Source organism: Seonamhaeicola sp. (assembly GCF_028281565.1).
Lineage (GTDB): Bacteria > Bacteroidota > Bacteroidia > Flavobacteriales > Flavobacteriaceae > Seonamhaeicola.
Genome location: NZ_JANQJQ010000021.1, coordinates 230,685 through 288,355, shown reverse-complemented (window position 1 = coordinate 288,355; position 57,671 = coordinate 230,685). Strand labels below are relative to the sequence as shown.

At 37.4% G+C, this 57,671-nt stretch carries 59 protein-coding genes and 1 tRNA gene (2 of these 60 cut by a window edge); 38 read left to right on the top strand and 22 right to left on the bottom strand.

The features are described 5' to 3' along the window. On the bottom strand, positions 1-200 hold the 5' portion of the coding sequence (locus Q0983_RS11000) for an aspartyl protease family protein (RefSeq protein ID WP_299552778.1). The gene continues 1,141 nt to the left of window position 1, outside the view; 200 of the gene's 1,341 nt are visible here — the first part of the coding sequence; its start codon is at positions 198-200; its stop codon lies off the left edge, out of view. Positions 201-324: 124 nt separating this feature from the next. On the opposite strand from Q0983_RS11000, the gene Q0983_RS10995 reads away from it, so the two are divergent. From Q0983_RS10995 to Q0983_RS10945, 11 genes are all read left to right on the top strand, one after another. Next, the gene (locus Q0983_RS10995) at positions 325-1,515 is read left to right on the top strand and encodes a pyridoxal phosphate-dependent aminotransferase (protein WP_299552775.1); all 1,191 of its coding nucleotides are present in this window, start codon (positions 325-327) and stop codon (positions 1,513-1,515) included. Beyond that, entirely contained in the window at positions 1,515-2,528 is a 1,014-nt protein-coding gene (gene murB, locus Q0983_RS10990) for a UDP-N-acetylmuramate dehydrogenase (protein ID WP_299552772.1), read from the top strand. The genes Q0983_RS10995 and murB overlap by 1 nt, the downstream gene beginning before the upstream one ends. A gap of 57 nt (positions 2,529-2,585) precedes the next feature. Next, complete coding sequence (locus Q0983_RS10985; protein ID WP_299552769.1) at positions 2,586-3,116, top strand: RNA polymerase sigma factor; 531 nt, start codon at positions 2,586-2,588, stop codon at positions 3,114-3,116. An 11-nt stretch (positions 3,117-3,127) separates the two neighbouring features. Next, a complete protein-coding gene (locus Q0983_RS10980; RefSeq protein WP_299552767.1) occupies positions 3,128-3,916 on the top strand; it encodes an anti-sigma factor in 789 nt (262 codons plus the stop codon). A gap of 117 nt (positions 3,917-4,033) precedes the next feature. Next, positions 4,034-4,237 carry a membrane or secreted protein gene (locus Q0983_RS10975; RefSeq protein WP_299552764.1) on the top strand — a complete coding sequence of 68 codons (204 nt, stop codon included), beginning with the start codon at positions 4,034-4,036 and terminating at the stop codon, positions 4,235-4,237. 6 nt (positions 4,238-4,243) lie between these two features. Beyond that, entirely contained in the window at positions 4,244-5,356 is a 1,113-nt protein-coding gene (locus Q0983_RS10970; RefSeq protein WP_299552761.1) for a glycosyltransferase, read from the top strand. Continuing rightward, positions 5,347-5,895, top strand: a complete 549-nt coding sequence (locus Q0983_RS10965; protein WP_299552758.1) for a sigma-70 family RNA polymerase sigma factor — start codon at positions 5,347-5,349, stop codon at positions 5,893-5,895. Before Q0983_RS10970 ends, Q0983_RS10965 begins: the two co-directional genes overlap by 10 nt. After that, positions 5,892-7,121, top strand: a complete 1,230-nt coding sequence (locus tag Q0983_RS10960; protein ID WP_299552756.1) for an Nramp family divalent metal transporter — start codon at positions 5,892-5,894, stop codon at positions 7,119-7,121. The genes Q0983_RS10965 and Q0983_RS10960 overlap by 4 nt, the downstream gene beginning before the upstream one ends. A 170-nt stretch (positions 7,122-7,291) precedes the next feature. Continuing rightward, positions 7,292-8,170, top strand: a complete 879-nt coding sequence (gene lipA, locus Q0983_RS10955; RefSeq protein ID WP_299552753.1) for a lipoyl synthase — start codon at positions 7,292-7,294, stop codon at positions 8,168-8,170. A gap of 2 nt (positions 8,171-8,172) precedes the next feature. Next, positions 8,173-9,189, top strand: coding sequence for a type I glyceraldehyde-3-phosphate dehydrogenase (gene gap, locus Q0983_RS10950; protein ID WP_299552750.1), 1,017 nt, complete (start codon positions 8,173-8,175; stop codon positions 9,187-9,189). A gap of 64 nt (positions 9,190-9,253) precedes the next feature. After that, positions 9,254-11,449, top strand: coding sequence for an ATP-binding protein (locus tag Q0983_RS10945; RefSeq protein ID WP_299552747.1), 2,196 nt, complete (start codon positions 9,254-9,256; stop codon positions 11,447-11,449). Here the strand turns inward: Q0983_RS10945 and lpxK are convergent. Further along, on the bottom strand, positions 11,446-12,450 hold the full coding sequence (gene lpxK, locus Q0983_RS10940) for a tetraacyldisaccharide 4'-kinase (protein WP_299552744.1): 1,005 nt from the start codon (positions 12,448-12,450) through the stop codon (positions 11,446-11,448). The genes Q0983_RS10945 and lpxK overlap by 4 nt on opposite strands. 140 nt (positions 12,451-12,590) lie before the next feature. On the opposite strand from lpxK, the gene Q0983_RS10935 reads away from it, so the two are divergent. The 5 genes from Q0983_RS10935 (at position 12,591) to Q0983_RS10915 (ending at position 16,924) form a co-directional block, all read left to right on the top strand. After that, positions 12,591-13,685: a Nif3-like dinuclear metal center hexameric protein gene (locus Q0983_RS10935; protein ID WP_299552741.1), complete on the top strand. Its 1,095-nt coding sequence runs from the start codon at positions 12,591-12,593 to the stop codon at positions 13,683-13,685. Between the two features lie 3 nt (positions 13,686-13,688). Continuing rightward, positions 13,689-14,468 (top strand): C4-type zinc ribbon domain-containing protein, encoded by a 780-nt coding sequence (locus Q0983_RS10930; RefSeq protein WP_299552739.1) that lies wholly within the window; start codon positions 13,689-13,691, stop codon positions 14,466-14,468. A 356-nt stretch (positions 14,469-14,824) separates the two neighbouring features. Further along, positions 14,825-15,484 carry a peptide-methionine (S)-S-oxide reductase MsrA gene (gene msrA, locus Q0983_RS10925; protein ID WP_299552736.1) on the top strand — a complete coding sequence of 220 codons (660 nt, stop codon included), beginning with the start codon at positions 14,825-14,827 and terminating at the stop codon, positions 15,482-15,484. Positions 15,485-15,625: 141 nt separating this feature from the next. Next, on the top strand, positions 15,626-16,171 hold the full coding sequence (locus Q0983_RS10920; RefSeq protein WP_299552733.1) for a hypothetical protein: 546 nt from the start codon (positions 15,626-15,628) through the stop codon (positions 16,169-16,171). A 156-nt stretch (positions 16,172-16,327) separates the two neighbouring features. Continuing rightward, a complete protein-coding gene (locus Q0983_RS10915) occupies positions 16,328-16,924 on the top strand; it encodes a hypothetical protein (protein ID WP_299552730.1) in 597 nt (198 codons plus the stop codon). Positions 16,925-17,007: 83 nt separating this feature from the next. On the opposite strand, the gene Q0983_RS10910 is transcribed toward Q0983_RS10915, so the two are convergent. Next, complete coding sequence (locus tag Q0983_RS10910) at positions 17,008-17,808, bottom strand: class I SAM-dependent methyltransferase (RefSeq protein ID WP_299552727.1); 801 nt, start codon at positions 17,806-17,808, stop codon at positions 17,008-17,010. 149 nt (positions 17,809-17,957) lie between these two features. Here Q0983_RS10910 and Q0983_RS10905 point away from each other — a divergent pair, with 149 nt between their 5' ends. Beyond that, entirely contained in the window at positions 17,958-18,608 is a 651-nt protein-coding gene (locus Q0983_RS10905; RefSeq protein ID WP_299552725.1) for a hypothetical protein, read from the top strand. A 267-nt stretch (positions 18,609-18,875) separates the two neighbouring features. Here Q0983_RS10905 and Q0983_RS10900 read toward each other — a convergent pair whose 3' ends face one another. Beyond that, positions 18,876-19,295, bottom strand: coding sequence for a (4Fe-4S)-binding protein (locus tag Q0983_RS10900; RefSeq protein ID WP_299552722.1), 420 nt, complete (start codon positions 19,293-19,295; stop codon positions 18,876-18,878). A gap of 164 nt (positions 19,296-19,459) precedes the next feature. Here Q0983_RS10900 and kynU point away from each other — a divergent pair, with 164 nt between their 5' ends. The 10 genes from kynU (at position 19,460) to Q0983_RS10850 (ending at position 28,603) form a co-directional block, all read left to right on the top strand. Next, positions 19,460-20,728, top strand: coding sequence for a kynureninase (gene kynU, locus Q0983_RS10895; RefSeq protein WP_299552719.1), 1,269 nt, complete (start codon positions 19,460-19,462; stop codon positions 20,726-20,728). Between the two features lie 78 nt (positions 20,729-20,806). Then, the gene (locus tag Q0983_RS10890; RefSeq protein WP_299552716.1) at positions 20,807-22,222 is read left to right on the top strand and encodes an NAD(P)/FAD-dependent oxidoreductase; all 1,416 of its coding nucleotides are present in this window, start codon (positions 20,807-20,809) and stop codon (positions 22,220-22,222) included. A 5-nt stretch (positions 22,223-22,227) separates the two neighbouring features. After that, positions 22,228-22,629 (top strand): RidA family protein, encoded by a 402-nt coding sequence (locus Q0983_RS10885; RefSeq protein WP_299552713.1) that lies wholly within the window; start codon positions 22,228-22,230, stop codon positions 22,627-22,629. 42 nt (positions 22,630-22,671) lie between these two features. Continuing rightward, positions 22,672-22,992, top strand: coding sequence for a GIY-YIG nuclease family protein (locus tag Q0983_RS10880; protein ID WP_299552710.1), 321 nt, complete (start codon positions 22,672-22,674; stop codon positions 22,990-22,992). A 26-nt stretch (positions 22,993-23,018) separates the two neighbouring features. Then, positions 23,019-24,461 carry an aldehyde dehydrogenase gene (locus tag Q0983_RS10875; protein WP_299552707.1) on the top strand — a complete coding sequence of 481 codons (1,443 nt, stop codon included), beginning with the start codon at positions 23,019-23,021 and terminating at the stop codon, positions 24,459-24,461. A 97-nt stretch (positions 24,462-24,558) separates the two neighbouring features. Continuing rightward, positions 24,559-25,341: an SDR family oxidoreductase gene (locus tag Q0983_RS10870; protein ID WP_299552704.1), complete on the top strand. Its 783-nt coding sequence runs from the start codon at positions 24,559-24,561 to the stop codon at positions 25,339-25,341. A gap of 164 nt (positions 25,342-25,505) precedes the next feature. Continuing rightward, complete coding sequence (locus tag Q0983_RS10865; protein ID WP_299552701.1) at positions 25,506-26,042, top strand: 3-hydroxyanthranilate 3,4-dioxygenase; 537 nt, start codon at positions 25,506-25,508, stop codon at positions 26,040-26,042. Positions 26,043-26,081: 39 nt separating this feature from the next. Continuing rightward, positions 26,082-27,167: an amidohydrolase family protein gene (locus tag Q0983_RS10860; protein WP_299552698.1), complete on the top strand. Its 1,086-nt coding sequence runs from the start codon at positions 26,082-26,084 to the stop codon at positions 27,165-27,167. Next, complete coding sequence (locus tag Q0983_RS10855) at positions 27,167-27,814, top strand: O-methyltransferase (RefSeq protein ID WP_299552695.1); 648 nt, start codon at positions 27,167-27,169, stop codon at positions 27,812-27,814. The genes Q0983_RS10860 and Q0983_RS10855 overlap by 1 nt, the downstream gene beginning before the upstream one ends. 15 nt (positions 27,815-27,829) lie before the next feature. Next, positions 27,830-28,603, top strand: a complete 774-nt coding sequence (locus Q0983_RS10850) for a prolyl oligopeptidase family serine peptidase (RefSeq protein ID WP_299552692.1) — start codon at positions 27,830-27,832, stop codon at positions 28,601-28,603. 103 nt (positions 28,604-28,706) lie between these two features. Here the strand turns inward: Q0983_RS10850 and Q0983_RS10845 are convergent, their stop codons facing one another. The 6 genes from Q0983_RS10845 to Q0983_RS10820 all read right to left on the bottom strand — a co-directional run bounded on the left by Q0983_RS10845 (position 28,707) and on the right by Q0983_RS10820 (position 36,519). Then, entirely contained in the window at positions 28,707-30,992 is a 2,286-nt protein-coding gene (locus tag Q0983_RS10845) for an ATP-binding protein (protein WP_299552689.1), read from the bottom strand. A 159-nt stretch (positions 30,993-31,151) separates the two neighbouring features. Continuing rightward, positions 31,152-31,454: a twin-arginine translocase TatA/TatE family subunit gene (locus tag Q0983_RS10840; RefSeq protein WP_299552686.1), complete on the bottom strand. Its 303-nt coding sequence runs from the start codon at positions 31,452-31,454 to the stop codon at positions 31,152-31,154. A 275-nt stretch (positions 31,455-31,729) separates the two neighbouring features. Next, on the bottom strand, positions 31,730-34,036 hold the full coding sequence (locus Q0983_RS10835) for a M1 family metallopeptidase (RefSeq protein ID WP_299552683.1): 2,307 nt from the start codon (positions 34,034-34,036) through the stop codon (positions 31,730-31,732). A gap of 112 nt (positions 34,037-34,148) precedes the next feature. Next, complete coding sequence (locus tag Q0983_RS10830) at positions 34,149-34,652, bottom strand: DUF6702 family protein (protein ID WP_299552680.1); 504 nt, start codon at positions 34,650-34,652, stop codon at positions 34,149-34,151. Between the two features lie 303 nt (positions 34,653-34,955). Further along, positions 34,956-35,729, bottom strand: coding sequence for a hypothetical protein (locus Q0983_RS10825; RefSeq protein ID WP_299552677.1), 774 nt, complete (start codon positions 35,727-35,729; stop codon positions 34,956-34,958). Next, positions 35,716-36,519, bottom strand: a complete 804-nt coding sequence (locus Q0983_RS10820) for a carboxypeptidase-like regulatory domain-containing protein (protein ID WP_299552674.1) — start codon at positions 36,517-36,519, stop codon at positions 35,716-35,718. The genes Q0983_RS10825 and Q0983_RS10820 overlap by 14 nt, the downstream gene beginning before the upstream one ends. A gap of 164 nt (positions 36,520-36,683) precedes the next feature. Between Q0983_RS10820 and pepE the strand changes: the two genes are divergently transcribed. Then, positions 36,684-37,391, top strand: coding sequence for a dipeptidase PepE (gene pepE, locus Q0983_RS10815; protein WP_299552671.1), 708 nt, complete (start codon positions 36,684-36,686; stop codon positions 37,389-37,391). Positions 37,392-37,520: 129 nt separating this feature from the next. Here pepE and Q0983_RS10810 read toward each other — a convergent pair. Together Q0983_RS10810 and Q0983_RS10805 are read right to left on the bottom strand one after the other, a co-directional pair. Then, positions 37,521-37,593, bottom strand: a tRNA-Gly gene (locus Q0983_RS10810). Positions 37,594-37,643: 50 nt separating this feature from the next. Next, positions 37,644-38,069 (bottom strand): GNAT family N-acetyltransferase, encoded by a 426-nt coding sequence (locus Q0983_RS10805; protein ID WP_299552668.1) that lies wholly within the window; start codon positions 38,067-38,069, stop codon positions 37,644-37,646. 140 nt (positions 38,070-38,209) lie between these two features. Here Q0983_RS10805 and Q0983_RS10800 point away from each other — a divergent pair, with 140 nt between their 5' ends. Beyond that, positions 38,210-38,977, top strand: a complete 768-nt coding sequence (locus Q0983_RS10800) for a M48 family metalloprotease (protein WP_299552665.1) — start codon at positions 38,210-38,212, stop codon at positions 38,975-38,977. Between the two features lie 66 nt (positions 38,978-39,043). On the opposite strand, the gene Q0983_RS10795 is transcribed toward Q0983_RS10800, so the two are convergent. Further along, a complete protein-coding gene (locus Q0983_RS10795; protein WP_299552662.1) occupies positions 39,044-39,448 on the bottom strand; it encodes an ankyrin repeat domain-containing protein in 405 nt (134 codons plus the stop codon). Between the two features lie 251 nt (positions 39,449-39,699). On the opposite strand from Q0983_RS10795, the gene gpmI reads away from it, so the two are divergent. Then, positions 39,700-41,217 (top strand): 2,3-bisphosphoglycerate-independent phosphoglycerate mutase, encoded by a 1,518-nt coding sequence (gene gpmI / locus Q0983_RS10790; RefSeq protein WP_299552659.1) that lies wholly within the window; start codon positions 39,700-39,702, stop codon positions 41,215-41,217. A 127-nt stretch (positions 41,218-41,344) separates the two neighbouring features. Continuing rightward, entirely contained in the window at positions 41,345-41,749 is a 405-nt protein-coding gene (locus tag Q0983_RS10785) for a BT0820 family HAD-type phosphatase (protein ID WP_299552656.1), read from the top strand. On the opposite strand, the gene Q0983_RS10780 is transcribed toward Q0983_RS10785, so the two are convergent. Further along, positions 41,742-43,007 carry an acetyl-CoA hydrolase/transferase C-terminal domain-containing protein gene (locus Q0983_RS10780; protein ID WP_299552654.1) on the bottom strand — a complete coding sequence of 422 codons (1,266 nt, stop codon included), beginning with the start codon at positions 43,005-43,007 and terminating at the stop codon, positions 41,742-41,744. The genes Q0983_RS10785 and Q0983_RS10780 overlap by 8 nt on opposite strands. Positions 43,008-43,132: 125 nt before the next feature. Here Q0983_RS10780 and map point away from each other — a divergent pair, with 125 nt between their 5' ends. From map to Q0983_RS10765, 3 genes are read left to right on the top strand one after another with little or no spacing between them, the layout of a single operon-like run. Beyond that, positions 43,133-43,951, top strand: a complete 819-nt coding sequence (gene map / locus Q0983_RS10775; protein ID WP_299553189.1) for a type I methionyl aminopeptidase — start codon at positions 43,133-43,135, stop codon at positions 43,949-43,951. Between the two features lies 1 nt (position 43,952). Next, on the top strand, positions 43,953-44,270 hold the full coding sequence (locus tag Q0983_RS10770) for a cupin domain-containing protein (protein WP_299552651.1): 318 nt from the start codon (positions 43,953-43,955) through the stop codon (positions 44,268-44,270). Between the two features lie 6 nt (positions 44,271-44,276). Then, positions 44,277-45,062 carry a class I SAM-dependent methyltransferase gene (locus Q0983_RS10765; protein ID WP_299552648.1) on the top strand — a complete coding sequence of 262 codons (786 nt, stop codon included), beginning with the start codon at positions 44,277-44,279 and terminating at the stop codon, positions 45,060-45,062. Between the two features lie 81 nt (positions 45,063-45,143). On the opposite strand, the gene Q0983_RS10760 is transcribed toward Q0983_RS10765, so the two are convergent. Further along, positions 45,144-46,124, bottom strand: coding sequence for an FAD:protein FMN transferase (locus Q0983_RS10760; protein WP_299552646.1), 981 nt, complete (start codon positions 46,122-46,124; stop codon positions 45,144-45,146). Between the two features lies 1 nt (position 46,125). Next, positions 46,126-46,503, bottom strand: a complete 378-nt coding sequence (locus Q0983_RS10755; protein ID WP_299552643.1) for a Na(+)-translocating NADH-quinone reductase subunit F — start codon at positions 46,501-46,503, stop codon at positions 46,126-46,128. 95 nt (positions 46,504-46,598) lie between these two features. On the opposite strand from Q0983_RS10755, the gene Q0983_RS10750 reads away from it, so the two are divergent. From Q0983_RS10750 to Q0983_RS10740, 3 genes are all read left to right on the top strand, one after another. After that, on the top strand, positions 46,599-47,603 hold the full coding sequence (locus tag Q0983_RS10750; protein WP_299552640.1) for an exo-alpha-sialidase: 1,005 nt from the start codon (positions 46,599-46,601) through the stop codon (positions 47,601-47,603). Between the two features lie 10 nt (positions 47,604-47,613). Next, complete coding sequence (locus Q0983_RS10745; protein WP_299552637.1) at positions 47,614-49,053, top strand: DASS family sodium-coupled anion symporter; 1,440 nt, start codon at positions 47,614-47,616, stop codon at positions 49,051-49,053. Between the two features lie 135 nt (positions 49,054-49,188). Continuing rightward, positions 49,189-52,455 (top strand): S41 family peptidase, encoded by a 3,267-nt coding sequence (locus Q0983_RS10740; RefSeq protein WP_299552634.1) that lies wholly within the window; start codon positions 49,189-49,191, stop codon positions 52,453-52,455. Between the two features lie 63 nt (positions 52,456-52,518). Here the strand turns inward: Q0983_RS10740 and Q0983_RS10735 are convergent, their stop codons facing one another. Further along, positions 52,519-53,391 carry a DUF4846 domain-containing protein gene (locus Q0983_RS10735; RefSeq protein WP_299552631.1) on the bottom strand — a complete coding sequence of 291 codons (873 nt, stop codon included), beginning with the start codon at positions 53,389-53,391 and terminating at the stop codon, positions 52,519-52,521. Between the two features lie 112 nt (positions 53,392-53,503). Here Q0983_RS10735 and Q0983_RS10730 point away from each other — a divergent pair, with 112 nt between their 5' ends. After that, entirely contained in the window at positions 53,504-53,959 is a 456-nt protein-coding gene (locus Q0983_RS10730) for a Na(+)-translocating NADH-quinone reductase subunit F (RefSeq protein ID WP_299552628.1), read from the top strand. Positions 53,960-54,041: 82 nt separating this feature from the next. Here Q0983_RS10730 and nqrF read toward each other — a convergent pair whose 3' ends face one another. The 5 genes from nqrF to Q0983_RS10705 form a co-directional block, all read right to left on the bottom strand. Beyond that, positions 54,042-55,352 carry an NADH:ubiquinone reductase (Na(+)-transporting) subunit F gene (gene nqrF, locus Q0983_RS10725; RefSeq protein WP_299553186.1) on the bottom strand — a complete coding sequence of 437 codons (1,311 nt, stop codon included), beginning with the start codon at positions 55,350-55,352 and terminating at the stop codon, positions 54,042-54,044. Positions 55,353-55,356: 4 nt separating this feature from the next. Next, positions 55,357-56,070, bottom strand: coding sequence for an NADH:ubiquinone reductase (Na(+)-transporting) subunit E (nqrE, locus tag Q0983_RS10720; protein WP_299552626.1), 714 nt, complete (start codon positions 56,068-56,070; stop codon positions 55,357-55,359). Between the two features lie 72 nt (positions 56,071-56,142). Then, a complete protein-coding gene (locus Q0983_RS10715) occupies positions 56,143-56,790 on the bottom strand; it encodes an NADH:ubiquinone reductase (Na(+)-transporting) subunit D (RefSeq protein ID WP_299552624.1) in 648 nt (215 codons plus the stop codon). Between the two features lie 3 nt (positions 56,791-56,793). Beyond that, positions 56,794-57,546, bottom strand: coding sequence for a Na(+)-translocating NADH-quinone reductase subunit C (locus Q0983_RS10710; RefSeq protein ID WP_299552621.1), 753 nt, complete (start codon positions 57,544-57,546; stop codon positions 56,794-56,796). 78 nt (positions 57,547-57,624) lie between these two features. Then, on the bottom strand, positions 57,625-57,671 hold the final stretch of the coding sequence (locus tag Q0983_RS10705) for an NADH:ubiquinone reductase (Na(+)-transporting) subunit B (RefSeq protein ID WP_299552618.1). 1,159 nt of this gene lie beyond the right edge of the window; 47 of the gene's 1,206 nt are visible here — the last part of the coding sequence; its start codon lies off the right edge, out of view — the gene reads right to left on this strand; the stop codon is at positions 57,625-57,627.

Here is a 57,671-nt window from a genome sequence, read left to right as displayed (position 1 = left end):
ATAGGTTTACTAACACCGGTATCTAAAATAAACGATAACTCTACCCCGTTGACTTCCACAGGGACCACCATTAAATTGTTGATGAGTTTGAAGCCAATTTTGTCTGATTGTTTTTTGTTTTGAATGATAAATCTGTTCTGAGCTGATGAAAAATTAAGCGAACAAAAAAAGAATAAAAAAAGAATAAAAAACTTTTGCATTAAAAGGTACGTATCATTTATATAATCAATTTACAAATCTTTTGATTAGTCCAACTATTTAAGCATCTTTTTTAAAAAAACTTTAAGATAATTTTCTCAACTTTGCACATTAAATTAAAATTAGATGCCAACAATATCTAAAAAGGGGCAATTAATGCCGGAGTCTCCTATACGAAAATTAGTACCGTTTGCAGAACAGGCTATAAAAAACGGTAAGCATATTTTTCATCTTAATATTGGTCAACCCGATATTAAAACGCCGGAGGTAGCTTTACGGGCAGTAAAAGAAAATACTATAGAGGTTTTGTCATATTCACGTTCTGAAGGTTCGGAAACTTATAGACAAAAGCTTGCCGCCTATTATGAGTATCATAACATAAATATATCTCATAAAGACATTGTTGTAACCACCGGTGCCAGCGAAGCTATTGCTTTTATTTTTGGAAGCATTATGGATGTAGATGATGAAGTCATTATCTGTGAACCGTTCTACGCCAATTACATTGCTTTTGCCACGGCAGCAAGTGTGAAAGTGGTGCCGATTATTTCAAAGATCGATGACAATTTTGCTTTACCGGCCATTGAGGAGTTTGAAAAACTGATCACGCCCAAAACAAAGGCCATTATGATCTGTAATCCGGGAAACCCAACCGGATGTTTATATTCCGAAGAAGAAGTAAAACAATTGGCCGATATTGTAAAGCGTCACGACCTGTTCTTAATTTCCGATGAAGTATATCGTGAATTCACCTATGATGGGCATTCGCATTATTCCATATTGGAATTGGAAGGCCTTGACGAATATACCATTATGATAGACTCTGTTTCCAAGCGTTATAGTATGTGTGGTGCCAGAGTGGGTTGTTTGGTATCCAGAAACGAAACCATTGTTCAAACCGTTTTAAAATTCGCCCAGGCACGACTAAGTCCGCCAACCTATGCACAAATTGCCAGTGAAGCTGCTTTGGATACGCCTCAAAGTTATTTTGATGCGGTAAAGAATAAATATATCAACCGGAGAAATACACTCATTACCGAGTTAAATAAAATTGACGGTGTTAAAGTTGCTACGCCTAATGGGGCTTTTTATTGCATAGCCGAGCTACCTGTAAAAGATGCCGATCACTTTGCCCAATGGCTTTTAGAGTCTTTTGACGTTGCTAATGAAACGGTTATGGTGGCACCGGCCAGCGGATTTTATTCTTCCAAAGGCATCGGTAAAAACCAAATAAGAATTGCTTACGTACTTAACAGAAGAAGTTTGGTTAAAGCCGTTAATATTATAAAAGAAGCCTTAAAAGTTTACAAAGACTAGTGCATATTGAGCAAGACATATCTTTAAAGCCTTACAATACTTTTGGTATTGATGTCCATGCCAAACACTTTGTTTCTGTTTCAGATATTGAAGCATTAAAAGCCGTTTTAAAGCTTGAAGCCTACCCGAATAAGTTAATTCTTGGCGGTGGCAGCAATATGTTGCTCACCAAAGATTTTGACGGCCTTGTCATTCATATAAACCTAAGAGGCATAGATATTATTTCTAAAGACCATCAATCGGCCATAGTTAAAGCTAAAGCCGGTGAAAACTGGCATGAATTTGTACTTTGGTGTTTGGAAAACGGTTTTGGCGGTGTTGAAAACCTATCGCTTATCCCGGGAAATGTTGGTACGGCCCCTATTCAAAACATCGGTGCCTATGGTGTGGAGTTAAAAGACACGTTTGTGTCTTGTGAAGCCATGTCTGTAGAAACCCAAACCCTAAAGACTTTTACAAAAGAAGCTTGCAATTTCGGATACAGAAACTCTATTTTCAAACAGGAGGAAAAAGGCAAATACATTATAACCAGTGTTATATTTAAACTGAGTTCACAAAAGCACCAACTTAGTACCAATTACGGAGCCATTACTTCCGAATTGGAAAAAATGGGGGTTGGTAGCCCCACTATTCAGGATATTTCGAAAGCAGTCATAGCTATTAGGGAAAGTAAATTACCTAACCCAAATGAGATTGGTAACAGCGGTAGTTTCTTTAAAAACCCGGTAATTTCAAAAGCGTTGTTTAATGAGTTGCTTCAAAATTTTGAGGATATACCAAGTTACCCGGCTTCAGACACCCAAGTAAAGGTTCCTGCAGGCTGGCTCATTGAAAAGGCCGGATTTAAAGGCAAACGTTTTGGAGATTATGGGGTACATAAAAATCAGGCTTTGGTATTGGTTAACTATGGAAATGCCAAAGGTTCCGATATTTTAAAACTTTCGAAATTAATCCAGAAAACCGTTAAAAGATTGTTCAACATTTCAATGGAAGCCGAAGTAAATATCTTGTAATCTCAAAGAAATTTCTACCTTTGGTATCATTAACCCATCGCTTAAACCTAATTTATCTTGATATCATCTATTGAAAAAGAAATAGTGCATTTGTTTGAGACAGGTGATAAAAAAGCTATCTCTTTATTATATGAGAACTACTCGGATGCATTGTATGGTGTTATCAAAAAGATAATAACAGACGACGAGACCGCTCAGGATGTGCTTCAGGAAAGTTTTGTGAAAATTTGGAGATATTCTAAAAAATACGATTCCAGCAAAGCCAAATTATTTACCTGGTTATACAGAATTGCTTATAATACGGCCATTGATAAAGTTAGGTCTTTAAAAAACAAAACCGGTAAAGAAGTCCAAATTGAGACTTCTGTCGTATATAAATTTACAGCTGATAGTATTAATCAGGATGTTTTAGATCTGAAAAAGCATCTGAAAACCATTGATGAAAAGTATCAGATTGTCATAAATGCGCTCTTTTTTGAGGGCATGACCCAACAAGAAGCTAGTGATGAATTAGATATTCCGCTGGGCACTATAAAATCGAGGTTAAAAATTGGATTGCGCGAATTGAAAAAGATTTACAATCCTTAATACATAAAGTCATGAATGAAAAAATAACTACTTTTTTAAATTCTGGCCTTTTAGAAAACTATCTAATTGGGGAAACTACTTCTGCCGAAACGGAAATGGTTGAAACTTATATTTCAAAATATCCGGAAGTGCAGAATGCGTACAATACGTTACAGCACAACCTGGAAATTGTTGCCAAAAGTAACGCCGTGGAAGCTCCTAAGCATATTCTAAATAATGTTTTAGAAGCGCTGGATGATGCTCCGGTTGTAAAAATGACTACCGGTATCACTAAAAAACCCTGGTATAAATATACTGTGGCAGCCAGTGTTGCTGCTCTTATTTTTGCCTGTACATCGTATCTTTTCTACAGCCAGAATCAAAAACTTGCCGCAGAGAATCAAATTGTTGTTGATGAGATTTTTGATTTACGAAATGATATTGAGCAAAACAACAAGATGTTAGATAATGTGATGCGCCAGTTGTTAAAGCTTAACAATCCGGAAACTGCAAAATACATTATTAATGGTAATGAAAGAGCGAAAGACCTTAAAACGGTGGCCTATATTAATCCTAAAGAAAAAACCTCTATGATCGATGTGGTTTCTTTACCTGAATTACCGGAAGAACAATGCTATCAGATTTGGGCGGAATTACAAGGTAAAATGGTGAGTTTAGGCATTTTAAGTGAATCCGACAGGCAGTTGATCAATATCCCTTATGCGGAAAACGCCCTGGCATTAAACATAACTATTGAACCTAAAGGTGGTAACGATATAGCCTCTTTGGAAAATAAAGTAGCTGAAGTAAGCTTGCAATAGGCTATAAAACGTCTTCATATTGAAAAGCCTCGTTTTAATAATTAAAACGAGGCTTTTTGTTGCTTATATTTAAACCGAATAATTGATAAAAGTATTACCTTTGTACAAAATTCAAATATGAAACTTTTTTTAATTACAGTCGCTATTTTAGGTGTTGCCATTGCGGGCATAGCCATTAAAATTTGGGCAAAAAAAGATGGCAAATTTGCAGGTACCTGTGCCAGTCAGAACCCAATGCTTAATAAAGAAGGGGAAACCTGTGGTTTTTGCGGAAGAACCCCGGACCAATATGCCGATTGTAACGAACCTCAACACTCCTAACCCTGCATGAGCCTACTTGATTTTATTTACTATACATTTATTGTTATAGTTAGTATTCAAGTAATCATTTATCTTGCGCTCTTCGGACGGTTTTCTTTTTCGAAACCCAAAAAGCGATCTGTTAAAAAACTTGCGGTTTCGGTTATTATTTGTGCTAAAAACGAAGCCGAAAATTTAAAAAACTTTTTACCCTCAATTGTCTCACAGGAATACCCTGACTTTGAGATCGTTTTAATCAACGATGCTTCACATGACAACACCCTGGAGGTCATGGAAGCTTTCAAAAGGAAACACAACAACATTAAGATCGTTGATGTAAAGAATGTGGAGGCCTTTTGGGGCAATAAAAAATACGCTTTAACACTTGGCATTAAAGCCTCTGAAAACGATTATTTTTTATTTACGGATGCCGATTGTAAGCCGCTTTCCAAATACTGGATCCGGGAAATGAGCTCCTATTTTAGTAACCAAAAAAGTATTGTTTTGGGGTATGGTGCTTACACAAAAATTAAAAATTCATTCTTAAACAAACTGGTCAGGTTTGAAACCTTAGTGACGGCTATTCAATATTTTTCATTTGCAAAATCAGGTTTGGCTTATATGGGTGTTGGCAGAAATTTAGCTTATACCAAAAAAGCGTTTTTTAGTGCTAACGGATTTATAAACCATATCCGGGTACGCTCCGGTGATGATGACCTCTTTGTAAACCAAATTGCCACAACAAAGAATACAGCTGTTTGCTATACTAAAAGAAGTATGACCACTTCTAACCCTAAAACCGCATTCAAAGATTGGTTTAAACAGAAAAGACGGCATGTTTCAACCGCAAAACACTACAAACTAAAACACAAAATCTTATTAACCCTAATTTACTGCACGCAATTTCTTTTTTGGACTTTGGCTATTGCATTATTCGCCACACTTTTTAATTGGCAAATGGTGCTGGCGTTGTTCCTGTTGAGGCTCATCACCCAATATGCCGTCTACTGGCCCTCGGCTAAAAAATTAAACGAAACAGATGTGTTGTGGCTCCTCCCCTTTCTGGAAGTTTTTTTAATTATAGCGCAATTAACTATATTTATAAACAATCTGATTTCAAAACCTAACCATTGGAAATAAACGAAGCTATTAAGCGCGCCAAAGAAAACGACCAAAAAGCGTTTAATTACTTGCTGGATACTTTTTGGGATGACGTTTATGGTTTTCAGTTAAAACGTGTTGAAAATGAAAATGATGCAGAGGACATTGCCATTCAAACCTTTTCCAAAGCTTTTGACAGAATTGAGACTTTTGACGAATCTTATAAATTCAAAACCTGGCTGATTACCATTTCCAAAAACATTCATATTGATCTCATACGAAGAGAAAAGAAATCTATTTCTCAAATCATGTCGAATGATGAAAAATCGGTGCTTCAAATTTTAGATGAATCGCCTTCCGTTGAAGATAAATTAATTACGGAGCAACATTTAGCAAAATTATTACGGGATATAAAAAAATTAAAACCGCATTACCAAAAGGTTATAAACCTGCGGTTTTTCCAGGAGTTGAGCTATAAAGAAATTTCAAAAGAGCTAAATGAGCCTATAAACAATGTCAAGGTGAAATTATTAAGGGCTAAAAAACTATTGGCTGACATTATTCAGAAATCCAAATGATCGCAAAAATTAAAAACTTAGGCCCCGGACTACTGTTTGCAGGAGCGGCCATTGGCGTATCACATTTGGTACAATCTACCCGGGCGGGTGCCGATTTTGGCTTAGGTCTGCTGTGGGCCCTGTTATTAGCCAATTTATTTAAATATCCGTTTTTTCAGTACGGGCCAAGGTATGCCGCCGCCACAGGAGAAAGCTTATTAGACGGCTATAAAAAATTAGGTAAAGGTGTACTGGTTGCCTACTATATTTTGACTTTTGCCACCATGTTTACCATTCAAACCGCAGTTACTATTGTAACGGCCGGCCTGGCTTCTTCTTTATTTGGGAATTTGGGTTTTGATGCTGAACTGGCGGTCAAAACGTGGACGGTCATTGTACTTATTGTTTGCCTGGGGCTGCTCATTATTGGTAAATACAAACTGTTGGATCATTTAATAAAGATCATTATTGTAATCTTATCCATAAGTACCGTTTCGGCTGTTATTATGGCATTGTACGGTCATAGTTCCGGTATATCGTTAACTCAGGTATTACCAAAGGAAACCACCCAGATTGCTTTTCTAATTGCTTTTATGGGATGGATGCCGGCACCTTTGGATATATCGGTATGGCATTCGTTGTGGGCAGTTGAAAAACAAAAAGACGATAAAGCATACGAGTCTAAGTCCGCTTTGTTCGATTTTAATGTCGGTTACATCGGTACCGTGATTTTAGGTATTTGCTTTGTGCTGTTAGGTTGCCTGGTGATGTTTGGAACGGGAGAGACCTTTAGTAATGCAGCCGGAAGTTTTTCAGGGCAACTCATTGATATGTATACCTCCAGCTTAGGGGAATGGGCTTATGTTATAATTGGTATCGCAGCGTTTACAACCATGTTCAGTACCACACTTACCTGTTTGGATGCTTCACCAAGAGCCATGGACAGAACGCTGGAACTACTCTTTAACCGGGATTATAAACACGGCTACCTGGCATGGATCCTGTTATTAGCCGTTGGTACCATTTGTATTTTTTTCTTTTTCGCTTCGGAAATGGGCCTACTGGTTAAGATTGCTACGATTCTTTCATTTATAACAGCGCCGTTTTATGCCATTATCAATTATAAATTGATCTCCGGAAAGCATACCCCAAAGCAATGGCATCCTGATAAAAAGATGCATGTATTAAGTTGGTGCGGTATATTATTTTTAATAGGATTTAGCATTTGGTACCTGACTACATTATAAAAGAATACTTTGTATCTTTCTTCTGTAAAAAACTAAATTTTGTTTAAAACAATACAAAATTTAGTTTCACTTCAGGAACCACTTCGTTAATACATGATTTTCTTTCATTTAGTTCTAGATAAATCTCCAAATGAAAAAAATCACGTATTTTTGCATTTCATTTTTTGACTATGCAAAAGGAAATCACATCTAATATATTACCTGAAAGAAAACCGAAACCAAAATGGCTTCGTGTAAAACTTCCAACAGGGAAAAAGTATACCGAATTACGGGGTTTAGTTGATAAATATAAATTAAACACGATTTGCACCTCCGGAAGTTGCCCTAATATGGGTGAGTGCTGGGGTGAAGGCACCGCTACTTTTATGATCCTGGGTAATATCTGTACCCGTTCCTGTGGCTTTTGTGGTGTTAAAACCGGACGTCCGGAATCTGTGGATTGGGATGAACCCGAAAAGGTAGCACGCTCCATTAAGATCATGAATATCAAACATGCGGTATTAACCAGTGTTGACAGAGATGACCTGAAGGACATGGGCAGTATCATGTGGGCGGAAACAGTAAAAGCAGTCCGAAGAATGAACCCGGAGACCACACTGGAAACGTTGATCCCCGACTTTCAAGGCATTGAACAACACATTGACCGGATAGTTGATGTATCTCCCGAAGTAGTATCCCATAATATAGAAACGGTACGACGATTAACCCGGGAAGTTAGAATCCAGGCACAATACGACAGAAGCTTAGGCGTTCTTAAGTATTTAAAACAACGGGGCCAAAGACGCACCAAGTCCGGTATTATGCTTGGTTTAGGTGAAACCAGGGAAGAAGTTATTGAAACATTACATGATCTAAAAGCCCATGATGTGGATGTGGTTACTGTCGGACAATACCTTCAACCCAGTAAAAAACACCTGCCGGTAAAACAATTTATCAATCCCGATCAGTTTAAAGAATACGAAGAGATCGGTTTAAGTTTAGGGTTCCGCCATGTAGAAAGTAGTGCTTTGGTACGTTCATCCTATAGAGCACAAAAACACATTCATTAAAAATGATTACTGTAGCCATCAACGGTTTTGGTAGAATTGGCAGGCGTGTTTTTAGATTACTTCAAGATTATAAAAACATAAAGGTTGTTGCTATCAATGACCTGGCTGATGTTAAAACATTAACCCACCTGCTTAAATACGACAGTGTTCACGGCCTTTTTGACGGTCCTGTTTCCTCAGATGAAAACCACATTATTATTGGTAACGAAACCGTTCCGTTATTAAGGGAAAAACATCCGAAATATATTGATTGGAGCCCTTATAAGGTTGATTTCGTTATTGAATCCACCGGAAAGTTTAAAACCGCTTCAGATTTGGAATATCACCTGAAAAATGAAGCGAAACAGGTTATTTTAAGTGTTCCACCGCTTGAAGACGACATAAAAACCATTGTTTTAGGGGTTAATGACCATATTTTAGATGGTACGGAACGTATTATTTCCAACGCATCGTGTACTACCAATAATGCAGCACCCATGTTTGATATTGTCAATAAACTGTGTGGGATCAATGAAGCGTATATTACAACGGTACATTCGTATACCACCGACCAGAGTTTACACGATCAACCGCACAGGGACCTGCGTCGGTCACGTGCTGCAGGGCAGTCCATAGTACCAACAACTACGGGAGCAGCCAAAGCTTTAACAAAAATTTTTCCCGAATTATCCAGTGTTATAGGCGGTTGTGGCATCAGAGTACCGGTTATAAACGGCTCTTTAACAGATATTACGTTTAATGTAAAAGATGCTGTTACTATTGAAAAGATCAATAATACGTTTAAAGAAGCGTCACAACATAGTTATAAAGGTATTTTAGAATATACAGAAGACCCGATCGTTTCTATTGATATTATAGGAAATACCCATTCCTGCATATTTGATTCCCAAATGACATCGGTTATTGGAAACATGGTAAAAATCATTGGTTGGTACGATAATGAAACCGGATATTCGAAAAGAATTATTGACTTAATATGCAATTTATCGGAAAAAAAGTGTATTTTATCGATAAAATAATTATATTTGTCGGTAATATTGAAGTAATATGTCCCAACCTAAGCAATATATTTTCGTTCTGACAATGTTATTGAGCCTTGTTGTATGGTCTCAAAAAAGCATCGAAGACGACCCTGAAATTCAGCAGAATAACATTAATCATCGTATTGAGCAATCTCAATCCGCATTAGAAAAATTCAACTATTTTGAAGCTCAGAGAAACCTTGATGAAGCTTTAAAACTCGCTCAAAAAGCTGATAACAAGAAAAGTATTGGTATTATTTATACCATAAAAGGAAAGCTTCAGCTTATTATTGAGGAAGAGGATAACGCCATTCAGTCTTTGAATGAGGCGATAAAAATGCACACAGAGACCAATGATAATGCCAATTTAGCTAACTCCTATAAAACTTTAGGTGAAGTTTATGTCAGTAAAGGTGATTACTATCAGGCTTCGGATTACTTTAAATCGGCAAAAAACCTCTTTGAACAGGAAGAACTGGAAGAAGGCATAGCGGAAACCCTGCTTTTAGAAGGTAAAAATTTCATTCTGTTAAAAAACTACAGAAAAGCCAGGTCCGTATTGGAGCAAGCCACGGCTCAGGCTAAAAAGACCGGTTTATTAAAAACACAAAGTGAAGGGCTTTTAAACCATGGTTTGGTTTATCATAAACTGGGAGATAATGAAAAAGCCATTGAACTGGTTAACGAAGGCTTACAAATTGCAAAACAGCACAACTTTACTTCTGTTTTAAATGAAGCCTATTTCATAGCCAGTGATTTGCATAATAGCATTGGCAACTATCAGCTTTCAAGAAATCACTTAAGGAATCACCTGGAACTTTCAGATTCCATTAGAAATTTAACAAGGGTAAGTTCTACCAAAGAGCAGGAAACCCAATTCTTATTGAACGAACAGAACGACAGGATTAAGGAACTGGAAGCACAAGCCAAAGAAGAACAGGAAGATGACGGTGTAAGAACCCTAATTTCCATTTTAAGTGTGGCTTTAATCACAATTTTATCGCTTTTAACCTTATCATTATATAAAAACAATAATATCAGGTTAAAGACCAATAATATGCTTCATAAAAAGAACGGGGAGCTTATTATTGCCAAGGAAAAAGCCGAATTAGCTTCAAAAACCAAAGCTAATTTCCTGTCAACGGTAACCCATGAGTTACGTACACCGCTTTATGCCGTGACCGGGTTAAGTAATATGCTGCTTGAAGAAAACCCGAAACCCGAACAAATTCAGCATTTAAAGTCGTTGAAATTCTCGGGCGATTATCTGTTGACGTTCATTAACGATATTCTTCAGATTAATAAGATTGAAGCGAATAAAGTTAACCTGGAACCGGAACCATTCAATTTAAAGAAAAAGATAAACAACATCATTCTTGCACTGAATAATTCGGCAGAAGACAATAATATTAAGATCCATTTTGAATATGATAAAAAGCTTCCGGAAAACTTTGTGGCAGATCAGATCAAGATCTCTCAAATCCTGATAAACTTAATTGGTAATTCCATTAAGTTTACTAAAGACGGTGATATTTGGATCCGGGTGTATCAAATGGAAATTAAAGACAATATCTATACCCTTAGATTTGAAGTTGAAGATAACGGCATAGGCATTAGCCAGGAGAAACAGGACAATATGTTTGAAAGTTTCTCTCAGGGCTCTATTCAAATTAACAGAAAATACGGTGGTACCGGTTTAGGACTTTCCATTGTTAAAGGTTTGATAGATATTTTAAAGGGTGAAATTCATGTTAAAAGTGAACTGGAAAAAGGAACAACTTTCTTTTTTGACATTCCTTTGGAATATACATCTATTAAAGAAGTTTCTGAAACAAAAACATCTTACTTTGATAAGGAGACCAACACACTGGACTTATCCAACGTTAAGATCTTAGTGGTTGAAGACAACAAGATCAACCAAATGATCACCAAAAAGATCCTGACCAAAATGGACCTTAAATGTGATATTGTCGATAATGGTACCGATGCTGTAGAAATGATCAAAACCAACGACTACAATCTTATTTTAATGGATATTCACATGCCGGGAATTAGTGGTATTGAAGCGACTAAAATTGTAAGGACTTTTGATAAGGAACTGACCATTTTTGCCTTAACAGCCGTTACTATTGAAGATAAAATGCATGAGTTTGACGAAGCCGGATTTACGGATATCATCCCTAAGCCATTCAAACAGGAAGAGTTTGAGAAAAAACTTTATAATGCACTGGCTTCAAAAGAAGATAAATCGGCTTAACTCTTTAAATAGTCCGCTATCATACTATTAAAAGCATTTGCATTATCAATAACCACTTTAATCGGTAAATAATACAACCGCTCTCTTAAGGAGTCGTAGGGACTTAAACGCATAAAATCCTTTTCTGTGGTGACAATCAATGGTTCTTCACGCAGTTCATCAATATCATTTTGCGTGAAATGGTAGTGATCTTTAAAATTCAGATGCTTAAAATCAAGGCCTTGCTGTTTTAGAAAACTAACCAAAGGTGATGCATTGGCAATGCCTGTAACCAAAGTAAATGCGGATAGCTCTTCAATGTTTTTCGAACCCGTTTCAGAAAATACTTCTTCCGAATACTTAATAGTACTAAAAAACACCTGCTGATGCTTTTCGGGATTTATTTTCTTTATAAATTCCTGTTTTTCGTCATCACTTATAGTATCAGGGCATTTAGTAATGATAATGGCATCCGCTCGTTTTGCACCGCTTTTCGGCTCGCGTAAATTACCTGTTGGCAATACAAGATCGTTAAAATAAGGCTGACTGTAAGTAGTCAATAAAATATTAAAACCTGCTGTTACCTTCCTATGCTGGAACGCATCATCCAATAAAATAATTTCCGGTGCATTGTCATTTGACTGCAAGTTCTTGATGCCATTATTTCTGTTGGCGTCCACAGCAACCAGAATATCGTTTTTAAATTTGCTATAAAACTGGAAGGGTTCATCTCCGATCGTCTCCGCATTGGCATCCTCATTTGCCAATTGAAACCCCTCGGTCTTTCTTTTGTAACCTCTACTTAAGGTAGCCAGGTCATAGTCGTCTTTCAAAAGATTAATCAGATATTCGATCATAGGGGTTTTCCCGGTGCCGCCAACACTTAAATTTCCAACACAAATGATTGGCAACGTATATGAAGTAGATTTTTTGATACCGGAATCGTACAATTTATTCCTTAAGCTTGTCACAGCATAATAGACGGGCACTATAGGTAAAAGTATTTTTCTAATGAACTTCATCACAGCGAAAACTTAATAAATACGTCGGTTCGAATATAATCAATATTAAATCATTTAAGAGGACACCAAGCCTTTAAAAAACAATAATAATGAACTTGTGAATGTATAATATTTTATCTTTGAAGCAAATAAAATAACTTATGATTGTTCAAGACGTCATTGATCATTTAGAGGCCCTGGCCCCTTTGGCTTACGCTGAAGATTTTGACAATGTAGGCCTTTTAGTAGGTGATAAAAACGAAAAATTAACCGGCGTATTGGTCACTTTAGATACTTTGGAAGCCGTTGTAGACGAAGCTATTGCTGAAAACTGCAATCTAATAGTGAGCTTCCACCCTATTATATTTAAAGGACTTAAAAAAATAACGGGTAAAACCTACGTAGAGCGTGTTGTTCTAAAAGCCATAAAGCACAATATTGCCATTTATGCCATACATACGGCTTTAGATAATGCCTTACAAGGTGTTAATGCCATGATCTGTGATAAACTTGGTTTGGAGGATAAAAAGATACTCATTCCACAGTCGGCAACCATTAAAAAACTAACGACTTACGTTCCTAAAAACGAAGCGGAGTCCTTGAGAAACGCTTTATTTGAAGCCGGTGCCGGCCATATTGGAAATTACAGTAATTGTAGTTTTAATACGGATGGTGTCGGGACCTATCAAGGCAATGAAGATTCCAATCCAACCCTGGGTAAGAAAGGCAAAACTCATCAGGAAGCAGAAACCCAGGTATCGGTCATATTTCCAAAACATGTGGAATCAAAAGTTATAAAAGCGCTTATGGACGCCCATAGTTATGAAGAAGTGGCTTATGAGGTAGTTACCATAGAAAATAGAAACCAGCATATCGGCATGGGTATGGTTGGAGTCCTTAAAGATCCCATGCAGGAAGCAGACTTTCTGGCATTTGTGAAGTCACGTATGAAAACCGGTTGTATCAGGCATTCTGCATTCTTAAAAAGACCTGTTAAAAAGGTAGCTGTTTTAGGTGGCTCAGGAAGTTTTGCTATCAACGCTGCTAAAGCGGCCGGTGCCGATGTGTTTATCACGGCTGATTTAAAGTATCACGACTTTTTTACGGCCGAAAATGCTATGCTTCTGGCTGATATTGGACATTATGAAAGCGAACAGTTCACAAAAAATCTTTTAGTGGCGTATCTTACAAAAAAAATTACTAATTTTGCAGTCGTTTTATCAAACACCAATACCAATCCCGTTAAGTATTTTTAAAGTATGGCTAAAAAGAAAGAAGTAACTGTAGAAGAGCGTTTAAGAGCCTTATACGATTTACAACTCATAGATTCTCGTATAGATGAAATTAGAAATGTTCGCGGGGAGCTTCCTTTAGAGGTTCGTGACCTTGAAGATGAAGTTGCCGGACTGAACATTAGATTAGAAAAACTTGTTGCCAGTTTAGAAGTTATTGACAACGATATTAGCTCCAAGAAAAACCTGATTGAAGAGTCAAAAGCTTTAATGAAAAAGTACGGTGAGCAGCAAAAAAATGTTAGAAATAACAGGGAGTACAACTCACTTACCAAAGAGATTGAATTCCAGGAATTAGAAATTCAATTAGCCGAAAAGCACATTAAGGAATTCAAAGCTCAGATCGAGCAGAAAAAAGAAGTAATTGCTGAAACTAAAGAGCGTTTAAAAGAGCGTGAAACGCATTTAAAGCACAAAAAAGGGGAATTAGATGCTATTTTAGCAGAAACCGAAAAAGAAGAGCAGGCTTTAATTGAAAAGTCTGAAACCTATAAAACACAAATCGAAGACCGTTTGGTAGCGGCTTATGACAGAATCAGAAGCAGTGTGAAAAACGGATTGGCGGTAGTACCGATTGAAAGAGGGGCTTCCGGTGGGTCGTTCTTTACCATTCCGCCTCAGGTGCAGGTAGAGATCGCTTCCCGCAAAAAGGTCATTACGGATGAGCACAGTGGCAGAATTTTAGTAGATGCTGCCTTAGCCGAAGAGCAAAAAGCAAAAATGGAAAAGTTATTTGCTAAACTCTAAACCATTTTCAATATAGCATTTAAAAGCCTTCACTTTGTGAGGGCTTTTTTTATTGTCATTGCGAATCACGCTTGTGGCGTGATGTGGCGATCTCATATATGTTTATTCTGATGCGGTATTATTAAAGCATGTCTTCTGGAGCACTTCGACTGCGCTCAGTGTGACACGAAAGTACGATTACGTTGTCTGAGGCTCTCGAAGACACACATTCGACAACGTCTACTTCTCGATGGTTCTGCTGAACTTGGTCAAAGTACCAAATTCTTCCAGAATTTCACTAGAAATAACATAAGTATCCCTCCAAATTTTAAGGTTTTGTATTTTTATACGTCTTATTTAGGAAAATAAAATCCGATATGAAAAATTTAATAGTCCTTTTAGCCATAGCTTTAGTATTCAGTTGTCAAAACTCGGCACAGTCAAAACAAGATCAAGCAAATGTTATAAATGCGAAACCTGTTGAAGTCCCTTTGGAAAACGGTAAAGCCAGAGCTTATTTTGCCAGTGGTTGTTTTTGGTGTGTAGAAGCTGTTTATGAAAGTGTCAAAGGCGTTGAAGAATCTATTTCCGGGTATTCCGGAGGGCATACCGATTATCCAACCTATGAAGCCAGCAATACCGGGCGCACAGGGCATGCCGAAGCCGTAGAGATTATTTACGACCCTAAAGTAGTAAGTTTTGAAACGTTAGTGGATGTGTATTTTGCCTCCCAAAACCCCACCCAGATGAATGGCCAGGGCCCTGACCGCGGCTCGCAATACCGCTCTATTATTTTTTACCAAAATGACGAGCAAAAACAAATTATATTAAAGAAAAAAGCTGCTTTAGCTAAAAAGTTAAATGCCACAATTGCTGCTGAAGTCTATCCGTTCCAGAAATTTTGGGTAGCCGAAGATTACCACCAAAACTACGAACGCCTACACCCCAACCACCCTTATATACAACGGATTTCCATTCCAAGGTTAAACAGGTTTAAGTCTAAATTTCCTAAGGAATTGCTTAAAGAAGCGCATTGATCTGCCGTAGTCACTTCAAAACAGATTATTATAAAAAACTGTAATTCCAGCTTAAAAAGGTAAGACATAACTGCCTTTACGAGTTGGTTTGTAGGACTTTTTTTAATAAGTTTGGATATACTAACGTTGTACGACATTAGCATGAAAAGTATTTTAGTCCTTATATTTATTCTAGCAATATCGAACTTATCAATAGGTCAACATACAAAAGGATTTAAAAAAATTGTCTTTGCACAATCCCCAGCCAGTACTGAAGAAGTCGATATAAAATACAAGAGTGGCAAACAAAAGCAAGTAGGGACTCTTGCTATCTATGAGCTAAATAACTATGTGTATACTTTCCTCACAGGAAAATGGATTAATTATTATAAAAGCGGGCAAATTCTAACCGAAGCTCATTATGACAACTTCGGAAATCCAATCACATGGAAAATGTATGATGGAAAAGGCAATTTACTTCGTGAATCCAAAGCGATTAGTATCGATACTGACGCAAAAGACTTTAACGAATTCCTGAAGAATAAAAATTCCGTGAATATCTTGACTTATGAAAAGAAGTATAAATATACCTATAAAGCTTGTAAATGGTTTTTAGCCTCTGAAGGAAAGATGTTGAATTATAAGAAAACTGGAGCATGGAAGAAGTACTTTGACGAAGGGAAAATCAAAAAAATAGTTGAATATTAAAAACGTTGTAGAACAGTGGCTATAATTCATCGTGGTTTTGTGCTACTCCAAAATAAAAATATTAGTCAACGGTTCATTTGTAAGTGGAATAATCCCGCGGATGATTTCATAACAAAATCATGACCGTACAGTTATGCAACATAAACCATTACCATCGTGACTGAAAAATATGAAGATATATTCCTCTCCCCGATTGATTCACCGGAACAATTGGATCGTAATTGGTCTGCCTATGAAGAAACCAAAGACGCAAAATTTATTCTAAAAATTATATCCGTCCTCGATTGGGAAGATAAAGTTCGTAAGCGCCTTGAGGTTTGGTTTCCAAAAACAAGCTTAGAAGAACGGAATAGTTATCTACCGTTATTTTCAGAGTGGCTCTTTCCAATGAATTATAAAAATCTAACCATTGATGGCCCTGTCGATCTTGACATTCAGGTTGCCTTACTTGCAAAAGCAGGGAAACTAAAATTTAATGAGTTACCGGTACCATTAGAGGGAAATGAGTTGGTTTCCTTAGCAATGAAAAGTGCAGCTTTATGGTCATTAGTCTCAATGGCAAAACAAAACCCTGAAATCGCAAGAATATGCGATAAAGCATCAAGAGTTAAAGGTGGAGCGGCACGAGAACATTTAGCACAGATTGAAAGTACGGATCAGAATTCAACTTACGAATCAAAGAATTGTGCGGAAAATGAAAGACGGGCTAGTCCGAAATGGTGGAAATTTTGGATAAAAAAGAAAATTAAATAAAGCACATAATAATGGGGAGTCCCTTCATGGAGTCAACACTTTTAACCGGAATGTTATGCACTGTCAAAGAGTTTCTTTTACTATTAAACCTTAGTAGCCTTAATCTCAAAAATCAACGGATATAGTTTATCCCTGGTCTCAAACATACTGTTTTCGTTTTCAATTAAATTTGGTAACACATTATAAGGGCTTTCATTGTTTTCTTTTAAATACTCAATATGCAATCCGGCTTCGGTCAGCACCGATACGATCTCACCCATTCCATGGTTCCATCCATATTCTTTGCTAACCATGCTAGAGCTTTCATCGGCATAAGTGCCTTCATACTCTTCATAAATAACCTCATCTTGCATATAGCCGTATTTCATAACGGGTTTATCATCCAGATAATCAAACATCCAGACCATGGGGTGAAACTCCACCATATAGAACGTACCACCTTGGTTGAGCCGTTCCGCGATCATTTGGCCCCAGGGCTTTAGATCGGGCAACCAACCAATAACGCCATAACTTGTAAAGACAATATCAAAAGTATCTTTTACAAATTTTGAAGTATCCAACACATTACAGCAAACAAACCGGGCATCAAGCTGTAGCACTTCATTTAAATCCTTTGCCAGTGCAATCCCTTCATCACTCAGGTCCACACCTATACATTGGGCGCCCATCCTACTCCAACTCAAAGTGTCCTGTCCAAAATGGCATTGTAAATGCAACAACGATTTGCCATTCACATCCCCTAAAGCATTTAATTCATAAGGCATTAAAGAGGACTTCCCTTGTTTAAAAGCTTCCAGGTCATACATGTCGCTCTTAGCATGTACTTTTACTTTTTCGTTCCAGGTAGTTTTATTAGTTTTAAAATAGTTGTCGTTTTTACTCATAACTAAATCATATCTTTACAGAAATTCTAAAATATGAAACGCTCTTGAATTTTCATCAGTATAAATTCATAAATAATGATTAAAATTTATGTGAGTTCCCGGATATTTTCATTTTTTTGAAAATTCACAGACAAAAAAAATTAAAATTCATGAAAAAAGCACTATTAATTTTAAGCCTTATAGCCCTTTGTGTTTCCTGTAAACAAAAAGCCAACAAAGCAGAGGAGGAAGCCCCTACCCTAACCATTGCAGAACAAATTGCGAATGCCCATGGTTTTGAGCATTGGGACAAAGTCACCGAAATTCAATTCAAATTTGGCAAAGGGCGCCTGTGGTACTGGAACCCAAAAACTGATGCTGTAAAACTCACCACGGATACCGATACCATAAGCTACAACCGCAAAGCTATGGATAGCACGGCCTTAAAAGCAGACCGTGCCTTTATAAATGACAAGTTTTGGCTGTTAATTCCTTTTCAGTTAGTATGGGACAACACGGCTACCATTTCCAAACCCGTTGAAGAAACCGCACCCATAAGCAAAACTTTAATGAACAAAATTACCATTACCTACCCCAATGAAGGCGGTTATACGCCCGGTGATGCTTACGATATTTATTTTGATAAAGACCTTATAATAAAAGAATGGGTGTTTAGAAGAGGTAACAGCGCGGAACCGTCTCTAACCAACACCTTTGAGAACTACCAGGATTTTAACGGTATTAAAATCGCTTTGGACCATACGAGGGATAACGGGAAACCCAGTGTAAAATTATCTGAAATCAAAGTGACTCATGAATAATTTTTGGCATAACCTTTGCACTATAACTTTTGAAAAAAATATTTTTGGTTTTAGTTGTAAAGTAGTCATCCAAATACCGACTATAGCCGTATATAAAGTATAAGATAATTTTCCGCACTAGCGTCTATATATATGAAAAGCGCTTCAATCAATGGTTGAAGCGCTTTTCCTTTTAGTGAAACTTAGATTTTAGGAGTTTTTTAAACGAACTAAAATCTATTAGTTGAACTTATCCCGATGAAAATCGGGATCTAAACTTTAACAAATTTAGCCTTTAAACCCTTCTCTTACATGGGCACCATCGCAATACGGTTTGTTGTTTGACAAACCACACCTGCAAAACGCCGTGGTCTTATTTTTAACTTCAGACGAACCGTCTTTATGAGTGACCGTTAGGGTGCCGTAAACCAATAACGGTCCGTTTTCCAACACCTCAACCTTAGTCTCCAAAGTTTCCGATGTTTTATCGCCTTCAGCATTCATATAATAGCTTAAGGCTCCTGACGGACATTCCTTGACCTGATTGACGATGGCCTCTGTAGTTCCCGCATCGATCTTTATCCAGGGGCGTTCCCTGGGTTGAAATACTTTTGGTAACCCTTTAGCACATATTGCGGAATGGATGCATTTTTCCGATTCCCAAACCACGGTCACTTCACCGTTTGAATATTCTTTTGTCTTTGCCATACCTGATTGTTTTCTTTAAATATACGAAAAAATCTTTCTAAAAATCAGTTCTCATTTTGATGATGAGGCCCATTCTATAATGCTTCCTTTTCTTCTGTAAAAAACTACATTTTGTATTCAAAAAATTCACGTACTTTTGTTAGAAACCGATAAAATAATTCAAATTGCCAACGTATCGATCAGGTTTAGATTTTGCTTTGGAATCAGATAAAAATGATGTTTTAGCATCGTACCGAAATCAATTTCATATGCCCAAAGACAGCAACGGAAACCAGCTGATTTACATGACAGGTAACTCGTTGGGGCTTCAGCCAAAATTAACCAAAGCCTATATTGAACAGGAGTTGGAAGACTGGGCTAATTTGGGTGTTGAAGGGCATACGGATGCTAAAAATCCCTGGTTGCCTTACCACGAATTTCTAACGGAAAGTATGGCAGGTGTTGTAGGGGCCAAACCTATTGAAGTGATAGTCATGAATACTCTAACTGTCAACCTGCATTTGATGATGGTGTCGTTCTACAAACCCACCAAAACACGTTATAAAATACTCATTGAAAGCGATGCCTTTCCTTCGGATAAATATGCCGTAGAATCGCAACTAAGGCATCACGGGTTTGATGATACGGACGGATTAATTTTATGGAAGCCCAGAAAAGGAGAAGAATTACTGCGTTACGAAGACCTGGAAGTCATTTTAAAACGCGAAGGCGATGCTATTGCGCTTATCATGATCGGTGGCGTTAACTATTATACGGGCCAGTATTTTGACCTAAAACGTATTACTGAACTGGGACATAAATATGGTTGTACCGTCGGTTTTGACTGTGCCCACGGCGCCGGAAATGTTAAACTCAATTTACACGATTCCGGAGCTGATTTTGCGGTTTGGTGTACTTATAAATATTTGAACTCAGGCCCGGGAAGCCTGGCAGGGTGCTTTGTACATGAGCGTCATGCTCACCGTAAAGATCTGAACCGGTTTACCGGTTGGTGGAGCCACAATAAACAAACGCGTTTTAATATGCGGGATCCATTTGATCAACTTCCGGGGGCGGAAGGCTGGCAATTAAGCAATCCGCCTATTTTATCCATGGCAGCTATCAGAGCTTCCTTAGATATTTTTCATGAGGTTGGTATTGAAAAACTGGTAGAAAAATCGAAAAGGCTCACGGGCTATTTCCAGTTTTTATTAAAAGAACTGGGGGAAGATGTGATCAGGATCATCACGCCTGAAAATCCGGAGGAACGTGGGTGTCAGCTATCCATCCAGGTAGTCAACGCCGATAAAACATTACATAACAGGTTGACCGAAGCCGGCGTGATCAGTGACTGGAGAGCGCCTGATGTGATCCGTTGTGCGCCGGTGCCTTTGTATAACTCGTTTGAAGATGTATATAATTTAGTGGAACGTCTGAAAGGAATTTTAAAATAAATTATGTCATGCTGAGCGCAGTCGAAGCATCTCCTTAATAAAAGATGTTTCATTTTGTGCGGCATGATACGCTTTAAGATGAAAGATAAACAACAAAACATACTCATTATCGGCGCCGGACTTTGCGGTTCGCTTTTGGCTTTACGCCTGGGCCAAAGAGGCTATAATGTTACGGTTTATGAAAAGCGTCCCGATCTACGAAAAGTAACTATCAGTGCCGGCCGTTCCATAAACCTGGCTTTTTCAAACAGAGGGATCAAAGCCATGAAACTGGTAGGTCTGGAAGACCAGGTAAAAGCACTCTGTATCCCTATGAACGGGCGTATGATCCACGATACCAAAGGCCATACTTTTTTATCGCCTTATAGCGGACGAGCACACGAATACATCAACTCCATTTCACGTGGTGGCCTAAACGCACTCCTTCTGGATGAAGCAGAAAAACATAAGAACGTCACCATTCATTTTAACAAAAAATGCAAATCGGTAGATTTTGAAAAGACTACGGCTCTTTTTAAAGATTATGATACCAAAACAGACTTTGTAGAAGATGCCGATGTTATTATAGGAACCGATGGTGCCGGTTCGGCTTTGCGTAAAAGTTATTATTTAGGGAAGAAATTTTTGTTCAGCTTTTCACAAGACTATTTAACCCATGGCTATAAAGAGCTGAGCATACTTCCAAAGGGTAAAGACGATTTCAGGATCTTTAAAAACGCCCTTCACATTTGGCCCCGGGGCAGTTTTATGCTTATAGCATTGCCAAACCTGGACGGTAGTTTTACGGTTACCCTGTTTTTAAGTTACGATGAAGGCGACTACAATTTCAATAACTTAAATACCGATGAAAAGGTTTTAGAATTCTTTAAAAAAGAATTTCCGGATGCTTTGGCGCAAATGCCTAATTTGTTGGATGATTTCAATAATAATCCAACCTCACCTCTGGGAACTGTTAAATGTTCACCATGGCATTATAAAGGTAATACCTTGCTAATGGGTGATGCAGCACATGCTATAGTGCCGTTTTACGGTCAGGGAATGAATGCCAGTTTTGAAGATGTGGTTGAGTTTGATAAGGTGTTGGATAAGCATTTGAATGATTGGGAAACTATCTTTAAAGTTTATGAAAGTTCCCGTAAAAAAGACACCGATGCCATAGCAGATTTGGCCATCGACAATTTTTACGAAATGAGAGACCATGTGGCGAACTCCATATTCCAGGAAAAGCGTAAATTAGAAATGGCTTTGGAACAGGCATTCCCCGGCGATTATGCCTCAAAGTATTCGTTGGTAACCTTTAATGAAGATTTGGGGTATCGTGATGCCATGTTACAAGGCAGAGCCCAGGACAAGGCTATTTTAAATATGCTTACTGACGGAACCATCCCGACGCCACTCGATGTAACAGCAAAAGAACTGAAAACACTCTTGAAAAAAGTAAAAACCGAAACCCGGGACATTTTAGAAGAGGATAAAATTGCCGGGTTAAAATAGAATTTATGAGCGATAAAGTAACACCAAGAGGCGCTTACCCGCACACCAAACGGGTTGGTGATTTTATATATGTTTCGGGAACCAGTTCCCGAAGGCCTGATAACACCATTGCCGGTGCTGATACTATAGATGACATGGGAACAAAACAGCTTAATATAGAAGTTCAGACCCGGGAAGTTTTAAAAAATATAGAAAAGAACCTGGCAAGCGAAGGAGCCTCTCTAAAAGATGTGGTTGATATTACTACTTTTTTAGTTAATATGAATGATTTTAGCGGCTACAACAAAGCCTATGCTGAGTTCTTTGATGCTGAGACCGGCCCGACAAGAACCACTGTGGCAGTACATCAGTTACCCCACCCGGATCTGTTGGTAGAGATTAAAGTGGTAGCGTATAAAAAGGTTTAATATTAAGACGATGTCTCCTCGAGCGCAGTCGAGAGGTTTACAATGAAAAGCTATTTTGTTTACATATTGAAGTGCTCAGATGGATTGACATATACAGGTATCACTAATAATATTTCAAGGCGTTTTGAAGAACATCAAAGAGGGTTGAATAAAAATTGTTTCACATACAAAAGAAGACCATTAGAATTGATTTTTTATCAGGAGTTCAATGACATAAAACAAGCTATTCTTTTCGAGAAAAAGATTAAAAACTGGAGTGCTCAAAAGAAATTTGCTCTCGCTAAAGGAGAATATAATTTATTGCAAATATTAGCGGAATGTAGAAATGCATCTCATTCAAAATATAACCCAGAAAAGGAATAGGTCTCGACTGCGCTCGACCTGACAAAATGAATAAAGTATTAAACTACATAAACGGTCAATTTGTAGATCCGGTTAATGATAATTGGCTGGACAACTACAGTCCAGCTGATGGCGACATTTACGGGCACATCCCTGATTCTTCAAAGGAAGACGTAGCACAGGCCTATCTGGCTGCTAAAGAAGCCTTCCCAGCTTGGTCGCAAACTACTTTGGAAGCCCGTAGCAGACTCCTGATTAAGATCTCGGAATTACTTGAAGCCAACTTAGAGCGTTTTGCAGAAGCCGAAAGTAAAGACAATGGTAAACCCATAAGCTTAGCCAGATCTGTAGATATTCCAAGAGCCGCTAGTAATTTTCGTTTTTTTGGAAATGCCATCACCCAATTTGCCAGTGAAAGTCACGAAAGTGTTGGCCAGCATGCCATGAATTTTACCTTGCGGCAACCTATTGGTGTGGTTGGTTGCATTTCACCCTGGAACCTCCCACTCTATTTATTTACCTGGAAAATTGCACCTGCTATTGCAGCAGGAAATTGTATAGTCGCCAAACCCAGTGAAGTGACACCCATGACTGCTTTTCTGTTGGGAGACATTTGCACGGAAGCAGGCCTGCCAAAAGGGGTTTTAAATATTGTACACGGATCAGGCCATACCACCGGACAAGCCATTATTGAACATCCAGGCATTAAAGCCATTTCATTCACCGGCGGTACAACAACCGGGGCACATATAGCTAAAACAGCAGCTCCTATGTTTAAAAAACTTTCTTTAGAGTTAGGAGGTAAAAACCCCAATATCATTTTTTCGGACTGTGATTATGACGCTATGTTGGAAACCACGGTGCGTTCATCATTTGCAAACCAAGGGCAAATTTGCCTTTGTGGAAGCAGGATTTTTGTGGAAGCCTCCATTTATGACAGATTTAAAACGGATTTTGTTGAAAAAGTGAAACAACTAAAGGTCGGACATCCGTCTGCCCCAGACACCGATATCGGAGCCTTAGTGTCGAAATCGCATCTTGAAAAAGTAGCCGGTTATATAGATATTGCCGGAAATGAAGGCGGAACCCTACTTTGTGGCGGCCATAAAGTAACGGTTGATGGTTATGAAAACGGCTATTATTTTGAGCCCACCATCATTGAAATTGACAGCAATGATTGCAGGGTCAACCAGGAAGAAATCTTTGGTCCGATTGTGACTATCATGCCCTTTGAAGGTGAAAAAGAAGCATTAAAAATGGCTAATGCTGTTAAATACGGGTTATCAGCCACTATTTGGACCAATAATTTGAAGCGCGCCATGAGCATGAGTAACCAATTGCAGGCAGGTATTATTTGGATCAACACCTGGATGCTACGTGATTTACGAACGCCGTTTGGAGGTGTAAAAGCCAGTGGTGTTGGTCGTGAAGGTGGTTTTGAAGCCTTACGGTTTTTTACACAGGCGAAAAATGTGTGTATAAAGTATTGACAACTTGTTGTCATGCTGAACTCGTTTCAGCATCTCATAAAATAAAAATCGATTACTAATTAAAAAGATCCTGAAACAAGTTCAGGACTGCAGAAATATGAACCTAAACTTAAACAATAAACATGCGCTTGTTTGCGGAAGCACACAGGGCATTGGGAAAGCAACCGCAATGATCCTGGCACAGGAAGGCGTTAACGTAACACTGGTTGCCAGAAACGAAGAAAAACTAAAACAAGTGTTGGCCGAGTTACCCCAACACAGGAATCATAACTACATCGTTGCCGATTTTTCCAATCCACGTGATTTACAGGAAAAGGTATTAAACTTCATTGAAAACAATCACGGATTTCATATTCTAATTAACAATACCGGTGGCCCCAGGAGTGGTGACATTTTAACCGCCAGTTTAGATGAGTTTGAGAACGCCTTTACCATGCATATAAAATGTAATCATGTATTGGCCCAGGCAACCATTCCGTTTATGAAAGAAGCAGGTTTTGGAAGAATCGTCAATATTATTTCCACTTCGGTTAAAGAACCCATCCCCGGATTAGGCGTAAGCAATACTACCAGAGGAGCCGTTGGCAACTGGAGCAAAACATTATCGGGAGAGGTAGCCTCTTTTGGTATAACCGTTAATAATGTATTACCCGGTTTTACTGAGACCGAACGCCTGAATGAAATTATTAACATTAAAGCCCATATTGAAGGTAGAACACCCGAAGACATGGCTGAAATAATGAAGAACTATGCGCCCGCAAAACGTTTTGCCAGTCCGGAAGAAGTCGCCAGTGCCATCGTTTTTTTAGCAAGTGAAGCGGCCGGTTATATTACCGGAATTAACATTCCGGTTGATGGTGGACGCACAAAAAGTTTGTAAAAAGCCCTCCCTATCACTCCCAATGCTTCGACTAAGCTCAACACAAAAGGGAGGGAAAATTGTATAAGATATATTATCTTTATGTAGAATATTTGTCTAAACAACAAAACTCAAATACCCGGTTTGAGTTTCTCCCCTTTTGGGGAGATTAAGAGGGGCATATTATGGGTAAAAGTAAATTAGTTTCGCCTTTAAATTTTAAAGCCTGGATTGAAGAAAACCGACACCTTTTAAAGCCGCCGGTTGGTAATAAATGTGTTTGGAAAGACGGAGAATATATTGTGATGGTTGTTGGCGGACCTAACAGCAGAAAGGACTACCATTATAATGAAACACCGGAGTTTTTCTATCAGGTAGAAGGCGATATGGTATTGAAAATAATTAATAAAGGAAAGCCTGAAGATGTGCACATCAAAGAAGGGGATATTTATTTATTACCGGCAAAAGTACCGCATTCACCTCAGCGAAGTGCTGATACGGTAGGTCTGGTTATTGAATACCCGAGATCTAAAAAAATGAAAGATGCCTTAGAATGGTATTGTGAAAATTGTGACAACCTGTTATACCGTAAAAAATTCAAGCTGGATGACATTGAAACGGATATGCCCGTGATCTTTGACAAGTTCTATAGCAGTGAAAAAAAGCGCACATGCAAAAAATGCGGTACTAAAATGGAACCTCCGAAAAAGATTGACGATTGACGAAATTTATTAAAAAATACAGATAGATCAATTCAATAAATGAAAAAGCCCAAGTTAAGGATAAACGGTCATTCGCATTTACTTCCCTACCCGGAAGAAATTCCAGATTACATGCGAGAAAAAGGCATTTTTTGGGTAGATAAGGATCGAAAATACATGCTTCAAAAAGATTGGAGCAGACCGGTTACCGATTCCAGTTTTTTCTTAAATGAAAAGCTAGAATGGATGGAACGCAATCATATAGACCATGCGGTTGTACTCAATCTGTCACAACTTTACGGCAATGGCCTGCGTGTTGAAGAAATGAAAAAAGCATTGCGATTTCAAAACGATTTTAATGCCAGAATTCAACATGAACATCCCAGTAAATTTACCTGTGGTTTTGTGGTACATCCAGGGTTTTTAAGAAGTGCCTGTTGGGAAATTGAGCGTTGTGTTGAGGAACATGGCTTACAACTCCTTTGTTTACCTACCCATTATATGGATACCATCGGCACCTGGCGCTGTATTTATGACGAAGAGAACGAACCCCTTTTTGAACTGGCCAATAAATACAATCTGGCAGTAGAAATTCATCCCTATGATGGTGAAAAATTCATTAAACTGGAAAATACGTCCTGGCGTTTCCACCTTATCTGGATGTTAGCCCAATGCGCCGACGCTTATCATTTTTTAACTCTAAATGGCTACCAGGAAAAATACCCCAATATGCGCACTTGCTTTGCCCATGGCGGACAATTGGCCCAAATAAACCTAGGACGGCGTATTCAAGGATTTGATGGCAGACCCGATCTGTTTGAGGGAAAACACCACCCCAGAAAGGCAGTTGGGCATAAAAATATTTTCTTCGACACTCTGGTTCATGATACCGGTGGATTGGAACTGCTTATTAGAAATCACGGCTCTAAACAGGTCATCATGGGATTGGATGACCCCTATCCGCTTGGTGAAATGGAAAGCGACAAACAATCGTCCTATCCGGGAAAAATTTTAGATTTGGCTATGAAGCGGGACATCATAAACCAGGAAGAATATAATGCCATTTGGGAAAATAATGTGATCCAATGGCTTTGTGGTGATGACAATACTGCTAAGGAAACATTAATAAACAGAATTTTATCGTAATGCACTTTTTACCTGAAGAATTAGATAATTATGTAGTTGACCATTCTGAGAACGAACCTGAATTATTGCAGCAGCTGAACCGGGAAACCAATCAAAAAATATTACAACCCAGAATGCTTAGCGGGCACTATCAGGGGCGCCTGTTGAGTATGATCTCTAAATTGCTAAATCCGAAAAACATTTTAGAGATTGGCACTTATACGGGGTATTCCGCCTTATGTTTAGCGGAAGGCATGCAACCCTCCGGAACATTACATACCATTGATATTAATGAAGAGCTTATTGATTTTCAGCGTAAATATTTTGATAAATCCAACTACGGCAATCAAATTATACAACATTTGGGAAATGCCCTGGACATTATTCCCAAACTGGATTTAAATTTCGACCTCATTTTTATAGACGCCGACAAAGGGAATTACCCTAATTACTTTAACATCATTATGGATAAGCTGAATCCGGGTGGTATTATTTTATCAGACAATGTACTTTGGAGTGGAAAAGTTATTGAAAATTTAAAATCTGATGACATAGATACCAAAGCTTTAATAGAATACAATAAAATACTAAAGGAAGATCCACGTATCGAAACGATTATTTTACCAATTAGGGATGGGTTGACTATAAGTAGAAAAAAAGATACTTAACTTAAACAAAAAAACATGACATTATCAAAGCTTAATTTCGTTCTTATTCCGGTGTTGCTTTGCTGTTTTGGAATCCTTAATAGTACGTATGCGCAATCATCATCTCTTTTCAGTTATGAAGAATACACAAATACTACTGGCGATACCTTAAAATATAGACAATTAGTGTCAGATATCGCTATAGATACTAAATATCCTTTAATTATTTTTCTACATGGTATGGGCGAACGTGGAAATGATAATGAAGCCCAGTTAAAGTGGGGCGTGAGGAATTTTGCCACTAGTGAAAATATGTCCTTATACCCGTCTGTTGTCATAGCACCTCAATGTCCTAGTGACACATTTTGGGGAAACTTTAATTACCAAAACATGACACTTTTACCAGAACCCACCAAACCGATGCAGCTATTAAAGGAACTAATTGACAAAACCATTAAAGATTTACCCATAGATACCAATAGAATTTACGTTACTGGTCTTTCAATGGGTGGTTTTGGAACGTTTGATGCCATTTCAAGATATCCGGATCTATTTGCTGCAGCCGTACCTGTTTGCGGAGGCGGAGATATAACAAAAGCTGCTGCAATAGCTCATATTCCCATGTGGATATTTCACGGTGCCAAAGACGGTGCGGTAGGTGCTGCTTTGTCTCAAAACATGTTAGAAGCTTTAACAAAAGCAGGGGCTTATCCCGGCTTTACTCAATACCCAGAAGCAGGTCATTTTTCCTGGATCGCTGCTTATAATGATAAAATGATGATGGCATGGTTATTTAAACAGCATAAGTAATATTACGTAAAAGAATAAGAATATACACAGTCACACATTTTAAATGTTATCGCTCCTATTTAGGAGGAAAGGGAAGCAGTAACAATTAGTATAAAATTATGATCTAAGACACTCTTTCCAGGCCATTACCATATTTTTTACTGCGTTGTATACTCGTCTCGATCATTTGAAAGAACTCATCGTTATCAAATGGTTTCGTTAATATGCCTGTGAAACCAATATCATCATAATTCTCTTTAACATACTCAATATCTGCTGCCGTTAGGGCTAATACAGGTATTTTAGCATCGCTCTTTCTAATCATTTTCGTGGCCTCTATACCGTCCATTACCGGCATATTAATATCCATTAAAATAAGATCAAACGATTTTTCTTCCAAAGCTTTTATTGCTTCCAGGCCATTTTCAACAATTTCACAATTATAATTTTGCTTGCTCAGCAGATTTTTTGTCACAATTTGGTTTATTTTGTTGTCTTCGGCTATTAAGATCTCATATTTCTCTTTAAGATCAACCAACTTGCCTGAAGACTCATCCAGTTCTTCCTGACATTTTTGATCATGATCAATATCGAACGTTATATCAAAACTGATCTTTGTTCCTACGCCTACTTCACTTTCAAGTTCAATCTCACTACCAAATAACTCAACTATTTTTTTGGTAATGGAAAGTCCTAAACCTGTTCCCTGGTAATTCGTATTATTTTCATCATCCAATTGTTGAAAATTTTCGAATATCGTATTGAATTTTTCCTCGGGAATTCCCTTTCCTTCGTCCTCCACTTCAAAATGTAAAGCAACATTATCTTCAGATAAATTAAGTGTTTTGATACGAACATGAATATAACCGCTTTCGGTGAACTTAATACTATTACCGATCAAATTGATCAATACCTGAGATAACCTAACGCTATCGCATTTTATATAATTAGGGACATTTTCATCAATTGACGTAATGATCTTGTTATTAGTTTCCTGGAGTCGGTAGTTGAAAGAATTAACATTATTTTTTATCAACTCCCTTAGGTTTACGGAAATATGCTTTAATTCCAACTTTTCAGACTCTATTTTCCCAAACTGCAGGACATCATTAATCAGGTTTAAAAGATAATCTCCGGAATATTTTAAAGACTCCAATAATTTATTGTCACAGGCACTTAAGTTATTATTCTTAAGTAATAACGACGTTATACCTACGACGCCATATAATGGTGTTCTCAATTCATGAGTTACATTGGATATGAATTTTGATTTTAATTCAGATGATTTAACAGCTTCGTTCCTTGCAAATTCCAAAAGACTGTTTTGCTCGCCTAAAACAGTGTTTAATTTTCTTTTGGAAGCATAGCCTTTATATAATAATATTAGTGTAATTGCCAGCAGTACCAAAGCAATCGTTATGACAAGGTTTATGGTCTTAATATCATCCGCTCTTTGTAATAAAAGTGCTTTTTCGGTTTTAGCTATTTGAGCATCATTTTTATAATCCTCTATAAGGAGCTTTGACCTTGTAATAACTTCGTAATTGATCCTTTTTTCGTTAATGAATTTATTCTGGTATTGGTTGTGTTTTAGTAACGCTTGATAAGCTTCTTCTTCATTATTTCCTTCTGCTAATGATAAAGAGAATTGTTTATAGGCTTTAGCTAAAAGTAAATTAACCTCATCTTTGTTTTCTAAACTTTTCTGTTTCAGGATCGTAACAGCTAATTCAAATTTTTGACTGGCACTGTTATAAAGTTCCTTCTCTACATAATACAGGCCATACAGATAGTTAAAGTGTCCTTTTATATAATACGATTCCAAATCCGTTTTATCGTTTACCCTGTCACCTATTCTCAACAAGTTTAAGTAAGCCTGATCCAGGTCACCTGTTTCAAGATATAATTCACACAAATTGATCCTGGTTTTTAACAGGATAGATTCATATAGGGATTTGTCATAATCATTCTTTCCCAAATAGTCATCCTTAGAAATATGGGCAAGCGCTTTTTCCAAATGATCCAAAGCAACGTGAGGAGGGTTTATCTTTTTTTCGAATTCTCCCAAACTGAGAAAGGCTTTCGCTATTAAGCTGTTATCATCTGTCTTCTTTGATGCCTCTAACATCTCTATATAACTATGCTCTGCATTTTCATATTCCTGCATCAGGTTATAAATATTACCTAAATTAAAACAGGCAATAGCCTTTCCATAGCTATCATCAATAGAGTCTGATAACTTTTTTGCTTTATTAAATTCCTTGAAAGATTGTACTATTTGATTTTTGCCATAGTACGATAAAGCTTCAGAATTTATACTGTCAATTTTATTGACAATGTCTCTTTCACTTTGCTGACTATAGGCCATAGCCGTAAACGCAAGAAAATACGTTAATATTCTCGTTTTCATAGGTTAAGTATATAAGATTTGGTGAGGCTAAATTATAGGTATAAAAACTTACAAAAGAAAATAGTCGTTTACGCGTAATAATTTTCGTCAAAAAGTGGTCATTTCTGACAAAACGTATGATTTAATAGACGAAAAACAGGAATATTATATAGAACTAATCTAAAACTTACGTTTAACCGAACCCGTAAAGTCATCTATGTCATCCTTTACTTTATCCAGTTCTTTTTTAACGTCTTTGGTAATACTGGTATCAATACCGTGGTTTTCAGCGCTTTTGGTTATCTCATGCTTAATATCGTTAGTAGCGTCTTTAAGTGTACGCATGCCTTTACCTAAACCACGAGCAATTTCAGGAAGCTTATCGGCTCCAAAAACCATAATAACGATGAACAGAATAAACGCTATCTCTGCCCCGCTAATAAATAAAAATGTAGGTTGATATATCACAGCACAAAAGTACATTAATTTTTTTCATTTAAAAATTCAGAAAGCCAAATGAAAAAAATTACGGACTTATAAAGCGATGCCCTGTGCCAGTCTAAGGATGGTTCCTGAAGTGAAACTAAATTTTGCATTTTTTAAAGTACAAAATTTCGTTTTTTACTGAAGAAATATAGTGCGTGTTTTATAGAATAAAAAAAGCCGACTTAAAAAAGTCGGCTTTAATTTTAGATTCCCGCCGTCGCGGGAATGACAATTCTATCTGAAACCCCTATATAAACATCGGGGAGTCTTTATTAACCTTTTACTTTATTCTTAAATTTATCAAAATCACTTGGTTGAACTTCTTTAGGCCATGAATTATTATTGGTATCAATATCGGCTGTTTCCAAGTTCGGATCTAAAGTAATATTTACAATTTCTTTATCCGAAGCTATGGCCTTTGTGACTTCCTTGTCATTTTTTCTCCAAATCTGAGCCGGATATGTTTCTGTTTTCTTGGTTCCGTCGGCATAAGTATATTCAACAATAATAGGCATCACCAAACCTCCGGGTTTTTCAAAAGTTATGTTATAGAAAAAATTAGGAGCTTTGATATTTTTTTGTTCTTCCGGAGTGAAATTATCCATAACATATTCTTTAAGAGGTGTTGAATTCTCCAATAATGTGGACGTTTTCATCTCCTCTTTGAAATCTTCGCTTCCCTCTTCAACCATATACACTAAAGGCGGCAAATCCTCGACCTTCATCCCTCGCTTTTCTATAATATCTTTAACAAATCTGTTAGGGGTTGAAGACACGTAGAATTTCTTTACATCTTTTATACCGATATCTACCCAATCTGTAGTGTAGAACCAACCTCTCCAGAACCAATCCAGGTCAAAAGCAGAGGCATCTTCCATAGTCCTGAAGAAATCTTCAGGGGTTGGGTGTTTAAACATCCAGCGTCTTGAATATTCTTTAAAAGCATAATCGAACAGGTCCCGCCCCATAACGGTTTCACGCAAAATATTGAGTGCAGTAGCAGGTTTTCCGTAAGCATTATTACCAAACTGATAGGTATTAAGGCCTTTGGTCATAATAGGTGCAATAAAATCCTGGTTGCCTCCCATATAAGGTACAATCAAATGTGCAGGCCCCCTGTCTGATGGAAAGGCATCATGTTGTGGAGATAAAGCCTCAGGATATTTTTCTCCAAAATCCTGTTCCGCCACATATTGTACAAATGTATTAAGGCCTTCGTCCATCCAGGTCCACTGGCGCTCATCACTATTCACGATCATTGGAAAAAAGTTATGCCCTACTTCATGAATGATAACGCCCATCATACCGTACTTTACACGGTCACTATAGGTACCATCCTCTTTCGGACGTCCATAATTCCAGCAAATCATAGGGTATTCCATACCTTGTTGTTTTGCATGAACGGAGATGGCTTTATGATACGGATAATCAAAGGTCATCCTTGAATATGATTCTAAGGTACTGGCAACCGCTTTTGTTGACCATTCCTCCCAAAGCGGATTTCCTTCTTTCGGATATAACGATACGGCTATCACATCTTTTCCGCCAATTTTAACTGCCATCATATCCCAGATGAATTTTCTTGAGGTGGCAAAACCAAAATCACGGACATTTTCAGCTCGTAACTTCCATGTTTTTGCTTTTTCGGAAAACCCCTTCTCTGCTGCTTCAGCTTCCTCCTGAGTAACAATTAATACAGGTTTATTATAAGATTTTTTTGCTGCCTCATACCGTTTCATCATGGTTTTTGAAAAAACGTCTTTTCTGTTTATAAGCCTTCCGGTACCATCTAAAATATGGTCTGCCGGCACGGTAATATCCACTTCATAATCCCCAAACGGCAATGCAAACTCATCGCGTCCCCAAAACTGGGAATTTTGCCATCCTTCAACATCATTATAAACCGCCATCCTTGGATAAAACTGGGCTATTACATAAGCTCTATTGCCATCTTTTGGAAAATACTCATAGCCGGAACGGCCATCTTCATTAACATGGTCATTGATGTTATACCACCATTTAATTGAAAACGAAAACTTTTCACCTGTTTTTAAAGGCTTTGGCAACTCCACACGCATCATAGTTCTGTTAATCATATGCGGTAAAGGCTTACCGTTAGCATCTGCTACCTTTTGAATGTTAAAACCTCTTTCCAACGGTGCTTTCATATACTTGGCTGTAAATTCACCCGGTCTCATTACCGGCTCCAAACCGCTGCCCTCAATTAGAGGTGATTTGGAATCCTTGGCCCGTACATTTTGGTCCAACTGCACCCAAAGATATTTTAAATGATCCGGTGAATTATTAGTATAAGTAATGGTTTCGAAACCGGAAATTCTTGCATTTTTATCATCTAAAACAATATCCATTTTGTAATCCGCCTGTTGTTGATAATAAGCGCTTCCGGGGGCTCCCGAAGCAGATCTGTACATATTAGGCGATGAAAACTCATCATACAACTGTTTAAACTTGTTATTGTTTGTATGCCCTGTTTTAACGTCTTCTGTCTCTTGTTCCTGGGCAAAAACAGCTGCAGAAATAAAAACCACAGACAATAAATAATACTTAAGTCTTTCCATTTTCAAATTTTATGTTTTAACTAATAAAAAGGTTACTAATTGAAATAATAATCCTACCCCTATTTTAAAAATTGAACGAAAATAAGGATTTCAGGTTAGGTTTATCTTATTTTTAATTAAAATTTAACACCGCCTTATCGTTTTGAGAGATCAGGATAAAGCTCTTTTGCCTGGAATTTATTTTAGTTTTAATAATGTTTTGCTGGTCTTCAAACATATCAAATAAAACCTTATTGCTTATTTCAAACGATTTTATGTTCTCAATATTTTCAATTTCAAGGTAGCATTTCATAACATCGAGATCATACTCCTTACCAATAAAAACCAAGCTCACCTCCTGTTCATTGATCTTTACCTTAATCTTAGTATCTAAATACTTTTCAATATATAAATTGGTGGATGTAGTTTCTTCCTTTTCATCTAAAGTTATAGATTCATCATAACGTGCTCTCAATACATTTTCAAAATCGTCAATAAAAACCCTGGTAATGATTTGAACCGATTGTTTGTCTTGCACATACTCAATTTGGGTAACGCTAATGTAATATTTATGAATGCCCGTAAAAGCAAACAACGGTATTATTACAAGGAAAAAAAGCGGTTTTAAAAATTTCATCTGTTATTCTTAAGGTTTTTCAATGATCGGACGCCACCTTAATTTTTTTTTTTGCTAATGTAAATAAAGAATTTTTTGAAACCAATTACCTAAAAAGTAAACCAATCGACGTCTTTATTTTCAATATTCGTTATTAAAATCAAAAATTCTTTATTCTAGATTCCCATTTTATTCATGGATCTTATTTTCAAATAATTGTATTCATGAATCTTTGATTTCACGGAAATGACAATTTTAATGGTAACCCAGAAGCTAAGCTTCGAAGTTTTTTTAACTACAATTTCAAAAAGTGTTCCAAAAAGATCAATCTTTGGCAGATTGTAGGTTTTGCTTGTACTGTTGGAGTTTCTCTTTTAAAAATTGAAATACCTCCAAATCGGATTTTCCTTTGCATCGATTAGTGAAATCAGGATCTTCTTCACAAAAAAAGAAAAAATCCGCTCTTAAATCTTCGTCCAGCGGATAATTACTAAAAAAATCATCAGGCAAATCCGATTTGATCTTGCGCAACAAATTGGCACGCTCTTCCAGTTTAATACGCTCTTTAAGCATTTTTGTTCTGCCTGTAATGGCATTTATAATAGGATTCAAAGGCACTATGCCTCCTCCTGTGATGGCTTCGTTAAGGCGCCTTTCACTTTGTGTCGCTATTTTACCCGTATAACCCGGAATGCCAACATCATAGAAATTGATAGGATCATCTGTTTCGGCATTTTCAATATCAGAGAACAAATCTCCGGTAAGTATTTTTCCAACCACTACTTCATCCAACTGATTCACCTGTTCATCTAAAGGCACCAACATGGTTTTTGACGTAATAACGCCTTTTGAAACTATCACATCTTTAATCCCTTGCTGAATAGATGAAAACCGGAGGGTATCGTTAACTTTTGCTGTTATTTTAAACTCGCCCTTTTTATTTGTAATTGTAAATGTTTGAGCCGTTTTATTGATGACATGGATATTTTCAACATCCGTTTTACTCACAACCTTCCCTAAAATTTCAACGGACTGCGAATAAGATACACTAACAGAAAACAGAAAAAATAAGACTGGAAAGCCTCTACTTTTTAGCATCCTCATTCTTTAAAAACTGCTGGCTTTTTTCGTATAAGAACTGCAGGCATTTAATTTCATTTCCTCTTTTAAGAAGTTCTCTGTCCAGGTCCTGAGTTTCAACATAAGCCACAAAGCTATCTACATCATCTAAAGGAATTTCAAATAGTTCACTTATATATTCATGGGAATAAACATCAACCAGTTCTACTGGTTTTTCAACATTAAAATATTCAGGCTTTTTGTATTTTTTATCTTTTGAACCAAAAATTAGATTAGAAATTTTCTTCAGGTCGAACCCGTTGTACAATTCGCCTTTATTAGTTCTTGATTTTAAGTCTGCTTCAACTGCTTTTGTATCAAACTTTTTATCATCATGATACTCAAAATCAACGTTCATACTACCCATGTCTAAAAGAATAGGTTTTAAATAATTAACGTTCTCTATATCCGTAGCAATATTTCCTGAGAGTCCTGATGACAGTAAGACCGCATCGAGTTTATTGATTTGTTCAACCAAATGGATTCTTAGTTTTTTTGAATTAACCACGTCTTCACTAATCGCTATTGAAATGGCCTTAAACTGAAGCGCCGAAATTTGTATGATATCATTGACGGCAACTTCCATTTTAAACTCCCCTTTTTTGTTAGTAATAGTTCCGACGTTCGAAGACGTATTAAAAACTGTTACACCTTCAACATCATTGGCATCGGCATATATTATTCCATCTACCTCAACCCTGTTAATGGTTTGAGCCTGTGTATGGAACATTATAAATAAAAGCCCGAAAAAAAGAACTATTTGTTTCATATGGATTGGTTTAAAATATAAAGTTCGGTTTTCTAATCTTAATTAAAATGAAAAACCGTTCTAAACTTTTGTTAAAACATACAATTGACTAATTTTACTCAACAAGTGAGATTTAGTATTTAGGCAATTTCTCATTAAAACAGCCGGCTTTTTAAACTAAACAGATGAAAAACATCCTTATTGCCAGTACCTCAACCATTCACGGAAGTGGTTATTTAGACTATATTTTAGATGAACTAGCTATTTTCTTTAAAGATACAGAAGAAATTTTATTTATCCCATATGCAAGACCTAGTGGTATATCACATGATGACTATACTAAAATAGCACAAAAAGGTTTTCGGAAAATTAACAAGAGTGTACAGGGCATTCATAGATTTGAGAATCCCGCTGAAGCCGTAAAAAATGCCAAGGGCATTTTTGTTGGTGGTGGCAATACATTTGTTTTAACCAATAAACTCTATAAAAATAAATTGGTTGAAGCCTTACAGACTACTGTAAATAAAGGCATCCCGTATTTAGGCACCAGTGCCGGCAGCAACATTTGTGGATTAACCATCAAAACTACCAATGATATGCCTATTGTTTATCCGCCCAGCTTTGAAGCTTTAAAATTGGTTCCGTTCAACATAAACCCACACTATTTAGACCCGGATGATAATAGCACGCATATGGGGGAAACCCGGGAAACAAGAATAAAAGAGTTTCATCATTTTAATACCCAGCCCGTAATTGGTTTAAGGGAAGGTAGCTGGTTGCATGTGAAAAATGATTCCATTGTTCTGAAAGGATCTCTAACTGCCCGCATTTTTGAAGTAAACAAACCACCATATGAAGTAGCACCCGAATCTGAATTAAATGGTTTGAAATGAAAGTGATATGTCTTCCAGAACATTTCTACACTTCGGCTGAGCTCAGGGGTAAACTTCTCACCTTGGTATGAGATTTTTAACAAACCTAAATGCATAAAAAAAGACCTCACCTTTTGATGAAGTCTGTTGAGCGGGAGACCGGGTTCGAACCGGCGACATTCAGCTTGGAAGGCTGACGCTCTACCAACTGAGCTACTCCCGCCTTTGCGATTGCAAATATAGACAATCTATCAAATCATTTGCAAGAAAATGTCACAACTTTTTTAAAAAGTGATAGCCTAAAATCTTAAAATCTTCATTAAAATAAAACTTGTGTGATGGCGCATTTGACACATAGGTATTTAGCTCTACTGCTTCATAACCTTTTTCTTTTACATAGTTATAAATCCAATTAAAAAATTGCTTGCCCAAGCCTTTACCCCTGTAATCCTTATCAATATATACGTGATCCGGTTCAACGCTTCTACCTGAATAATGCCTGGTGCAAAACCATAATCCGCTAACTCCAATTAATTTATCACCATCATAGATGACAGCGCATTCATAGTTTTGAGTAATCATCTCGGAAAAACGTTGTTTCAAAATGTTTTCTGAAATTTTACCTTCATTAAGTTCATAAACCAGAGGAACTACTGAATTTATTTTTTCTTTCTCTAAAATCTTAAAGACATAAGCCATAGAATGGGGTGTTTAATGAATACCTGACTTAACAAAAATAAGTGACTTTTACCAGAATCAGTGTCTAAATAATACTTTCAATGAGATTTAACATTAACAATAACTATATTTTGTAAATTTAGTACTCTAATTTTCACGTCATGAGAGGAAGAAATCTTAAAGTCAGGTTATTAATCGGAGCTGCCATCGCTATTTTTTTCATTCTTAAAAGATGCAGTCAGCAGGAAGTAAATCCGTATACCGGAAGGACCCAAACCATCTCTATGACTCCTGATAAAGAAATTGCTATTGGTTTACAAAGTGCCCCTCAAATGGCACAACAACATGGGGGTTTACATCCTAACAATCAATACCAGACTCTGGTTGATAATGTTGGAAATAAGCTGGTTAATAGCAGTATTGCCAAAGAAACGCCTTACCGATATGAATTTCATTTGCTAGCGGATCCCAGGACCATAAATGCATTTGCACTTCCCGGAGGTCAGATTTTTATAACACACGCTCTGTTTTCAAAACTAGAAAATGAAGATCAGCTGGCAGGTGTTTTAGGGCATGAAATAGGCCATGTTCTGGGCAGGCACAGTGCCGAGCGTATTGCCGAAAGTGAATATTGGCAAGGCCTGGTAACTGCAGGATCTGTCGGGGCGGATATGGGTGGTCTGGTGAGCGGCATCGGGCAACAAACCCTATTGACAAACGGTAGGGATGATGAACTTGAAAGTGATGAACTGGGCGTGAAATTTATGATTGATGCCGGTTATAATCCTGAGGAAATGATTGACGTTATGGAAATTTTAAAAGCTGCCGCCGGCCCCAATAGAGTTCCCGAATTCCAGAGCACGCATCCGGATCCGGATAATAGAATTGAAAAAATTAAAGAAGCTATAAGAAAATATAAAAACCAATAAAAAAAGCCTCGCGTTGCGAGGCTTTTTTACTGACTAACTCAAAATAATTACTTAAAATTATGATAATTACTTCTTCTTTTTCTTCTTTAAATTTTCTTTAATAATAGCTGCAGCTTCATCTGCTCCATGTAATTCAGCATACTTAACAGCAGTATAATTTTTACTGGTACATCTCAATTTTAAATTCGCGCCTTTATCAATTAAAAGCTTTAAAATTTCAGTTCTGTTAAATTTCGCTGCATACATGGCAGGAGTCATTCCGTTAGATCGTTCATTAACATCGGCGCCTCTCTCAATTAATTTCTTTACAGTATCAAAATCACCTTTTGCGATGGATACACAAAATGAATTTACTTTAAAGAAATACTCAGAAGTACTATTATTATCAATAGTTGAAGTAGTTGATGTTGCATTTACCGAAACAACGGCAACACACAATGCAAATGCAGTGGTAATGATTGTTTTTTTCATGATGAAAGATTTTAAGTTTGATTATATGATTCGCTTTTTGATATATTAAAGAGACGATTTTTTTTCGAGATTGTTACAATGATTTTTTTTTATAACAGATTTTTAACGTTTTTTTCACAAACTGTTAACGAAAACGTTTTCTTTAATAACTTTCTGAAAAAGCCTTAAAAATTAGGGCTTTTCAGCGTTTTTTATACCCTTAGTTTTCTTAAACTTCTGTATCTTTGTCTAGTTTTAAAATTTAACAAAAAATGAACAAAAAAGTTATCTTAATGATACTGGACGGCTGGGGTAACTCTCCAGATCCGAAAGTCTCAGCAATAGACCATGCCAATACGCCTTTTATCGATTCGCTTTACACAAAATACCCTTATGCTACTTTAAGAACAGACGGACTTCATGTGGGGCTACCGGAAGGCCAAATGGGAAACAGTGAAGTTGGGCACATGAACCTTGGTGCCGGTAGAATTGTTTATCAGGATCTGGTTAAAGTTAATTTAGCAGTTGAGAATAAAACACTTAATAGCGAAAAAGTACTGGTCGATGCTTTTAACTATGCCAGAGAAAATAATAAAGATGTTCATTTTTTAGGTTTATTAAGTGACGGTGGTGTTCACTCCCATATTAATCATCTATTAGGTTTAATTGATGCTGCTAACGATTTTGGTATTGAAAACTCATACGTTCACGGATTTACTGACGGGAGAGATGTTGATCCTAAATCCGGTGCCGGTTTTGTAATGCAGTTACAGCATCACATTGAAAATACAAACACAGAAATTGCCAGTATTTCAGGCCGTTATTACGCTATGGACAGAGACAAGCGCTGGGAACGTATCAAGTTGGTTTATGATGCACTTGTAAACGGGAAAGGAGAGTCATCAACTGATATTATCGGCTCTATTGAAGCTAATTATGCAAATGATGTAACAGATGAATTCATAAAACCCATAGTAGCGGCTAATGAAGCTAATGAACCGATAGCCACCATAAAAGAGGATGATGTCATTGTGTTCTTTAATTTCAGGACAGACCGGGGCCGTGAATTAACAGAAGCGCTATCACAGGTAGATTTTCCTGAACACGATATGAAAAAACTTAGGCTGCATTATGTTACACTTACCAATTATAATGACACCTATGAAAATATTAAGGTGATTTTCAATAAAGAGAATTTAACGGAAACCTTAGGTGAAGTTCTAGAAAAGCATAACAAAAAACAAATTAGAATTGCCGAAACTGAAAAGTATCCGCATGTTACGTTCTTCTTCTCCGGCGGCCGGGAAGAGCCTTTTGAAGGGGAACAACGTATTTTAAGAAACTCACCAAAAGTAGCAACCTACGATTTAAAACCTGAGATGAGTGCTTATGAATTAAGAGATGCCCTGGTTCCTGAATTAGAAAAAGGTGATGTCGATTTTGTTTGCTTAAACTTTGCCAACGGTGACATGGTTGGTCATACCGGTGTTATGGAAGCCGCCATAAAAGCCTGTGAAGCAGTTGATGCCTGTGTAAAAGATGTGGTTACAACGGCCCTGGAAAATGAGTATTCAACATTATTGATAGCAGATCACGGTAATTGTGAAACTATGATCAACCCGGACGGCACGCCTAATACAGCACATACTACAAATCCGGTTCCTGTTATTTTAATTGATAACGATTTAACAGGGATTAAAGATGGTATTTTAGGGGATATGGCCCCAACCATTTTAAAGCTTATGGGTGTTGAACAACCCGAAGCTATGACGCAACATGCTTTAGTATAATAATACCCAACTACTATACCCGTTTTAAAACCCTGCTTAAAAAGCGGGGTTTTGTTTTACCGCCGCATCAAAAAAATCTCTCGAAAAAATTATTGTACTTTTGTAAGAACTCAAATCTGTTATTTAAATGAATTTTAACCAACACTTAATAATTGCAGTTGACTTTGACGGCACTATAGTTGAAGATGCTTACCCAAAAATAGGCAAGCCCAAACTTTTTGCTTTTGAAACTTTAAAAAAACTACAAAACGAGGGTCACAGATTAATTTTATGGACCTACAGACATGGTTTAAAACTTCATGAAGCCGTAGCTTTTTGCAAAGAAAACGGGATTGATTTTTACGCGGTAAACAGTAGCTTCCCAGAAGAACGGTTCATCAATGATGTGAGCCGGAAGATCAATGCCGACATATTTATAGACGACAGAAATTTTGGTGGATTTCCGGGTTGGGGCGAAATCTATCAGGAGTTAACAGATTCAACACATCCCAGAATTGAAAAGAAAAAAGGGTTCTTCAACTTCTTCAAATAAGTTCAAAATAAGCTTTATTAATGGCCTCCCTATGATCCGGATGTGCTATGTCTACCAAAGCCTTCACCCGGTCTTTTATTGTTTTCCCATATAAATTTGCAACGCCATATTCGGTTACAACGTAATGTACATGTGCACGTGTCGTAACAACGCCTGCTCCTGGTTTTAAAGCAGGGACTATCCTGCTAATGCCTTTTTTAGTAATTGATGGCAATGCAATAATAGCTTTTCCGCCCTCGCTTAAAGAAGCCCCTCTGATATAATCCATTTGACCTCCAACACCGGAATACATTTTCGATCCTATGGAATCTGCACATACCTGGCCAGTAACGTCTACTTCAATAGCTGAATTTATGGCCACCATTCTGGGGTTTTGTTTTATTATGGAAACATCATTTACATAATCGGATTCCCGCATCTCAACAAAAGGGTTATCATCAACATAATCATACAAACGTTTAGATCCCATTAAAAACGTGGATAATGCTCTACCCGGGCTTATGTGTTTATAGTTACCGTTTACAACATCCTTTAAAATTAGATCGATGACACCATCAGAAAACATTTCTGTATGTAAGCCCAGATCTTTGTGATTTGTAAGACGTGATAAAACGGCGTTAGGAATACTACCTATACCCATTTGCAATGTGCTCCTGTCTTCAATTAAATCCGCAACATAACCACCAATCTTATCTTCAATGTCTGAAGGTGTCCCGGATTCAAGTACCGGGATTGGTTCATCACATTCAACAAATAAGTCTATTTCACTACAGTGAATAATACCATCTCCATGCGTTCTCGGCATTTGTTTGTTCACCTGAGCTATTACAACTTTAGCATTATCAATGGCTGCTAAGGAAGCCTCTACCGAAACACCTAAAGAGCAATACCCGTGCTTATCCGGAACAGATACATGAATTAAAGCCACATCCAGGGGCAATATATTCCTTTTAAATAATAATGGAAGTTCACTTAAAAAAACAGGGGTATAAGAACCATTTCCTTCTGACAATGTATGGCGCACATTTTTTCCTATGAAAAAGGAATTAACATGAAAGCTATCCCGGTATGCGGTATTCGCATAAGGTGCTTCGCCTTCAACATGCAAATGACACACCTCAACATTTTTGAGTTCCTCGTGTCTTTCTGCCATGGCCTTCATTAATAATTGAGGGGCGGCGGCGGCTGCCTGTACATAAACTCTATCATTACTCTTGATAACTTTAACAGCTTCTTCTATGGTGACAACTTTATACATTTCTATTCAATTTAGCATACTAATTTATTTATTATAAGAGAGAAAAAAGCTGTCAAAAGTCATTGATGAGATTAAAAAGCAGAATCGTTAAAATTAAGTATCTTTGCAATCCGATAGCTACGTTTATGATTATTGTAAAAACAAGAGAAGAGATAGAATTAATGCGCGAAAGCGCTCTGATTGTTTCTAAAACCTTAGGGATCTTAGCCAAAGAAATCAAGCCCGGGGTTACCACGCTACAATTAGATAAAATAGCCGAGGAACACATCAGAGATCATGGTGCAGAACCCGGTTTTTTAGGTTTATATGATTTTCCCAATACCCTTTGCATGAGTCCGAATGAACAAGTGGTACACGGTATTCCCAACGGAACGCCTTTAGAGGAAGGTGATATTATTTCTATAGATTGTGGTGCTTTAAAAAATGGTTTTTACGGAGACCATGCCTATACATTCGCTGTAGGAAATATAGCCCCGGAAGTTGAAAAGTTGCTTCAGGTAACAAAAGAATCATTATATGTCGGTATTAGAGAATTTAAAGCTAACAATCGTGTTGGTGATGTAGGTTATGCCATTCAGCAATATTGTGAAGCGCATGGCTATGGTGTGGTGAGAGAACTGGTGGGTCATGGTTTAGGTGCAAAAATGCACGAAGATCCTGAAATGCCAAATTACGGCAGACGCGGAAAAGGCAAAAAATTTGTTGAAGGTATGGTGGTTGCTATTGAGCCTATGATCAATATGGGGACACATCGCATAAAACAGCATAGAGACGGATGGACCATCACTACACTTGATAAAAAACCAAGTGCCCATTTTGAACATGATGTAGCACTTATCGATGGCAAACCGGAATTGCTTTCAACCTTTGCCTATATCTATGAAGCTTTAGGCATTGAAAGCGACGAAGAAGCCGAATTTCGCCAGGAAGCCTTAGTTTTATAAAATGAATATTAAAATATCCGACATACCCGAAAGAACACTTGTTAAAGGTATCAAGGGGCGATATGTGCATTCAAAAAATATGACCATTGGTTTTGTAACCATTGAAAAGGGAGCCGTTTTACCGGCACATTCACACCCCCAAGAACAAGCGACCCAAATGATTTCTGGCAGACTGGAAATGACCATTGATGGTGTCACTCAAGTACTGGAACCCGGAACTATTACCATCATTCCTTCAAATGCTGTTCACAGTGCTGTGGCTTTAACCGATTGTGTAGTGACCGATACCTTTTACCCGGTGCGCGAAGATTATAAATAATCGCTTTTGAAAAGGCTCTTTAAATTAATACTCAACGTCATTCCAAGGCCTTTACTTATTAGGATGAGCTATATAGTCAGGCCCGTTTTAGCTTTCTTTTTAAAAGGGAATACCTTTACTGACCCCATAGATGGAAAAAGCTTTAGAACCTTTTTACCTTATGGCTATGGTAACCAACGTAATAATGTATTGTCTCCTTCTACACTGTCATTGGAAAGACATAGGTTGCTTTGGTTGTATTTAAAAAATGAAACGGACTTTTTTAAACCTGCACCTGTTTCAGGTGCTTCTAAAAAGGTACTTCACTTTGCCCCGGAACAAGCCTTTTATAAGCGGTTTAAAAGGTTGGGGCATTTAGATTATGTGACCACCGATTTAAATTCGCCATTGGCAGATGTCAAAGCCGATATCTGTGACCTGCCATTTGAAGATAATTCGTTTGATTTTATTTTATGCAACCATGTTTTGGAACACATCCCTGATGACACCAAAGCCATGAAGGAATTATATAGAGTCATGAAAGCCGACGGTATGGGCATTTTTCAAATTCCACAGGATTTAAAGAGAGTCGTCACTTTTGAAGACAACAGTATCACTGATAAAAAAGAACGCGCCAAAATATTTGGACAATATGATCATGTTCGGGTTTATGGCCGTGACTATTTTGATAAGCTTAGAAGTATTGGTTTTCAAGTGGAAGAAGTCGATTATACCTCTCATTTTTCTGATGAAGCCATCACAAAATATTGCTTGGCAAAAGGAGAGATTATTCCCGTGGTTTATAAACACTAATTGGCATATTAAACCGAATAAAGTATCTCATAATTACGTGATTTCTCTCCCGATAGTTATCGGGATCGAAATGACTTTTAACTAGGCATCAGGGAAACCGTTTAAAGCTAGCGTTTCGAATGCTTTGTTTTCATTTTCAAAAATTAAAAAGACCTTAAGTTCCGGATGGTCTTTTAAAAAGGTTTTTACCTTTTCAATACCCATAGTTTTAAAAGCGGTGGCATAAGCGTCGGCTGTCATACAATCATCGGCAATTACCGAAATACTCAACAAGTTGGTTTTACTCGGGTACCCTGTCCCGGTATCAATAATATGAGAATATCTATTTCCGTTCTCATCTACCTTAAACTTTCTGTAAGTCCCTGAAGTTGCCATGGCTGCATCTTTTAATTTAATGGCTTTTAAAATAGACTGCTTGCCATCAAAATGCGGTTTCTCAACACCGACTTTCCAAGAGGATTGTTTTTCTTTATTCTCGCCTCTCACCCTAATCTCACCACCAATTTCCACCAAATAATTTTCAATGTTCTTACTTTCCAAAAACTCGCCAATAACATCAACTCCATAGCCTTTGGCAATAGCGTTAAACTCTAAATAGACATTAGGATTCTCTTTTTGAATAAAACTGTCAACATATTTAATTTTATCAAACCCAACATACTGCATCAGGCTATCAATTTTTAAGCTATCCAGGTCTTTTATAGCCTTATCCGCACCAAAGCTCCAGGCATTTACAACATTACCGATGGTAGGATCGAAAGCACCGTCAGTAAGTCTGAAAATCTTCTTGGATGCCTCATAAACCCTAACAAAGTGCTCATCTATTTCAACCGTTTCATTCCTGTTTAATTTTGAAATATCCGAATTCACCTGGTATGTTGACAAGGATTTATTAAGGATATAAAACAAGCTGTCAAACTGTTTTTGATAGTCTATTTCAGAATCATAAATAACAGAATAAGAGGTGCCAAATACGGCTCCGGAAAGTTTAGTGTTCTTAATTTCTTCTTTACAGCCTAATATTGCCAGTCCCAGAAAACAGGATAAAAGAACCCTTTTCATATTAATTTAAATTAGTTTCTACAACTTGTATTCCGTTGTATTCTAACAAATAATCCTGATCTAAATAAAGAGGCAAACTTTCACCATTAGGATTTCCCAGCCCAACTCCGGCATAAAGTACTTTAGCATCTTTTTCCCTGGCATGTTTCTTAAACGATTCCATCCAGACTACATCATAATTGTTTGGGTTATTGGGTAGCAATACCGCTTTTACAATAACGAAATAATATTGGCCGTTTTTATCAATGCATACAAATTGCGGATGCTTTTTAAGCTGACTGTTTACTGCAATAAACTCAAAACCACGCTGCTCCAGGTCTTTACCAACATGGTTCATTGCTAAATTATGCAGTTCTTGCTCGGTAAGTGGTTTACTCATATTGCAAATTTAGGCTTTTATATAATTGAATAAAATTTGTTTAACTTTAATATTTTTGTAGTCCATTTACATTAAAGAGTACTAACCTTACACATATGATTAAACACTTTGTCAAAGTCCTTGATCCTATTTACCAAAAATGCATCTCCATCTCAGCCTTCATAATTTTATTAAGTATTTTAATTAATTGTAGTCATTCAAAACCTCAAAAGACCCTTATAAACTTTGAAACAGCTCCGGATTCATTAGAGCTTTTATTTCCTGATGCCATATCAACCCATTTGACCCAACGTGATTTTGCTTTATCTCCCGACAGAAATGAAATAATTTATACGTTGGGTAATCAAAAAGAAAGTAGAAGAATGTTAGTTAGCCTGAAAAAGGAAAACGGAAAATGGGGTGATAAAACCATGCTGCCCTTTTGTGGTACTTATCAGGATATTGAACCTTTTTTCTCTCCGGATGGAAAGCTGCTTTTCTTTGCTTCTAACAGGCCTATCTATGATGACTCTACCAGAACAGATTATAATATTTGGGTAAGTAAAAAAGAAAACAACACCTGGCAAAAACCGGTGGCATTAGATTCTACCATCAATACTAAAGGGAAGGAATACTATCCTTCCGTGACAAATTCCGGTAATTTATATTTTACGGCAACCAGACCTGAAGGTTTTGGTTTGGAAGATATTTACAGAAGTGAATACAAAAATGGACAATATCAAAATCCAAAAGTGTTGGATTCCACTATTAACTCAAAATCTTATGAATTTAATGCTTATGTAAACCCTGAAGAAACACTAATCTTTTACAGTTCTTACGGAAGGCCTGATGGACATGGTGGTGGTGACCTTTATTATAGCACCAAAGACGCTAACGACATTTGGCAACCGGCTAAAAACTTTGGAGCTCCTATTAACTCAAATAAATTAGATTTTTGTCCGTATTATGATTCTAAAACTCACATTTTATATTTTTCCAGCTTAAGGACCAATTACCCTGAAACCTTTAGTTCGGTTGATGAGTTTATAGCATTTGCTGAACAACCTACAAATGGATTGAGTAGTATTTATAGGGTTTCAATTAAAAACATCATTGAATAGTATATAAAACATGAAAAAATACCCTTTTTCAAAAAAAATCGGATTACTCGCAGGTCCGTTTCTTTTTATTATTTTCCAATTATCATCATTCGATTTTATTTCTGACAAGGCGGACACCGTTATTGCTTTAGCCCTTTGGATGATTTGCTGGTGGATCACCGAAGCGGTTTCTATTTCTGTCACTGCTTTATTGCCTCTTTTAATATTTCCTTTATTTAAGGTAATACCTATAGCTGATGTAGGGGCTAACTACGGTAGCCCTATCGTGTTTTTATTTTTTGGCGGGTTTGTTTTGGCTTTAGCTTTAGAAAAGGTCAACCTCCATAAAAGAATTGCACTAAACATCATTAAAAAAACGGGAACCACACCCAATAAAGTTGTTTTAGGCTTTATGATCGCTACGGCTTTTATGAGCATGTGGATAAGCAATACAGCCAGTACCGTTGTTATGCTTCCTATTGCCTTATCAGTCATCAATTTACTTATTAATGACGCCGATGGTTTTACTAAAAAAGATCAGAATTTCGCTATTAGTGTCATGTTAGGTATTGCTTTTTCAGCCAATGCCGGTGGTATAGCTACCATTATTGGCACACCCCCTAATTCCGTTTTAATCGGACTACTTGAAAATGAGTATAATATAGAAGTATCATTCCTTAATTGGATGCTATTAGGGTTTCCCGTTTCATGTCTGTTAATTGCCATTATCTACTTCGTTATGGTGAAATGGATGTTCCCTAACACAGGACTGAAATTCAATGCTTCCAACGACGTTATTGATACTGAACTTTCAAAACTTGGTAAATTAACAGCAAAAGAAAAACATGTGTTAGTCATTTTCGGGATAACTGTTTTCCTCTGGATTTTCAGATCGCTTATCAATTCTCTGATACCTAATTTGGCATTATCCGATACCATGATCAGTCTTTTTGGGGCACTGGCATTATTTACCTTTCCTTTCAACTTAAAAAAAGGAGCATTTATTCTGGTTTGGAGTGACACACAAAAACTGGCCTGGGGAATCCTAATTTTATTCGGCGGTGGCCTGGCTTTAGCCAAAGGCATGTCGGTGAGTGGTATTGTTAATGTTGTTGCAAACGGTATTGCCAATAGTAATATTAGTGTGCTGCTCATGGTTTCCCTGCTTATCCTGTTAATGTTGTTTATGACCGAACTGATGAGTAATGTAGCCCTGGTAGCCGTTTTAGCTCCGGTAGTTGCCGGTATTGCCATTGGTTTGGAGATCCCGGTACTTTATGTATTAATTCCTGTAACCATGGCAAGTAGTTGTGCCTTTATGTTACCTATGGCCACTCCTCCTAATGCTATTGTATTTGCCAGTGGTTTTGTTAAAGTTCACCAAATGGCCCGTGTTGGTGTTATTTTAAATTTAATATCTGTAGCGCTTTTAATATTGGTATTTAAGTTTTTTGTACCCTTAATTTTTTAGGAGCCTGAGGAAATAAAAACTGCCTTAATTCCATTCGTGTTAATATTTTGCAAATATTGGCTAATTCTGATTAGCCCCTATGAAAAATGTTTACCTTGTAAGGATATTGCAATCAACTTTTTAATCAATCAAAAAATGAAACAATCTATTTTATTCGGTATTACACTCCTATTTTTATCGAGTCTTTGTATGGCTCAGGGCACCAGGCTTTTACGGCAGCCCGATATAAGTGACGATCAAATTACATACACCTATGGAAGTGATATTTGGATATCTTCCTTAGCCTCCGGTGAAGCTAAACGTATTACCAGCACTGCCGCTATAGAGTCTAACCCTTACTTTTCACCTGACGGAAAGTGGATTGCATTCAATTCTAACAGAGCAGGAAGCAGTGCTGTATATGTAGTATCTGCTAAAGGCGGTGAACCTAAACGTCTCACCTGGCATCCCAGTGGCGCCAGTGTAAGAGGCTGGACCAATGACGGTAAGCATATCCTTTATGCCAGTCGCAGAGAAACTGCTCCAAGTCCCTATAACAGGTTATGGACAGTTCCGGTTAAAGGTGGCCCTTCAAAACTTATATCAAAGCAATGGGCTTTTGACGGACACTTTTCTCCAAACAGCAAAAAAGTGGTTATTGATAAGATCAGCAGATGGGATACCGAATGGCGAGCCTACAGAGGTGGCCAAAATACGCCTTTGTTTATTTTAGATTTAGAGACTCAAGCTGAAGACCTTCTACCTCATGTGAATTCAACAGACATACAACCCATTTGGTTAGGCGACATCATTTATTTCTTATCAGATCGTGATCTGGTGTCAAACATCTGGTCTTTTAACACTAAAACCAAAGCTTTAAACCAGGTCACTAATTTCAAAGGATCAGACATTAAATGGATTTCAGGACATAGTAGCAACATTGCCTATGAAAGAGATGGTTATTTACATATCTTAAATTTGAATACCAATAAATCTTCTCAACTTAACATAAACGTCATTGGCGATTTTCCCTGGGCACAAACCAAATGGAAAGACGTTTCCAATGCATCGCGTTCAGCCTCTTTGTCTCCTAATGGCAAACGTCTTATAGTAGAATCAAGAGGTGAGGTTTTTACGGTTCCGGTAGAGTTTGGAGATTCCAGAAATATGACTCAAAGTTCTGAAACCGCTGACAGAGCCCCAATTTGGTCTCCTAAGGGCGATAAAATTGCCTGGTTCTCTGATGAAGATCGAAAAGGATATGCACTTATGTTAACATCGCAGGACGGATTATCTGAACCGGAACGTATAGGCATTGGTGAATCTAAAATGGCATGGAATCCTTCCTGGTCACCGGATGGTAAGCACATTGCTTTTGTTGATGACGATGTGAGGTTAAGAGTCGTGAATTTGGAAACCAAAAAAATCAAAACCATTGATGTTGGAAATAACAATTTGGAGCGTACCAGAATTCGAATGACATGGTCACCGGACTCTGACTGGATTGCCTATTCCAAATCCAGCAGTAACAATTTCAGGCAATTATACATTTGGTCAATGACTCAAAATACTGCAACGCCAATCACAGACCCTTTTGCCGATTCCTTTTCACCTGCCTGGGATCTAAATATGAAGCAGCTATATTTCTTAGCCAGTACAGATGTGGCTCTGGGTTCCGGATGGGCTAACACAAGCGCCATGACCTCAAGGCCTAATTACGCGGCGTATGTAGTTAATTTAAATGCCAAAGATGATTCTCCTTTTAAACCTAAAAGTGACGAAGAAGACGTAAAAGAAGATAAAGAAAAGGACGAGAAAAAAGAAAAAAAGGATGAAGGGGATAAAAAAGGTAAAGATGCCAAAGAGAAAAAGGATGATAAAAGTAAAAAGGTCATTATAGATTTTAACGGTTTAAACAGGCGCATATTAGCATTACCTATGCCAGCCAGAAGATATCGGTTTATTATTGCCGGACCTAAGGGGGCCGCTTTTATTGGAGAGCCTATTCCAAACGGGCGAGGTAATAACATTCATAAATTCACTTTAAAAGATCAAAAATCAAAAGAATTTCTTTCCGGTGCTAATCAGGTGTCTGTTACCAATAACGGCAAGCACATGCTTGCTCGGGTTTCGGGAAGTTTAAAAAGAATAAGTACCTCCGGTGCAAGCGGAAAGGGAGGGAAAGCTATCAAAGTAAAGCTGTCAATGAAACTTAATTATGCAGCCGAATGGGAGCAAATGTTTGAAGAAGCATGGCGTTATGAGCGTGACTATTTTTATGACCCCGACATGCACGGGCGCAATTGGAAAACGGTATACAAAAGATACGCCCCTTTAGTACCTTTTGTTAAACACAGAGCAGACCTTAACTATATTCTAGACCAGGTAAACGGGGAACTTTCAGTTGGTCATAGTTTTGTCTTTGGCGGTGACTTCCCCAAGGTTGAAAGCAATCAGGTTGGATTACTCGGTGCAGATTTAATAGTTGATAACGGCAGTTGGAAAATAAAACGTATTTATACCACGGAAAGCTGGAATCCCGGATTGAGTGGCCCTTTAGATGCGCCCGGATTAAACATAAAAGAAGGCCATTATATTGTTGGAATTAATGGTGTGCAAACTGATGCCAATAGTGATATCTACGAGTTATTGGACGGTACCATTAACAAGCAAACCATATTACATATAAACACTAAGCCGGAATTTAAAGAGTCCTGGAAAGAAATTGTTAAACCCATCAGGAGTGAGAATTCTCTAAGGCAAAGAACCTGGGTGGAAGACAATAGGCGTTTAGTAGATAAGCTATCTAATGGTCGTTTGGCCTATATCTGGGTTCCAAATACAGGTGGACCGGGTTTTGTGTCTTTCAATCGGTATTATTTTGCCCAGCAGGATAAAGAAGGCGCTGTTATAGACGAACGCTTTAATGGAGGCGGATTACTTGATGATTATATGGTTGATTTAATGACCAGGAGTTTAAGAGCCGGCATAACCAATGAAGTGCCAAACGGCAAACCCATGACCTTGCCTGCCGGTATATTAGGGCCCAAAGTGCTTCTTATAAATGAAATGGCAGGGTCCGGAGGTGATTTCTTTCCTTGGGTATTCAAACAACAAAAGGCCGGTAAACTAATAGGCATGCGAACATGGGGTGGTTTGGTTAAATCATCGGTACATTACAGGTTGGTGGATGGCGGTGCTCTTACAGCGCCTGATAATGCCGTATTTGACCCGATTAATAACAAATGGATCGGTGAGAATATTGGTATTGCACCGGACATTGAAGTAAGACAGGATGCCAGGGCACTTTCTACAGGCAAAGACCCTCAATTAGAACGCGCTGTTGAGGAATTAATGAAGCAGTTGAGCACAAAACGAACTATAACACATCCTGAATATTCATCCCCCGCAACCGGAAATTAGTATAGTAATTAAAAAATAAAACCCAACATGAGCGTGTTGGGTTTTATTTTGCCTTATAGTTATCTACTTTTTAAACCTTACAAATTTAGAATTGTAAAAGGTATAGTTAGAAACCGGTATAACCGCATCCTTTTGCAGATGATACCAGGGTGAAATAACATTGTCCTCTAAATTCTTAACTAAATGAACACTTTGTGCCGGTGTATTTCCCTGAAACAGTAAATAAAGTTTATCGCCCTTAGCATTTACTACTTCATCACAAATTATTACAATATGCCCCGGTGTGCCACCAATAATAAGCATATCACCTATTTTAAGATTTTTAGCATCATTAATTTCAGGCAATTCATTGAAAAGTGACAAAGTACCCGAATAGGTGTAAATTAAATTTAAATACTTATAAAAATTGGTTTTTGAATGGTCTTTTGAAGCTGTTTTATGAAAGTCTACCTTATTACCTCTAATCTTTGGTCTGTAACCTTCGGCATATTTTATCCAGGAACAATAGTGACCACTGGTAAAATTGAAACCGATGTCTTCTTTTCTGTTGTGATCCCATAAATATTCGCTTCTAACCCTTATCAAAGCATCAGCACACTGTTGCAATCCGTTTTTTGGGACCGGAATATCTAAAATACCTATATGCCCCATTTGCCAGTAATATTCTGAGCCATCATAATTAATGATCTTACTTCCATAAGCTTTCAGTTTATAGTTACGTAAATAATCCTGAAATGATCCTTTTGGATAGTCAACCCGTTTATAGCCTTCGGGAACCTTCACCCTGCTTTTAATGGTCAGGCCCTCTTTATTTAATAAATTGACAGGTTTAACAGTGGTAATGATGGCATTGGCGGTTCGTTTTACAGGTTTGAATTGAAGTGCAGTAAACACTACCAAAGCCAATATAGACAGGGTTAAAACTATTTTTCTCATGCTTTCATAACGTCAACCTGATCTTACTTCGTATGGCATTATTCAAATCTTAACTTAAATTTTGCAACTAAAAGCTAATCTTTTTGTAACTTAAAAGGAAAAATCAGAAGTTATGAAAACCACACCTCGTTTTGAAAGTGCCATTAATAAGCTATATACTGCTTTTCATAACAACATGTTGAACCCGGAATGTTGTAAGCAATGTGCTGTGGGTAATATTTTAGACAATACCGATAGCTGGAAACACCTGTCTGATTACCACGGCGTTTTAAAGCTGAATTATGTTGGTAAAGTACATCAAAGTTTTGGAAGAAGGTTTAATGGCTATTCCCCCTTAGAGTTATTACAAATTGAAATGACGTTTTTGAAAGCTTGTGGCTATCAGTTACCGATGCATCATAAAAACAAAAAACCTGATAACCCAACTGATAAGGATGTTCTGTTCAACGGACTTTCAGAAGTTATAACACTTTTATGTAAACTTGATGATATTCCAAATGTGATGGATTACCGGAAATTGTTTGTGGTTAAAAAAGACAGGTCACAAAAAGCATTACAGATTATTTAATTAATAAAAAAACCAACTCAAATGAGTTGGTTTTTTGCTTTATTATGAGACCCTTCGACAAGCTCAGGGTGATACTTCGCATCTAGCCTCCAAAGTCATCGAATCTGATGTTCTCATCCGGGATACCAAAATCCTCTCCCATTTTCTGAACCGCTTTGTTCATTAACGGTGGGCCACAGAAGTATAGCTCGATATCTTCAGGAGCATCATGATGATTCAGGTAATTATCAATAACACAGTTATGGATGAATCCTACAAAACCGTCACCTTCGGCATCATTAATATCTTTTTTCACTTTCCAGTTATCTTCTTCCAAAGGTTCAGATAACGCTAAATAGAATTTGAAATTTGGAAACTCTTTTTCTAATTGTTCAAAGTGATCTAAATAGAACAACTCACGCTTAGAACGACCCCCGTACCAATATGTAACGGTTCTACCCGTTTTTAAGGTTTTAAATAAATGATACAAATGCGAACGCATGGGCGCCATACCGGCTCCACCACCAACATATAACATTTCTGCATCACTTTCGTTGATGAAGAATTCACCATAAGGTCCTGAAATAGTACATTTATCTCCTTTCTTTAAATTAAAGATATAGGATGATGCCACACCCGGATTCACATCCATCCAACCGTTTTTAGCTCTATCCCATGGCGGTGTTGCAATACGTACATTTAACATAATCTCTCTTCCTTCTGCAGGGTAAGAAGCCATAGAGTAAGCACGCTCAACGGTTTCAGTATTTTTCATAACCAATGGCCAAAGACCAAACTTGTCCCATTCTTGTTGGAATTTATCCGGTGTTTCATGCTCTTCAGGATGCGCAGTAATATCAATATCTGAATATTTTACTTCACATGGCGGAATTTCAATTTGAATATATCCTCCCGCTTTGTAACCCATATCCTCTGGAATTTCAACTACAAACTCCTTGATAAAGGATGCTACGTTATAATTACGCACCACTACAGCTTCCCATTTTTTGATACCGAATACTTCCTCCGGAATACTGATATCCATATCTTGCTTCACTTTTACCTGACAAGCTAAACGGGCACCGTGTTGCAATTCTTTTCTAGTGAAGTGAGGTGTTTCCGTTGGAAGCGCTTCACCGCCACCGGCATGCACATGACACTCACATTGGATACAAGTTCCGCCACCACCGCAAGCCGATGGTAAGAAGATCTTCTCGTTTCCTAAAGTAGATAACAAACTATCACCTGAAGGTACTTCAATTTCTTTTTCACCATTGATCTTGATCTTAACCGGACCGGATGGTGCTAATTTTTGCTTTACAAATAATAACAACCCAACCAACGCCAGTGTTAACACTAAAAACGCTGCAACCGTTGCTACAATTGTTCCTGTTGTACTTGCTGCTAATAATATCATGTTACTCTACTACTTTTATTGTGTTATCAGCGATTTCCTTTTCCTTATCCAACGCCTCAACCTTAGCTGTTTTCTCTTCTTTAGGCTCTTCATCGCCACCGGTTAACATACCTCCAAAACTCATAAATCCTATAGCCATTAAGCCGGTAATAATAAACGTAATCCCTAATCCTCTTAATGCCGGTGGCACATTTGAGTATCTTATCTTCTCACGGATCGCGGCGATAGCCAAAATGGCTAAGAACCATCCAATGCCGGACCCTAATCCGTAAGTGGTAGCTAAACCAATGGTAGGAATCTCACGAGATTGCATGAATAACGACCCTCCTAAAATGGCACAGTTTACGGCAATAAGCGGCAAGAAGATCCCAAGTGAGTTATACAATGCAGGCGAAAACTTCTCTACTACAATTTCTACTAATTGTACCATGGTTGCAATAGTAGCAATAAACATGATAAATGATAAGAAACTTAAATCGTAAGACGCATAGTCTTCACCTAACCATTTTCCTAAAGCTCCCGGTTGTAAAATATACTGGTCTAATAACCAGTTCAATGGTACCGTTACTAATAATACGAAGATTACCGCGGCTCCAAGACCAACTGCCGTTGATACTTTTTTAGATACTGCCAGGTAAGAACACATTCCCAGGAATGTAGCAAATACCATGTTATCTATAAATATTGATTTAAAAAATAATTCTAAATGTTCCATATCTTTTTAGTTTTCAGTCCCGGTCACAGTATTCAGTTTTGACTGCCAACTGCGACTGCAACTGTATACTGATTAATGATCTTCTACTAATGCTTTATTTCTGGTACGTTGTACCCAAATGATGATACCTACAACTATCAATGCCATAGGTGCTAACAACATAAATCCGTTGTTTTCATATCCATACTTGTACAATCCTTCTTTTGCAATAGGATCTCCTAAAACTTTAAACCCTAATAAGGTTCCGGAACCTAATAATTCTCTAAAGAACCCTACAATGATCAAAATGATTCCATATCCAAGGGCATTACCTACCCCATCCAGGAATGATTTCCAGGGGCCGTTACCTAAAGCAAACGCTTCAAAACGTCCCATGATAATACAGTTAGTAATAATCAATCCGATAAATGCTCCCAGCTCTTTACTCAACTGGTAAGAGAACGCCTTTAATACCTGGTCCACAATAATTACCAAAGCGGCAACTACCGTTAACTGTACAATAATTCTAATTTTGGAAGGGATTATATTTCTAATTAGCGAAATCACCACGTTTCCTAATCCTAATACGAAGATCACCGAAATGGTCATTACAATAGACGCTTTTAACTGCGCTGTAATCGCTAATGCCGAACAAATACCAAGTACCTGAATAGTAATCGGATTGTCATCCGCTAAAGGATCCAATATTAATTTTTGGTCTTTTTTTGATAATAGTCCCATAGTTTAGAAATTATTTAAAGAGTTAAAATAAGGTACATATAGCCTAAGCTCTGATTTGATCATAGCTGCAACACCGTCTCCGGTAATGGTTGCTCCGGCAATAGCATCAACCTCATTATCTGTTTTATCACTGTTTAAAGGGTCTCCGTTACTTTTAGAAATAGCAATACCCACAAAATTACCGGAAGCATCTTTTAAGTGCTCACCAATAAAATCGTCCATAAAGAAACGTTCTTTAATGTTTGCTCCTAAACCGGCAGTTTCACCTTTATGATCAAAGTAAGCACCTTGAACCACCATATTTTTGTCCATAGCCACATATCCCCAAACGGCATCCCAAAGCCCTTTTCCTCTGATTGGTGCTACGTAATATGTTTGATCGTCTTTTTTACCTATAAACAACGGCAACCTTCTATCTAAACCTTCTTTGGCATTAGATTGCTCCTTCTTTACATCAATTAAATAAGCCTGGTCATCTTCTGCAACATCTGTCCCATTTGTAATCACCAGTTGATTAATAACGTACTTTTCAAACTCGGATCCTACTTCCTTATCAGCAATAAAAATGGCACTACTCTCGTCGTTTTCATTGACGCCCATAGCGTAAAGGATGTTCTGTTGTTTTTCTATACGTCTATTCTCATCAATTTTTGGTCTTAATGAAGACGCCACAAACGCTAGTAAAGCACCTACTACTATTACCATTCCTATGGCAAATAGTACTGTATATACATTTGAATCTGTTTTATTACTCATATTTATTTATAAGTTTTAAGTTTCAAGTGTCTCAAGCACTTAAAGTTTCCAATTTAAAAACTTTAGGTACTTTTAACTTTAGGCACTTTTAACTTTCATTCGTTTCATTCTTTTCTTAACATTTC

Excerpts from the sequence above, each read along its gene's own strand:
- Q0983_RS10865 (WP_299552701.1), top strand. The coding sequence starts at position 25,506 with ATGGGTAAAAGTAAATTAGTTTCGCCTTTAAATTTTAAAGCCTGGATT.
- Q0983_RS10910 (WP_299552727.1), bottom strand. The coding sequence starts at position 17,808 with ATGAGTAAAAACGACAACTATTTTAAAACTAATAAAACTACCTGGAAC.
- Q0983_RS10735 (WP_299552631.1), bottom strand. The coding sequence starts at position 53,391 with ATGAGAAAAATAGTTTTAACCCTGTCTATATTGGCTTTGGTAGTGTTT.
- Q0983_RS10845 (WP_299552689.1), bottom strand. The coding sequence starts at position 30,992 with ATGAAAACGAGAATATTAACGTATTTTCTTGCGTTTACGGCTATGGCC.
- Q0983_RS10750 (WP_299552640.1), top strand. The coding sequence starts at position 46,599 with ATGATTAAACACTTTGTCAAAGTCCTTGATCCTATTTACCAAAAATGC.
- pepE (WP_299552671.1), top strand. The coding sequence starts at position 36,684 with ATGAAAAACATCCTTATTGCCAGTACCTCAACCATTCACGGAAGTGGT.
- Q0983_RS10920 (WP_299552733.1), top strand. The coding sequence starts at position 15,626 with ATGAAAAGTATTTTAGTCCTTATATTTATTCTAGCAATATCGAACTTA.
- gap (WP_299552750.1), top strand. The coding sequence starts at position 8,173 with ATGATTACTGTAGCCATCAACGGTTTTGGTAGAATTGGCAGGCGTGTT.
- Q0983_RS10805 (WP_299552668.1), bottom strand. The coding sequence starts at position 38,069 with ATGGCTTATGTCTTTAAGATTTTAGAGAAAGAAAAAATAAATTCAGTA.
- Q0983_RS10715 (WP_299552624.1), bottom strand. The coding sequence starts at position 56,790 with ATGGGACTATTATCAAAAAAAGACCAAAAATTAATATTGGATCCTTTA.
- Q0983_RS10740 (WP_299552634.1), top strand. The coding sequence starts at position 49,189 with ATGAAACAATCTATTTTATTCGGTATTACACTCCTATTTTTATCGAGT.
- Q0983_RS10855 (WP_299552695.1), top strand. The coding sequence starts at position 27,167 with ATGCACTTTTTACCTGAAGAATTAGATAATTATGTAGTTGACCATTCT.
- Q0983_RS10960 (WP_299552756.1), top strand. The coding sequence starts at position 5,892 with ATGATCGCAAAAATTAAAAACTTAGGCCCCGGACTACTGTTTGCAGGA.
- Q0983_RS10860 (WP_299552698.1), top strand. The coding sequence starts at position 26,082 with ATGAAAAAGCCCAAGTTAAGGATAAACGGTCATTCGCATTTACTTCCC.
- Q0983_RS10880 (WP_299552710.1), top strand. The coding sequence starts at position 22,672 with ATGAAAAGCTATTTTGTTTACATATTGAAGTGCTCAGATGGATTGACA.
- msrA (WP_299552736.1), top strand. The coding sequence starts at position 14,825 with ATGAAAAATTTAATAGTCCTTTTAGCCATAGCTTTAGTATTCAGTTGT.
- Q0983_RS10710 (WP_299552621.1), bottom strand. The coding sequence starts at position 57,546 with ATGAGTAATAAAACAGATTCAAATGTATATACAGTACTATTTGCCATA.
- Q0983_RS10770 (WP_299552651.1), top strand. The coding sequence starts at position 43,953 with ATGAATATTAAAATATCCGACATACCCGAAAGAACACTTGTTAAAGGT.
- Q0983_RS10760 (WP_299552646.1), bottom strand. The coding sequence starts at position 46,124 with ATGAAAAGGGTTCTTTTATCCTGTTTTCTGGGACTGGCAATATTAGGC.
- Q0983_RS10900 (WP_299552722.1), bottom strand. The coding sequence starts at position 19,295 with ATGGCAAAGACAAAAGAATATTCAAACGGTGAAGTGACCGTGGTTTGG.
- Q0983_RS10905 (WP_299552725.1), top strand. The coding sequence starts at position 17,958 with ATGAAAAAAGCACTATTAATTTTAAGCCTTATAGCCCTTTGTGTTTCC.
- Q0983_RS10930 (WP_299552739.1), top strand. The coding sequence starts at position 13,689 with ATGGCTAAAAAGAAAGAAGTAACTGTAGAAGAGCGTTTAAGAGCCTTA.
- gpmI (WP_299552659.1), top strand. The coding sequence starts at position 39,700 with ATGAACAAAAAAGTTATCTTAATGATACTGGACGGCTGGGGTAACTCT.
- Q0983_RS10975 (WP_299552764.1), top strand. The coding sequence starts at position 4,034 with ATGAAACTTTTTTTAATTACAGTCGCTATTTTAGGTGTTGCCATTGCG.
- Q0983_RS10890 (WP_299552716.1), top strand. The coding sequence starts at position 20,807 with ATGAAAGATAAACAACAAAACATACTCATTATCGGCGCCGGACTTTGC.
- Q0983_RS10970 (WP_299552761.1), top strand. The coding sequence starts at position 4,244 with ATGAGCCTACTTGATTTTATTTACTATACATTTATTGTTATAGTTAGT.
- Q0983_RS10945 (WP_299552747.1), top strand. The coding sequence starts at position 9,254 with ATGTTATTGAGCCTTGTTGTATGGTCTCAAAAAAGCATCGAAGACGAC.
- Q0983_RS10745 (WP_299552637.1), top strand. The coding sequence starts at position 47,614 with ATGAAAAAATACCCTTTTTCAAAAAAAATCGGATTACTCGCAGGTCCG.
- Q0983_RS10875 (WP_299552707.1), top strand. The coding sequence starts at position 23,019 with ATGAATAAAGTATTAAACTACATAAACGGTCAATTTGTAGATCCGGTT.
- Q0983_RS10850 (WP_299552692.1), top strand. The coding sequence starts at position 27,830 with ATGACATTATCAAAGCTTAATTTCGTTCTTATTCCGGTGTTGCTTTGC.
- Q0983_RS10830 (WP_299552680.1), bottom strand. The coding sequence starts at position 34,652 with ATGAAATTTTTAAAACCGCTTTTTTTCCTTGTAATAATACCGTTGTTT.
- Q0983_RS10755 (WP_299552643.1), bottom strand. The coding sequence starts at position 46,503 with ATGAGTAAACCACTTACCGAGCAAGAACTGCATAATTTAGCAATGAAC.
- Q0983_RS10840 (WP_299552686.1), bottom strand. The coding sequence starts at position 31,454 with ATGTACTTTTGTGCTGTGATATATCAACCTACATTTTTATTTATTAGC.
- Q0983_RS10885 (WP_299552713.1), top strand. The coding sequence starts at position 22,228 with ATGAGCGATAAAGTAACACCAAGAGGCGCTTACCCGCACACCAAACGG.
- lipA (WP_299552753.1), top strand. The coding sequence starts at position 7,292 with ATGCAAAAGGAAATCACATCTAATATATTACCTGAAAGAAAACCGAAA.
- Q0983_RS10820 (WP_299552674.1), bottom strand. The coding sequence starts at position 36,519 with ATGAAACAAATAGTTCTTTTTTTCGGGCTTTTATTTATAATGTTCCAT.
- Q0983_RS10780 (WP_299552654.1), bottom strand. The coding sequence starts at position 43,007 with ATGTATAAAGTTGTCACCATAGAAGAAGCTGTTAAAGTTATCAAGAGT.
- Q0983_RS10730 (WP_299552628.1), top strand. The coding sequence starts at position 53,504 with ATGAAAACCACACCTCGTTTTGAAAGTGCCATTAATAAGCTATATACT.
- Q0983_RS10935 (WP_299552741.1), top strand. The coding sequence starts at position 12,591 with ATGATTGTTCAAGACGTCATTGATCATTTAGAGGCCCTGGCCCCTTTG.
- Q0983_RS10800 (WP_299552665.1), top strand. The coding sequence starts at position 38,210 with ATGAGAGGAAGAAATCTTAAAGTCAGGTTATTAATCGGAGCTGCCATC.
- map (WP_299553189.1), top strand. The coding sequence starts at position 43,133 with ATGATTATTGTAAAAACAAGAGAAGAGATAGAATTAATGCGCGAAAGC.
- Q0983_RS10980 (WP_299552767.1), top strand. The coding sequence starts at position 3,128 with ATGAATGAAAAAATAACTACTTTTTTAAATTCTGGCCTTTTAGAAAAC.
- Q0983_RS10835 (WP_299552683.1), bottom strand. The coding sequence starts at position 34,036 with ATGGAAAGACTTAAGTATTATTTATTGTCTGTGGTTTTTATTTCTGCA.
- Q0983_RS10785 (WP_299552656.1), top strand. The coding sequence starts at position 41,345 with ATGAATTTTAACCAACACTTAATAATTGCAGTTGACTTTGACGGCACT.
- Q0983_RS10825 (WP_299552677.1), bottom strand. The coding sequence starts at position 35,729 with ATGCTAAAAAGTAGAGGCTTTCCAGTCTTATTTTTTCTGTTTTCTGTT.
- Q0983_RS10995 (WP_299552775.1), top strand. The coding sequence starts at position 325 with ATGCCAACAATATCTAAAAAGGGGCAATTAATGCCGGAGTCTCCTATA.
- lpxK (WP_299552744.1), bottom strand. The coding sequence starts at position 12,450 with ATGAAGTTCATTAGAAAAATACTTTTACCTATAGTGCCCGTCTATTAT.
- Q0983_RS10795 (WP_299552662.1), bottom strand. The coding sequence starts at position 39,448 with ATGAAAAAAACAATCATTACCACTGCATTTGCATTGTGTGTTGCCGTT.
- nqrE (WP_299552626.1), bottom strand. The coding sequence starts at position 56,070 with ATGGAACATTTAGAATTATTTTTTAAATCAATATTTATAGATAACATG.
- Q0983_RS10870 (WP_299552704.1), top strand. The coding sequence starts at position 24,559 with ATGAACCTAAACTTAAACAATAAACATGCGCTTGTTTGCGGAAGCACA.